Origin of the sequence: Klebsiella sp. CN_Kp097, from assembly GCF_040064495.1 — a bacterium.
Lineage (GTDB): Bacteria > Pseudomonadota > Gammaproteobacteria > Enterobacterales > Enterobacteriaceae > Klebsiella > Klebsiella aerogenes.
Genome location: NZ_JBEAIL010000007.1, coordinates 1 through 56319, shown reverse-complemented (window position 1 = coordinate 56319; position 56319 = coordinate 1). Strand labels below are relative to the sequence as shown.

57 protein-coding genes and 2 pseudogenes (1 of these 59 only partly in view) are annotated in these 56319 nt (G+C 54.1%); 33 read left to right on the top strand and 26 right to left on the bottom strand.

The window, feature by feature from the left end; genetic code table 11:
* The 5 genes from spy to ABLV07_RS10495 all read right to left on the bottom strand — a co-directional run.
* Positions 1-436, bottom strand: the 5' portion of a protein-coding gene (gene spy / locus ABLV07_RS10515; protein WP_015366179.1) for an ATP-independent periplasmic protein-refolding chaperone Spy. The gene continues 47 nt to the left of window position 1, outside the view; only the first 436 of its 483 coding nucleotides appear in the window; the start codon lies at positions 434-436; its stop codon lies beyond the left edge, outside the window.
* 367 nt (positions 437-803) lie between these two features.
* Positions 804-1766 carry a succinylglutamate desuccinylase gene (gene astE, locus ABLV07_RS10510; RefSeq protein WP_348853363.1) on the bottom strand — a complete coding sequence of 321 codons (963 nt, stop codon included), beginning with the start codon at positions 1764-1766 and terminating at the stop codon, positions 804-806.
* A gap of 73 nt (positions 1767-1839) precedes the next feature.
* Positions 1840-3315 carry a succinylglutamate-semialdehyde dehydrogenase gene (astD, locus tag ABLV07_RS10505; protein ID WP_048228879.1) on the bottom strand — a complete coding sequence of 492 codons (1476 nt, stop codon included), beginning with the start codon at positions 3313-3315 and terminating at the stop codon, positions 1840-1842.
* Positions 3312-4346, bottom strand: coding sequence for an arginine N-succinyltransferase (gene astA / locus ABLV07_RS10500; RefSeq protein ID WP_015366175.1), 1035 nt, complete (start codon positions 4344-4346; stop codon positions 3312-3314). Before astA ends, astD begins: the two co-directional genes overlap by 4 nt.
* Positions 4343-5563, bottom strand: a complete 1221-nt coding sequence (locus ABLV07_RS10495) for an aspartate aminotransferase family protein (protein ID WP_015705769.1) — start codon at positions 5561-5563, stop codon at positions 4343-4345. Before ABLV07_RS10495 ends, astA begins: the two co-directional genes overlap by 4 nt.
* Positions 5564-6009: 446 nt before the next feature.
* Between ABLV07_RS10495 and xthA the strand changes: the two genes are divergently transcribed.
* The 8 genes from xthA to ABLV07_RS10455 all read left to right on the top strand — a co-directional run bounded on the left by xthA (position 6010) and on the right by ABLV07_RS10455 (position 13652).
* Entirely contained in the window at positions 6010-6816 is an 807-nt protein-coding gene (xthA, locus tag ABLV07_RS10490; protein WP_015366172.1) for an exodeoxyribonuclease III, read from the top strand.
* A gap of 199 nt (positions 6817-7015) precedes the next feature.
* Entirely contained in the window at positions 7016-7675 is a 660-nt protein-coding gene (locus tag ABLV07_RS10485; RefSeq protein WP_026612279.1) for a TVP38/TMEM64 family protein, read from the top strand.
* Positions 7668-8372: a TVP38/TMEM64 family protein gene (locus ABLV07_RS10480; RefSeq protein ID WP_015366169.1), complete on the top strand. Its 705-nt coding sequence runs from the start codon at positions 7668-7670 to the stop codon at positions 8370-8372. The genes ABLV07_RS10485 and ABLV07_RS10480 overlap by 8 nt, the downstream gene beginning before the upstream one ends.
* Positions 8369-8932 (top strand): carboxymuconolactone decarboxylase family protein, encoded by a 564-nt coding sequence (locus ABLV07_RS10475; protein WP_015366168.1) that lies wholly within the window; start codon positions 8369-8371, stop codon positions 8930-8932. Before ABLV07_RS10480 ends, ABLV07_RS10475 begins: the two co-directional genes overlap by 4 nt.
* A gap of 9 nt (positions 8933-8941) precedes the next feature.
* Positions 8942-10120 carry an ABC transporter substrate-binding protein gene (locus ABLV07_RS10470; protein WP_047076765.1) on the top strand — a complete coding sequence of 393 codons (1179 nt, stop codon included), beginning with the start codon at positions 8942-8944 and terminating at the stop codon, positions 10118-10120.
* Complete coding sequence (locus tag ABLV07_RS10465) at positions 10093-11625, top strand: ABC transporter permease subunit (protein ID WP_348853362.1); 1533 nt, start codon at positions 10093-10095, stop codon at positions 11623-11625. Before ABLV07_RS10470 ends, ABLV07_RS10465 begins: the two co-directional genes overlap by 28 nt.
* Complete coding sequence (locus tag ABLV07_RS10460; protein ID WP_032711855.1) at positions 11625-12269, top strand: ATP-binding cassette domain-containing protein; 645 nt, start codon at positions 11625-11627, stop codon at positions 12267-12269. Before ABLV07_RS10465 ends, ABLV07_RS10460 begins: the two co-directional genes overlap by 1 nt.
* Positions 12270-12344: 75 nt before the next feature.
* Complete coding sequence (locus tag ABLV07_RS10455; protein ID WP_032708310.1) at positions 12345-13652, top strand: sulfurtransferase; 1308 nt, start codon at positions 12345-12347, stop codon at positions 13650-13652.
* A gap of 5 nt (positions 13653-13657) precedes the next feature.
* Here ABLV07_RS10455 and ABLV07_RS10450 read toward each other — a convergent pair whose 3' ends face one another.
* Entirely contained in the window at positions 13658-14290 is a 633-nt protein-coding gene (locus ABLV07_RS10450; protein ID WP_020078548.1) for a CDP-alcohol phosphatidyltransferase family protein, read from the bottom strand.
* Positions 14291-14390: 100 nt separating this feature from the next.
* On the opposite strand from ABLV07_RS10450, the gene ABLV07_RS10445 reads away from it, so the two are divergent.
* Together ABLV07_RS10445 and gdhA are read left to right on the top strand one after the other, a co-directional pair.
* Positions 14391-14789 (top strand): pyrimidine (deoxy)nucleoside triphosphate diphosphatase, encoded by a 399-nt coding sequence (locus ABLV07_RS10445; protein WP_015366162.1) that lies wholly within the window; start codon positions 14391-14393, stop codon positions 14787-14789.
* 190 nt (positions 14790-14979) lie between these two features.
* On the top strand, positions 14980-16323 hold the full coding sequence (gene gdhA, locus ABLV07_RS10440) for an NADP-specific glutamate dehydrogenase (RefSeq protein WP_015705776.1): 1344 nt from the start codon (positions 14980-14982) through the stop codon (positions 16321-16323).
* A 43-nt stretch (positions 16324-16366) separates the two neighbouring features.
* On the opposite strand, the gene ABLV07_RS10435 is transcribed toward gdhA, so the two are convergent.
* The 4 genes from ABLV07_RS10435 to selD form a co-directional block, all read right to left on the bottom strand.
* A complete protein-coding gene (locus tag ABLV07_RS10435; protein WP_032714743.1) occupies positions 16367-17344 on the bottom strand; it encodes an NAD(P)H-quinone oxidoreductase in 978 nt (325 codons plus the stop codon).
* A gap of 23 nt (positions 17345-17367) precedes the next feature.
* Positions 17368-18219: a glyoxalase III HchA gene (gene hchA / locus ABLV07_RS10430; protein WP_015366159.1), complete on the bottom strand. Its 852-nt coding sequence runs from the start codon at positions 18217-18219 to the stop codon at positions 17368-17370.
* 153 nt (positions 18220-18372) lie between these two features.
* Positions 18373-20322: a DNA topoisomerase III gene (locus ABLV07_RS10425; RefSeq protein ID WP_015705779.1), complete on the bottom strand. Its 1950-nt coding sequence runs from the start codon at positions 20320-20322 to the stop codon at positions 18373-18375.
* Positions 20323-20326: 4 nt separating this feature from the next.
* Positions 20327-21370 carry a selenide, water dikinase SelD gene (selD, locus tag ABLV07_RS10420; protein ID WP_045360482.1) on the bottom strand — a complete coding sequence of 348 codons (1044 nt, stop codon included), beginning with the start codon at positions 21368-21370 and terminating at the stop codon, positions 20327-20329.
* Positions 21371-21596: 226 nt separating this feature from the next.
* Here selD and phoC point away from each other — a divergent pair, with 226 nt between their 5' ends.
* The gene (gene phoC, locus ABLV07_RS10415) at positions 21597-22343 is read left to right on the top strand and encodes an acid phosphatase PhoC (protein ID WP_015705781.1); all 747 of its coding nucleotides are present in this window, start codon (positions 21597-21599) and stop codon (positions 22341-22343) included.
* A 114-nt stretch (positions 22344-22457) separates the two neighbouring features.
* Here the strand turns inward: phoC and ABLV07_RS10410 are convergent, their stop codons facing one another.
* Complete coding sequence (locus ABLV07_RS10410) at positions 22458-23009, bottom strand: NAD(P)H nitroreductase (RefSeq protein WP_015366154.1); 552 nt, start codon at positions 23007-23009, stop codon at positions 22458-22460.
* A 164-nt stretch (positions 23010-23173) separates the two neighbouring features.
* Here ABLV07_RS10410 and sppA point away from each other — a divergent pair, with 164 nt between their 5' ends.
* From sppA to ABLV07_RS10390, 4 genes are all read left to right on the top strand, one after another.
* Complete coding sequence (gene sppA / locus ABLV07_RS10405) at positions 23174-25027, top strand: signal peptide peptidase SppA (protein WP_032708317.1); 1854 nt, start codon at positions 23174-23176, stop codon at positions 25025-25027.
* 140 nt (positions 25028-25167) lie between these two features.
* Positions 25168-26184 (top strand): asparaginase, encoded by a 1017-nt coding sequence (gene ansA, locus ABLV07_RS10400; protein ID WP_348853361.1) that lies wholly within the window; start codon positions 25168-25170, stop codon positions 26182-26184.
* A gap of 10 nt (positions 26185-26194) precedes the next feature.
* Positions 26195-26836 carry a bifunctional nicotinamidase/pyrazinamidase gene (pncA, locus tag ABLV07_RS10395; RefSeq protein WP_015366151.1) on the top strand — a complete coding sequence of 214 codons (642 nt, stop codon included), beginning with the start codon at positions 26195-26197 and terminating at the stop codon, positions 26834-26836.
* A 173-nt stretch (positions 26837-27009) separates the two neighbouring features.
* Positions 27010-28266: a glycoside hydrolase family 18 protein gene (locus tag ABLV07_RS10390; protein WP_015366150.1), complete on the top strand. Its 1257-nt coding sequence runs from the start codon at positions 27010-27012 to the stop codon at positions 28264-28266.
* Positions 28267-28345: 79 nt separating this feature from the next.
* Here the strand turns inward: ABLV07_RS10390 and ABLV07_RS10385 are convergent, their stop codons facing one another.
* Both ABLV07_RS10385 and msrB read right to left on the bottom strand, forming a co-directional pair.
* Complete coding sequence (locus ABLV07_RS10385) at positions 28346-28624, bottom strand: YeaC family protein (RefSeq protein ID WP_348853360.1); 279 nt, start codon at positions 28622-28624, stop codon at positions 28346-28348.
* A 41-nt stretch (positions 28625-28665) separates the two neighbouring features.
* Positions 28666-29079 (bottom strand): peptide-methionine (R)-S-oxide reductase MsrB, encoded by a 414-nt coding sequence (gene msrB / locus ABLV07_RS10380; protein WP_015705785.1) that lies wholly within the window; start codon positions 29077-29079, stop codon positions 28666-28668.
* A gap of 338 nt (positions 29080-29417) precedes the next feature.
* Here msrB and gapA point away from each other — a divergent pair, with 338 nt between their 5' ends.
* Positions 29418-30413, top strand: coding sequence for a glyceraldehyde-3-phosphate dehydrogenase (gapA, locus tag ABLV07_RS10375; RefSeq protein ID WP_004203784.1), 996 nt, complete (start codon positions 29418-29420; stop codon positions 30411-30413).
* Between the two features lie 71 nt (positions 30414-30484).
* Positions 30485-31369, top strand: a complete 885-nt coding sequence (locus ABLV07_RS10370; protein ID WP_015366147.1) for a D-hexose-6-phosphate mutarotase — start codon at positions 30485-30487, stop codon at positions 31367-31369.
* A 52-nt stretch (positions 31370-31421) separates the two neighbouring features.
* On the opposite strand, the gene ABLV07_RS10365 is transcribed toward ABLV07_RS10370, so the two are convergent.
* Positions 31422-32276 (bottom strand): aldo/keto reductase, encoded by an 855-nt coding sequence (locus ABLV07_RS10365; RefSeq protein WP_020078537.1) that lies wholly within the window; start codon positions 32274-32276, stop codon positions 31422-31424.
* Between the two features lie 92 nt (positions 32277-32368).
* Positions 32369-33115: a MipA/OmpV family protein gene (locus tag ABLV07_RS10360; RefSeq protein ID WP_015705786.1), complete on the bottom strand. Its 747-nt coding sequence runs from the start codon at positions 33113-33115 to the stop codon at positions 32369-32371.
* Between the two features lie 427 nt (positions 33116-33542).
* Here ABLV07_RS10360 and yeaG point away from each other — a divergent pair, with 427 nt between their 5' ends.
* From yeaG to ABLV07_RS10330, 6 genes are all read left to right on the top strand, one after another.
* Positions 33543-35477: a protein kinase YeaG gene (gene yeaG, locus ABLV07_RS10355; RefSeq protein WP_015366145.1), complete on the top strand. Its 1935-nt coding sequence runs from the start codon at positions 33543-33545 to the stop codon at positions 35475-35477.
* A 117-nt stretch (positions 35478-35594) separates the two neighbouring features.
* The gene (locus tag ABLV07_RS10350) at positions 35595-36878 is read left to right on the top strand and encodes a YeaH/YhbH family protein (RefSeq protein WP_015366144.1); all 1284 of its coding nucleotides are present in this window, start codon (positions 35595-35597) and stop codon (positions 36876-36878) included.
* A 638-nt stretch (positions 36879-37516) separates the two neighbouring features.
* The gene (locus tag ABLV07_RS10345; RefSeq protein WP_041165555.1) at positions 37517-37732 is read left to right on the top strand and encodes a hypothetical protein; all 216 of its coding nucleotides are present in this window, start codon (positions 37517-37519) and stop codon (positions 37730-37732) included.
* Positions 37733-37937: 205 nt separating this feature from the next.
* Positions 37938-39428, top strand: coding sequence for a diguanylate cyclase DgcJ (dgcJ, locus tag ABLV07_RS10340; protein ID WP_110915952.1), 1491 nt, complete (start codon positions 37938-37940; stop codon positions 39426-39428).
* Between the two features lie 60 nt (positions 39429-39488).
* Positions 39489-39989 carry a YbaK/prolyl-tRNA synthetase associated domain-containing protein gene (locus ABLV07_RS10335; protein WP_015366141.1) on the top strand — a complete coding sequence of 167 codons (501 nt, stop codon included), beginning with the start codon at positions 39489-39491 and terminating at the stop codon, positions 39987-39989.
* A 140-nt stretch (positions 39990-40129) separates the two neighbouring features.
* On the top strand, positions 40130-40576 hold the full coding sequence (locus ABLV07_RS10330; protein ID WP_015366140.1) for a DUF441 domain-containing protein: 447 nt from the start codon (positions 40130-40132) through the stop codon (positions 40574-40576).
* Here ABLV07_RS10330 and ABLV07_RS10325 read toward each other — a convergent pair.
* The gene (locus ABLV07_RS10325) at positions 40560-41354 is read right to left on the bottom strand and encodes a helix-turn-helix transcriptional regulator (protein WP_162378684.1); all 795 of its coding nucleotides are present in this window, start codon (positions 41352-41354) and stop codon (positions 40560-40562) included. The genes ABLV07_RS10330 and ABLV07_RS10325 overlap by 17 nt on opposite strands.
* Positions 41355-41451: 97 nt before the next feature.
* Between ABLV07_RS10325 and ABLV07_RS10320 the strand changes: the two genes are divergently transcribed.
* On the top strand, positions 41452-42633 hold the full coding sequence (locus tag ABLV07_RS10320; protein ID WP_048231018.1) for a CynX/NimT family MFS transporter: 1182 nt from the start codon (positions 41452-41454) through the stop codon (positions 42631-42633).
* 33 nt (positions 42634-42666) lie between these two features.
* On the opposite strand, the gene ABLV07_RS10315 is transcribed toward ABLV07_RS10320, so the two are convergent.
* Positions 42667-43359, bottom strand: coding sequence for a CTP synthase (locus ABLV07_RS10315; RefSeq protein ID WP_032711865.1), 693 nt, complete (start codon positions 43357-43359; stop codon positions 42667-42669).
* A 140-nt stretch (positions 43360-43499) separates the two neighbouring features.
* Here ABLV07_RS10315 and ABLV07_RS10310 point away from each other — a divergent pair, with 140 nt between their 5' ends.
* Positions 43500-43847, top strand: a complete 348-nt coding sequence (locus ABLV07_RS10310) for a DUF488 domain-containing protein (RefSeq protein ID WP_015705791.1) — start codon at positions 43500-43502, stop codon at positions 43845-43847.
* Between the two features lie 10 nt (positions 43848-43857).
* Here the strand turns inward: ABLV07_RS10310 and ABLV07_RS10305 are convergent, their stop codons facing one another.
* Positions 43858-44106, bottom strand: coding sequence for a DUF333 domain-containing protein (locus ABLV07_RS10305; RefSeq protein ID WP_015366135.1), 249 nt, complete (start codon positions 44104-44106; stop codon positions 43858-43860).
* A gap of 292 nt (positions 44107-44398) precedes the next feature.
* On the opposite strand from ABLV07_RS10305, the gene ABLV07_RS10300 reads away from it, so the two are divergent.
* The 4 genes from ABLV07_RS10300 to ABLV07_RS10285 all read left to right on the top strand — a co-directional run bounded on the left by ABLV07_RS10300 (position 44399) and on the right by ABLV07_RS10285 (position 45900).
* On the top strand, positions 44399-45421 hold the full coding sequence (locus ABLV07_RS10300) for a sensor domain-containing diguanylate cyclase (protein ID WP_020078531.1): 1023 nt from the start codon (positions 44399-44401) through the stop codon (positions 45419-45421).
* Between the two features lie 47 nt (positions 45422-45468).
* Positions 45469-45570, top strand: a complete 102-nt coding sequence (locus ABLV07_RS10295) for a YoaK family small membrane protein (RefSeq protein WP_015705794.1) — start codon at positions 45469-45471, stop codon at positions 45568-45570.
* Positions 45570-45644 (top strand): protein YoaJ, encoded by a 75-nt coding sequence (yoaJ, locus tag ABLV07_RS10290; protein WP_100279139.1) that lies wholly within the window; start codon positions 45570-45572, stop codon positions 45642-45644. Before ABLV07_RS10295 ends, yoaJ begins: the two co-directional genes overlap by 1 nt.
* 133 nt (positions 45645-45777) lie before the next feature.
* A complete protein-coding gene (locus tag ABLV07_RS10285; RefSeq protein WP_015366133.1) occupies positions 45778-45900 on the top strand; it encodes a hypothetical protein in 123 nt (40 codons plus the stop codon).
* Between the two features lie 48 nt (positions 45901-45948).
* Here ABLV07_RS10285 and ABLV07_RS10280 read toward each other — a convergent pair whose 3' ends face one another.
* From ABLV07_RS10280 to lpxP, 3 genes are all read right to left on the bottom strand, one after another.
* Positions 45949-46212 (bottom strand): DUF2534 family protein, encoded by a 264-nt coding sequence (locus ABLV07_RS10280; RefSeq protein WP_015366132.1) that lies wholly within the window; start codon positions 46210-46212, stop codon positions 45949-45951.
* Between the two features lie 114 nt (positions 46213-46326).
* Positions 46327-46965, bottom strand: a complete 639-nt coding sequence (gene leuE, locus ABLV07_RS10275; RefSeq protein WP_015705795.1) for a leucine efflux protein LeuE — start codon at positions 46963-46965, stop codon at positions 46327-46329.
* A 91-nt stretch (positions 46966-47056) separates the two neighbouring features.
* Positions 47057-47971, bottom strand: a complete 915-nt coding sequence (lpxP, locus tag ABLV07_RS10270; protein ID WP_015366130.1) for a kdo(2)-lipid IV(A) palmitoleoyltransferase — start codon at positions 47969-47971, stop codon at positions 47057-47059.
* A 919-nt stretch (positions 47972-48890) separates the two neighbouring features.
* Here lpxP and ABLV07_RS10265 point away from each other — a divergent pair.
* Positions 48891-50078: an HD domain-containing phosphohydrolase gene (locus ABLV07_RS10265; protein WP_032711871.1), complete on the top strand. Its 1188-nt coding sequence runs from the start codon at positions 48891-48893 to the stop codon at positions 50076-50078.
* A 74-nt stretch (positions 50079-50152) separates the two neighbouring features.
* Positions 50153-51937: a diguanylate cyclase gene (locus tag ABLV07_RS10260; protein ID WP_046883173.1), complete on the top strand. Its 1785-nt coding sequence runs from the start codon at positions 50153-50155 to the stop codon at positions 51935-51937.
* Positions 51938-51980: 43 nt separating this feature from the next.
* Here the strand turns inward: ABLV07_RS10260 and ABLV07_RS10255 are convergent, their stop codons facing one another.
* Positions 51981-52409, bottom strand: a complete 429-nt coding sequence (locus ABLV07_RS10255; RefSeq protein ID WP_348853359.1) for a glycine zipper 2TM domain-containing protein — start codon at positions 52407-52409, stop codon at positions 51981-51983.
* Between the two features lie 75 nt (positions 52410-52484).
* Positions 52485-52895 carry a hypothetical protein gene (locus tag ABLV07_RS10250; protein WP_080957142.1) on the bottom strand — a complete coding sequence of 137 codons (411 nt, stop codon included), beginning with the start codon at positions 52893-52895 and terminating at the stop codon, positions 52485-52487.
* Between the two features lie 215 nt (positions 52896-53110).
* On the opposite strand from ABLV07_RS10250, the gene ABLV07_RS10245 reads away from it, so the two are divergent.
* On the top strand, positions 53111-54139 hold the full coding sequence (locus ABLV07_RS10245; protein WP_046883172.1) for a diguanylate cyclase: 1029 nt from the start codon (positions 53111-53113) through the stop codon (positions 54137-54139).
* A 26-nt stretch (positions 54140-54165) separates the two neighbouring features.
* On the opposite strand, the pseudogene ABLV07_RS10240 reads toward ABLV07_RS10245, so the two are convergent.
* A pseudogene (locus tag ABLV07_RS10240) lies at positions 54166-54558 on the bottom strand (RHS domain-containing protein); the annotation flags it as partial.
* A gap of 130 nt (positions 54559-54688) precedes the next feature.
* Between ABLV07_RS10240 and ABLV07_RS10235 the strand changes: the two are divergent.
* On the top strand, positions 54689-55288 hold the full coding sequence (locus ABLV07_RS10235; RefSeq protein WP_015705801.1) for a DUF4291 domain-containing protein: 600 nt from the start codon (positions 54689-54691) through the stop codon (positions 55286-55288).
* Positions 55289-55351: 63 nt separating this feature from the next.
* Here ABLV07_RS10235 and ABLV07_RS10230 read toward each other — a convergent pair whose 3' ends face one another.
* Together ABLV07_RS10230 and ABLV07_RS10225 are read right to left on the bottom strand one after the other, a co-directional pair.
* Positions 55352-55846, bottom strand: a complete 495-nt coding sequence (locus ABLV07_RS10230) for a hypothetical protein (protein WP_015705802.1) — start codon at positions 55844-55846, stop codon at positions 55352-55354.
* A gap of 6 nt (positions 55847-55852) precedes the next feature.
* A pseudogene (locus ABLV07_RS10225) lies at positions 55853-56319 on the bottom strand (type IV secretion protein Rhs); the annotation flags it as partial.

Here is a 56319-nt window from a genome sequence, read left to right as displayed (position 1 = left end):
TCAGATGCTTCTCAAAATTCGCATTGAACTGTTTTTTCTGTTCCGGCGTCAGGATGTTGTAAATCTTGTTCTGGGTTTCCATGCGGGAAAGCATCATCTCTTTATGCTGTGCTTCCATCTTATCAATCTGCGCGCTGGCTTTCGCTTTGTCGAAAGTATCGCTGGCGATCAGATCGTGCATGGCGCGACGTTCGTCAAGGGACGGACGTTTCATGTTCTGGCGTTGGCTTTTCATGATGTCGCGAACCTGCTGCTTTTGCGCATCGGTCAGGTTCAGGTCTTTGAACATCATATCGTGATGACCCGGCATACCTTTATGGTGCATCATCGGTTTGCTGTCGGTTTGGGTGGTAGCGGTAGTATCGGCTGCGTGAGCCAGGTTAGCAGCACCCAGAGCCAGCGTAGAGGCAACAAACAGAGCAGTAATCTTCTTCATGGTTATGTCCTTACTATCAGTTATTCTGACGGCGCATTGCCGTGTTGACGAGATTAACTTTACGCGCTTTATCGTCAATTAGTCAGTGCAAGCGTAAAACAATGAAAGTGTAAAAAACATTTTCTCACCAATTGTGGAGAAAATAAGGAAAATGAGGAGGGATATGCAACAAAAAATAAATAACAGGCTGTTTTATAAGGAAACTGTGAAGATTATAAAACAGTGGAGATTAAAAACAAAGCATTTAACCAGGAATAATCTGCAAACCATATCAATGGCACAAATAAATAAGATTGGCGCGCAGTGATATTTCACTCGATATTCACAACCGCGAACGACAACGGCTGTGAATAGTTAAGAAAGGAAATTACAACCGCTCCAGCATCAGCCCAGCCCGTAGCCCTGGCGCCACGCCGGGGTTGGGAAACAGCACGTACTCTTGCGCCTTTTCGACGACATAGCGCGTTTCGCCATCCTCCGCCAGCAGCGTCCCGGCGCTGAACGGCGTAAAATTGAGCGTCTCCCCCGACATATGCAACTGGAACTGGTCACTGTGGCGCGTGATCTGCTGCACCACCCGGTAGCGCAGCGGCGCAGTCGCTTCTTCCACCGCCAAATCGCCCACCAACAGCCTGCTTAACGCCCGCTGCGTCGCTGAGAACTGGGTTAAATCGTTGTCGCCAAAAGGCAGCGCTTTGCCCAACTCCAGCGTACAGGCCAGCGCGGCAAAACGTTCGCAACTAAAGTGGGTAAAGGTTCCCGCCGGTTGTTGATGGAACACCAGCGCCTCCAGCTCGGCCGCGCCAAGCCAGCTGAGAAAATCTTCGCTCCACGGCTCCTCGCGTGCCGGCAACACCCCAAAGCGCGGATGCAGCGAGCCGCGAATAGCGGTATGCATATCCAGATGCCAGCGCACGCCATGGCTATCGCTAAAGAAACGCGTCACAGCGCTTTCTAACTGCCGCGCCCGCACCGTTTCCCCACTGGGCGCGAACTTGCGCCAGCGTTCGCCGAACATGCGGTTCATATCGCTATCGAGATAGCGTTTATTTTGCCGCAGCGCCGGCGGGTTGCCGAATATCACCAACACACGCCAGCGCAGCGGGAGTTCGCCGCTAAACAACTGCTGAAGCAAAGCGTTGACTATCTCCACCGGCGCGGTTTCATTGCCGTGAATACCGCAGGAGAGTACCAGTGAACGTTCGCAGCGCGCATGCGGGGTCAGCAGCAGGATGCCGCAATCGATCCAGTGCCAACGAAAATGGGCGGTTTCGCCATGAAAATGATGCGGCCAGCGCCCCGCCAGAGTTAGTGCCAGAAAGTCGTCCACGACGCCTCCTCTATTACTGAAACGGATCGAGGAAAACTCGCAGGGCCGAGAATCCCGGCCCCGCGAACTTTCATCAACTTGCCTGCGATGAAAAATCCAGACCCGGACTGAGCGTCTCCGGTAGCGCCAGTTCGGCAGATTCCAGGCTGGCCATCGGCCAAGCGCAATAATCGGCGGCGTACCAGGCGCCTGGACGATGATTTCCCGAGGCGCCGGTTCCGCCAAACGGCGCGGTACTGGCGGCGCCGGTCAGCGGCTTGTTCCAGTTGACTATCCCGGCGCGGGCTTCCAGCAACAGGCGCTCGAACTTATCGCGCTCGGCGGAAATCAATCCGCAGGAGAGACCAAAACGGGTGGCGTTAGCCATCGCGATCGCTTGCGCGAAATCGTCATAGCGCCACACGCACAACAGCGGGCCAAAGACTTCTTCATCCGCCACCTGCTGCACGTTGCTCATGTCGATGATCCCCGGCGTCAGCAGCGAAGTGCCGTCGCGCAACAGACGCGGCTCCAGTAACGTCTGTCCGCCGCTCGCCACGTGCCCAAGCCAGGCCTGATGCACCTTTTGCGCGGCCTGCGGCGATACCAGCCCGCCCAGGAACGGCTGCGGCTGCGCATCCCACTCGCCGGGAATAAGACGTTGTGACACCGTCACTAAACGCTGCAAAAACGCATCGCCCGTCGTGCCGCGCTTGACCAATAGGCGGCGCGCGCAGGTACAACGCTGCCCGGCGGTGATAAATGCCGACTGGATAGTCAGGTGAACCGCTGCGTCAATATCCTGCGGCTCGTCAACAATCAGCGGGTTATTGCCGCCCATTTCAAGGGCGAGGATTTTTTGCGGCTGCCCGGCCAGTTGACGATGCAGTTGGAAACCGGTCGCGGAGCTGCCGGTGAACAAGAGACCGTCGATATCCGCCTGCCCGCTCAGCGCCTCGCCGGTCTCCCGGCCGCCCTGCAGTAGATTCACGACTCCAGCGGGTAAGCCCGCCTCAGCCCACAGTTTAACCACCGCTTCGCCACTTTGCGGCGTAAGCTCGCTGGGTTTAAAGACGATGGTATTACCGGCGAGTAGCGCCGGTACGATGTGTCCGTTAGGTAAATGGCCCGGGAAGTTATACGGCCCGAACACCGCCAGTACCCCGTGGGGACGGTGGCGCAGGGTGGCGGCGCCGTCGGCCATCGCCGTCTCGCTCTCGCCGGTGCGGCTATGGTAGGCGCGCACTGAGATTGCCACCTTATTTATCATGGCGGTAATTTCCGTGGCCGCCTCCCAGCGTGGTTTACCGGTCTCAGCGGCAATAATCGCCGTCAGCTGGCTTTTGTTCGCTTCCAGCAGCGCCGCAAACTTCTCGACGATCCCCTGACGCGCGCTAAATGGCAGGCGGGCCCAGGCGGGAAAAGCCTGACGCGCGGCGCTAACCGCCAGCGCGACCTGCCCGGCGTCGGCGTCATTTCCCTGCCACAGCAGCGCCTGGTTGACCGGGTTATATTTACTGCGCTGCGGGCCACGCCCGCTTTGCCATTCGCCGTTAATCCATAAACTCATGATGCTTTCTCCTCCGGGATCAGGCGGACCATCCGTACGCGGTCGCCTGGATGGCATTTCAGCGTATCCAGCTCACGCGCGCTCAGCAGCAACGTTTCGCTATCCGGGTCGGCATGGACCAGGATGGCGCGGAACTGCTGATACTGCTCGTTGGTGACCAGACACTGCGGCCACTCTCCAGGCGCAGGCTGCCCTTCTTCCACCGTCAGCAGGCGGCTTTTGCGTATCGCCCGCACCCGGTCGATTTCGCACTCCAGCGTCGGGCCGCCGTCGAAAATGTCGATGTAGTTGTTAAAACGGAAGCCTTCTTTTTCCAGTACCGCACGCGCAGGCGCCGTTTGCGGATGAACCTGGCCGATGACCGCCCGCGCTTCATCGGAGAGAAAGTCGATATATAACGGATGTTTTGGCATTAGTGCGGCGATAAACGCTTTTTTACCGGTGCCGGAGAGATAGTCGGCGCGGGAAAATTCAATCGCGAAGAAGCGCTTGCCGAGGCTTTCCCAGAACGGCGAATAGCCATGCTCATCAATCACGCCGCGCATCTCGGCAACCACTTTGTCATTAAAGCGGTCGCGGAAACCGGCCATAAACAGCAGTCGCGATTTCGACAACAGGTAGCCGTTACCCTCTTTACGCCATGCCGGATCGAGAAACAGCGTGCAGAGTTCGCTACAGCCGGTGTGATCGTTGCTAAGGAACAGCGTCGGCAGCGCGTGATAAACGTTGAGCTCTTTTGATGCATGTACCTGCGTGCCGACCCGATAGTTGTACCAGGGATCGTTGAGGCCAACGGCGACTTCAATCGCGCAGATCCCAACGACCGCGCCGCTGACGCTATCTTCCAGCACAAAGACATAGCCCTGTTCGCTTTTCGGCAGTTCGCCGCGCCAGGTCCGCTGGGAGCGTTCAATGCGGGCAGCCAACGTGGGTTCGTCCGCCGGCAGCGACGTCAGGCCGCCGCCGGTTTCTCCCGCCAGGGCCATCAGCCCCGGCAAATCGGCTTTTTCAACCGGTCGGATCACCATCATGATGAAACTCCCGCAAGGAAGTGACGGCAGGCCAGCTCAAAGCGATCGAGACCGGTGTTCACCTCTTCCTCGCTCACGTTAAGGGCCGGAGCGAAGCGAACGACGTTTGCCCCGGCAATCAGTACCATCAGCCCGTCTTCCGCCGCCTGGGTACTAATGGCTTTAGCTTTCCCGGCATATTCGTCGTTCAGTACACAGCCAATCAGCAGCCCCAGTCCGCGAATTTCCTTGAACAGGCCGTATTTGGCGTTAATCGCGCTCAGGCGTTCGCTAAACCACTGGTGACGCTGTTTAACGCCGTTCAAAAGCGTCGGGGTATTGACGATAGACAGTAACTCCCCGGCAACAGCGGTGGCGAGTGGGTTACCACCGTAGGTCGTGCCATGGGTGCCGACGGTCATCACGCTGGCGCATTTTTCCGTCGCCAACAGCGCGCCGATCGGGAAGCCGCCGCCCAGCGCTTTCGCCGTCGACAGGACATCCGGCGTCACCCCGTAGTGCATATAGGCATACAATTCGCCGGTACGACCGACGCCAGTTTGAACCTCATCAAAAATCAGTAGCGCGTTGTGCTGATCGCACAGTTCACGCAGGCCGCGCAAAAATTCCGCTTTCGCCGGCACCACGCCGCCCTCGCCCTGCATCGGCTCGACGATCACCGCGCAGGTGTCGTCATTAATCAGCGCCCGCGCCGAGTCGAGGTCGTTATAGGTAGCATGTTGGATCTGCGGCGGCAGCGGCGCAAAATCCTGCGAATAGGAAGGTTGGCCACCTGCAGATACGGTGAACAACGTGCGTCCGTGGAAGGCGTTTTTGAACGCGACAATGCCGCTTTTGTGGCTGCCGTAATGATCGTGGGCGTATTTACGCGCCAGTTTCAGCGCCGCTTCGTTGGCTTCGGCGCCGGAGTTACAAAAGAAAACGCGGTCGGCAAAAGTGGCGTCGATAAGCTTTTTGGCAAGGCGCAGCGCCGGTTCGTTGGTATAGCCGTTACCGGTATGCCAGAATTTTCCCGCCTGCTCGGTCAGCGCTTTTACTAGCTGTGGATTAGCGTGTCCCAGCGCATTCACCGCGATACCGCCGGCAAAATCGATATACTCTTTCCCCTGCTGATCCCACAACCGTGAACCTTCGCCGCGTACCGGAATAAAAGCCGCCGGCGCATATACCGGCATCATCCATTGATCAAAATTGCTACGCGTAATTGACTGAGACATATCGACCTCTTCCGGTAAATTAAAAGTAAGCACAATGTTAAAATTTATGAGTTATTACGCTGTAAATGTAGATTGCACGCATCGTGCCAGCCAGAGGCAAAAATGCATAAATTGAGCTCAATCACGCGATATCAATGAGTTACAGATACTAACTATTCAATAAAAATGCATAATTAGTGAATAATCATCAAATAAACGGCGCTGGATAGAGGAAAACGACGAGAAGTTATGCAGCGATAAGATATAATTCTGTAATTGTGATCCTCTACGAAATTTATCGTAGATATCTGCGCTTTTTTGGCGCGACATGCGCCAAAACGGTGCATAATTTGTGCGATTCGCTCGCCAACCGCAGTAATCGGTAGAATTAACCACCTGTCGGCAGCCACCATGATGAAATTCTGCTAACATCCTTGCACTATTCACCTTGCACAGTGGCAGCGACTATGAAATTCATCTCTTTTAATATCAACGGCCTGCGTGCCCGCCCCCATCAACTGGCCGCCATCGTCGATAAACATCAGCCCGATGTTATCGGCCTCCAGGAAACCAAAGTACACGACGATATGTTTCCTCTCGAAGAGGTGGCAAAGCTGGGTTACAACGTCTTTTACCATGGGCAAAAAGGCCATTACGGCGTCGCGCTGCTGACCAAAGAGACTCCGATAGCCGTGCGTCGCGGCTTCCCGGGCGACGGCGAAGATGCGCAACGCCGCATCATCATGGCGGAAATTCCCTCGCCGTTTGGTAATGTCACGGTAATTAACGGCTATTTCCCGCAAGGAGAGAGCCGTGACCACGAGACTAAATTTCCGGCGAAAGCGGCGTTTTATCAGAATCTGCAGAACTACCTCGATACCGAGTTGAACAAAGAAAATCCGGTGCTTATCATGGGCGATATGAACATTAGCCCTACCGATCTTGATATCGGCATTGGCGAAGAGAACCGTAAGCGCTGGCTGCGCACCGGTAAATGTTCCTTCCTGCCGGAAGAGCGTGAATGGATGGATCGCCTGCTGGGCTGGGGCCTGGTCGATACCTGGCGTCACGCCAACCCCGATAATCATGACCGCTTTTCATGGTTCGATTACCGCTCTAAAGGTTTTGATGACAACCGCGGTCTGCGTATCGACCTGCTGCTGGCAAGCTCGCCGCTGGCTCAGCGCTGCGTCGAAACCGGCATCGATTACGACATCCGCGGGATGGAAAAGCCTTCCGATCATGCGCCGGTATGGGCAACCTTTAAACCATAACTCTTCTTTGGGGCTCCGGCGCGGAGCCCCGCTATCCTGAGCAAAATCAATAAAGTGAACGGTATACATTGTCGCTCGCGGCAATTTACTATACTGTCGCGCGCACCCGGCGTTTCCTGCCGGACAAAACGAAGACAGGAGACCCTCATGCAAAAGAAGCCGTTACCCGACACGCTATAAACTGCTGTTTGCCGTACTCCTGTTTGCCCTACTGGCATGGCTTGTTCAGCACGCCGGGCTGACGAGACTGTTCAGCCACCTTCACGATCTTCAATTGCTTATTCTGCACAGCGGTAGCGCAGGTTATGCGCTTTATATCCTGCTGTTTATCATCGCCACCTTATGTCTGATGCCAGGCAGCGCGTTAGTCATCGTCGGCGGTATGATATTCGGCCCCTGGTTGGGCACGCTACTCTCGCTTATCGCCGCGACTGTCGCCTCATCGCTGTCGTTCCTGCTGGCCCGCTGGCTGGGCCGCGAAGCGCTGCAGCGCTATTGCGGTCACCACGCCGTTTTTCAGGCTTTCGAGCGCGGTATTGCCCGCAGCGGCTGCGATTTTCTGATTTTCACCAGGCTGGTGCCGCTGTTCCCTTATAATCTGCAGAATTATGCCTATGGGCTGACGGCGATCCCCTTCTGGTCCTTTACGTTTATCTCCACCATCGCCACCCTACCGGGATTGTTTATTTATACTTTTATGGCTAGCGAACTGGCCCGCGATGGCATCACCCTGGCTTTTATTGGCAAACTCAGCATTGCCGGCCTGATGCTCTTTGTATTAACTCAGGCCGCCAGACGTTATGGCCGCTATAAACGCATTAGTGTCGCAACATCCGCGGTAAGCGATAAAAATGGATAACAGAAAACGGCTGTGGCTCTTACGCGGCGCTATCATCCTGCTGGCACTGGCAGCACTCGTCGGCTGGTGGTTAATACCGGGCGTACGCTCCTTTGTGCAACATAGCTTCAGCGCGTTTGCCACCCTCGATCAGCAAGCGCTGGAGCGTTTTATTCACGCTTATGGTCCGCTGGCAGCCCTGGTCTCTTTCGGGCTGATGATCCTGCAGGCGATTGTCGCGCCGCTGCCGGCATTTTTAATCACCTTTGCCAACGCTTCGCTGTTCGGCGCACTGTGGGGCGGCGTATTGTCATGGGTCAGCGCGATGGCTGGCGCGGCGTTGTGCTTTTTTATTGCCCGCGTACTGGGCCGTGAAGTGGTAGAAAAACTAACCGGCAAGGCGGTATTACAGAGCGTAGATGGTTTTTTTAGGCGCTACGGCAAGCACACCATCCTGGTTTGCCGCCTGCTGCCCTTCGTCCCTTTCGATCCGGTGAGTTACGCCGCTGGGCTAACCTCAATCCGCTTTCGCCATTTTATGTTTGCCACCGGCGTCGGCCAATTACCGGCGACTATCGTCTACTCGTGGGCCGGAAGCCTGCTGACGGGGGGGCTGTTCTGGCTGCTCAGCGGTTTATCTATTTTGTTCGCTTTAGCTATCGTAGTCGCGATAGTCAAAGCGCAATACGTTGCGCATCACAACAGGAAATCGCCATGAATCTACCGCCGTTAACGTCGATTCCATTGATCCTGCGCCCGCAGGCGTGGCTACACCGGCGCCATTATGGCGCGGTGCTCAGCCCTATCCGCTGGTGGGGGCGCATCCCGCTGGCGTTTTATCTGGTCTCCATGTTTGTCGGATATCTGGAACGCCGGCGCTCACCGCTCGATCCGCTGCTACGCTCGTTGGTGAGCGCCCGTATCGCCCAGCTGTGTCACTGTGAATTTTGCATTGATATCACCAGCATGAAACTGGCGCAGCGCGCAGGCGGCAGCGAAAAACTATTGGCGGTTAACGACTGGCGCAATAGCGGATTATTCAGCGATAGCGAACGGTTGGCACTGGAATATGCCGAAGCGGCGAGCATGACGCCGCCCGCCGTCGATGATGCGCTGCGCGCCCGGCTGGCGCAGCAGTTCGATGCTCAGGCGTTAACCGAACTAACCGCGCTGATCGGCCTGCAAAATTTATCCGCACGCTTTAATTCCGCACTGGCGATCCCGGCGCAAGGCCTGTGCCAAATCCCGAAGCCCGATGTTTCCGACACTCATCCCTAAGGAGTCAATATGCGCAGTCTGCGTTATTGTTTAATTTGGCTTGCCGCACTGCTGCTGGCCCCGACTCTCGCCAACGCCGACGAGAACTGGCAGAGCATCAGCCAGCAGGCGCGCGGCCAGACGGTGTGGTTCAACGCCTGGGGCGGCGACCCGGCGGTTAACCGTTACCTCGACTGGGTCAGCGCCGAGGTGAAACGGGATTACGCCGTCGATCTGCGTATTGTACATATCGCCGATGCCGCCGATGCAGTTAAGCGTATTCAGACCGAGGCGCGTGCCGGGCGTTCCCGCGGCGGTTCAATCGATTTATTGTGGGTTAATGGCGAGAATTTTCGCACATTGAAGCAGGCGAATTTACTGCGCAGCGACTGGGCCGAGAAGTTGCCTAACTGGCGCTACGTCGATACGCGAAAACCGGTTCGGGAAGATTTCTCCATTGCCACCGATGGCGCGGAATCCCCGTGGGGCGGCGCGCAGCTGACTTTTATCGCCCGCCGATCGCAGCTGGCTCAACCACCGAGCAGCGCACAGGCGCTACTGGCTTTCGCCACAGCGCATCCAGGCAGCGTCACCTATCCGCGGCCGCCGGATTTTACCGGCACCGCTTTCCTTGAGCAGTTGCTGGTTGCGTTGACCGATCGGCCGGAGGCCCTGCGCCAGCCGCCGCAGGAGACAAGTTTCGCCGAGGTGACCGCGCCGCTTTGGGACTATCTCGACAGGCTACACCCGCTGCTCTGGCGCCAGGGCCGCGATTTTCCGCTGTCGCCGGCGCGGATGGACGCGATGATGGCGCAAGGCACGCTACAACTATCGCTGACCTTCAATCCGCTGCATGCGCAGCAAAAAGCCGCCAGCGGCGAACTTCCGCCAGACAGTTATAGCTTCGGTTTTAAACAAGGGATGCTCGGCAACGTGCATTTTGTCGCCATCCCCGCCAACGCCCGCGCGACGGCGGGCGCACAGGTGGTGGCTAACTTCCTGCTGTCGCCGCAGGCTCAGCTACGCAAAGCCGATCCGCAGATCTGGGGCGATCCCAGCGTACTCGATCCCGAAAAACTCAACGACGCTCAGCGCGCCGCATTTTACGCCGTGCAGCCGAAAGCGACGCCGCCAATGCTGGCTGAACCGCACGCCGCCTGGGTTGACGCGCTGGAGCAGGAATGGTTGCGCCGCTACGGTACCCACTAATTGCGCTGACATGGGGAGCGATAGCGCTTATCTACCTCCCCCTGCTTCCCGCCGCCGCGCTGATGGCGATACCTGCCGTCGACGCCGCGGCCTGGCGGGCGCTATTTAGCGATCCGCAGTTGCCGCAGGCGCTGGCGGCGACGCTAGTCTCTACGCTGCTGGCGGTGGGCGGCGCGCTGTTCATCACCCTGATGGTGATTGGCGCATTATGGCCAGCTACTGGCTGGCAGCGCCTGGCGAGAAGATTACCGCTGCTGCTGGCGGTACCCCATGTCGCCTTCGCCACCGCCGCCTTGCTGCTATTTGCCGAAGGCGGCTGGCTGTATCGTCTGTTTCCCGCATTGAGCCCACCGGTCGATCGCTACGGTATCGGGCTGGGCCTGACAATGGCGGTTAAAGAGAGCGCTTTTTTACTGTGGGTGGCGTATGGCGTACTGGGTGAAAAACAGCTGGCAGCCCAAAGCGTAGTGATGAAAACCCTCGGCTACAACCGCTGGCAATGTCTGCAGTGGATTATTGTGCCGGCACTGCTGCCATCGATGAGCCTTGTTCTGCTGGCCACCGTCGCCTGGAGTTTGTCGGCGGTGGATGTCGCTTTGGTGATCGGTCCGGGAAATCCGCCAACGCTGGCGGTACTGGCGTGGCAGTGGCTTAATCAGGGCGATCCGCTGCAACAGGCGAAAGGCGCGCTGGCCAGCCTGCTGCTGCTGGCGTTCACGTTAATCTTCGCGGCCATCGCATCGGTAGGCTGGCGCCGCTGGCGGCAAACTATTCCCGCACTATGCGGCAAGCGCGCCGCCCCCGCCAACGCTGCGACCGGACGTATTCTGGCGCAGGCGGTACCCGCCTGCGGTCTGGTTTGCGCGTTGTTGTTGGCTGGCATTTCACAATGGACGCAGCCAACGGCTGAGGCGATCGGCAACAGCCTCTGGCTGGCGTTAGGCGCGGCGATACTGGGGGCCGCGCTGTGTCTGCTGTGGCTGGAGTTCGGTCCCGCCAGATATAACGGACTCTGGCTGCCATTAATCATCCCGACGCTGCCACTTGCCGATGGTCAATATCAATTAGCGCTCGTGGGCTGGCTCGACGGTCAATTGATGACGGTATTATGGGGGCATCTGTTATGGGTCGTGCCATGGATGCTGTTTATCCTCTCCCCGGCGTGGCGCAATCTTGATCCACGGTTGCTATTGATCGCCCGTACGCTTGGCTGGCGGCGCGGCCGCCAGTTCTGGTGGGTCAAACTGCCGTCAATGGCGCGACCGCTGCTTACCGCGCTGGCGGTCGGGTTTTCGGTGAGTATCGCGCAATATCTGCCGACCGTGTGGCTCGGCGGCGGGCGGACGCCGACGTTGACCAGCGAAGCGGTCGCGCTGAGCAGCGGCGGCGACAGTACGCGGCTTGCCGCACAAGCGCTGTGGCAATTGCTGCTACCGGCGATCTGCTTTATGGTTACTGCGCTGATAGCCTGGTGTATAGGCCGTCGCCGCCGGGGATTACGCTAATGCTAACCGTTCACAATCTGACATTAACCCTCCACCGCCAACCGCTGTTGTGTGGGGTAAATTTTTCTGTCGCCCCCGGCGAGGTGTTGGCGCTGATGGGCCCTTCCGGCAGCGGTAAATCAACCCTTTTCGCCTGGATGATCGGCGCGCTTGCCGACACCTTTCGCGCCGAAGGTGAATTATGGCTCAACAAACGCCGCTGCGACGGGCTCGCCACTGAAGCGCGACGCATTGGCATCCTGTTTCAGGATGCGCTACTGTTTGACCACTTCAGCGTGGGGCACAATTTACAGCTCGCCCTGCCCGCTGAGATCCGCGGCGCGGCGCGCCAGAGCGAAGTTGAGCAAGCGCTGGCGCGCGCTGGCATGCCGGGGTTCGCCTCGCGCGATCCGGCCACGCTCTCCGGCGGACAGCGCGCGCGCGTCAGCCTGCTGCGCGCCCTGCTGGCGAGGCCGCAAGCGCTGCTGCTGGATGAGCCTTTTAATCGCCTGGATGCAGAACTTCGCGCCGATTTTCGCCAGTGGGTGTTTGCGGAAATTGACCGGCTGGCAATCCCGGCGGTCCTGGTGACTCACGACAGCCAGGATCTCCCACCGGGCGGACGCTGTATTAATATTGCCGCCTGGCAGGCAAATTCCGCCTAACCTGCGTTATCGCAAAGAAATTCCCTTATCAGGAGCAGAGAATGAGCCCTCCTCTTTCTACCGTCGGGCATTTCGATGAAACGTGTTTCTCAATTGACCGCACTCGCCCTGCTCATGGGGCTTGCTGCTTCCTCTACTTTCGCCGCTGATACCATGCCAACGCTGGACTTTTCAACGCTGCAACAGCAGCACGGCGTAGCGATAGATACCCGCCTCAGCGCTTTCTATAACGGTTGGCCGCAAAGCGCCAACGGCCCACAGGGCCATGAACCGCAGGCGCTAAACCTCTCCGCTACCTGGCTTGGCGCAATGAGCGACGAACAACTGCGCGCATGGGCTACTCAGCACCGGCTGCAGGCCGATACGCCAATCGCGTTATACGGTGGCGCTGACGATAACGCCAGGGTTGCGGCGCGCCTGAAAGAAGCCGGATTCACCAAACTCAGCACGCTTAGCGACGCCTTCAGTCAGGGCGAGCGCCTGCAGAAGCTGCCGCACTTTGAGCAGCTGGTATATCCGCAGTGGATCCACGATTTACAGCAAGGTAAAACCGTTACCGCCGCCCCGCAGGGCGACTGGAAACTGTTTGAAGTGGCCTGGGGCGCGCCGAAATTTTATCTGCTGAATCACATTCCCGGCGCCGGTTATATCGATACCAATGAAGTGGAAAGCGAGCCGCTGTGGAACAAAGTGTCCGATGAACAGCTAAAAGCGATGCTGGCTAAACACGGTATTCGCCATGACACCACGGTGATTCTGTACGGCCGCGACGTCTACGCCGCCGCGCGCGTCGCGCAGATCATGCTGTATGCTGGGGTGAAAGATGTCCGCCTGCTCGACGGCGGTTGGAAAAGCTGGTCCGATGCGAATCTGCCGGTCGAGCGCGGCATGCCAGCGAAAGAAAAAACGGTGACGGATTTCGGCGCGCCGATCCCCGGTCAGCCGCAGTTAATGCTCGATACCGAACAGGCGCGTGGGTTACTACACCGGCAGGATGCTTCGCTGGTCAGCGTCCGCTCGTGGCCGGAATTTATCGGCACCACCAGCGGCTATAGCTACATCAAGCCGAAGGGCGATATTGCTGGCGCCCGCTGGGGTCATGCCGGCAGCGATTCCACCCATATGGAAGACTTCCATAATCCGGACGGCACCATGCGCAGCGCCGACGATATCGCGGCGATGTGGAAACAGTGGAACATTCTGCCCAACCAGCAGGTCTCGTTTTACTGTGGCACAGGCTGGCGCGCCTCAGAGACCTTCATGTATGCCAGAGCGATGGGCTGGAAAAACGTCTCCGTTTACGACGGCGGCTGGTACGAATGGAGCGGTAATCCGCAAAATCCGGTAGCCACCGGCGAACGCGGCCCGGACAGCAGCAAATAATCCGCCTACTGAGGGAGGTTGTGGCTTTGCGCCTCCCTCAGCGTCAGGTAGCCGCTCCAGATACGGGTGAAGGTCGTCAGCCAGCATAACGCGCCGAAACACCACGCCAGCCAGGTGAAGTGCGCCGGAAACAGGCAACACAGCACAAATAGCAGGATTGTCTCCGTTCCTTCAGTCAACCCGCCAAGATAATAAAATGATTTATGCGCATAGCCCGGATTGGCAATTTGATGCTTTGCCGCGAGTGTCGCAAACGCCAGGAAACTGCTGCCGGTGCCGATAAACGCAAACAGCAGCCAGCCGCCCGCCAGCGCATTTTGCGCCGGGTCGGCAACAATAAAACCGAACGGCACCAGCGCGTAAAACAAAAAATCGAGCGAGATATCCAGAAATCCGCCGGCGTCGGTGAGACCACGCCGCCGCGCCAGCGCGCCATCCAGGCCATCCAGCAACCGGTTCAGCACAATGGCCGCCAGCGCGGCGCCGTACCAGCCGAGCGCCAGAAACGGCAGCGCCAGCACGCCGATAGCAAAACCGAAAAGCGTCAGGCCGTCAGGGGAGATCCCCGGACGATCGAGCCCGCGGGCGATGGCATTCAGGACGGGCTTCAATCGGGGATGCAGGCGGCTATCAAGCACGGTGACGCTCCATCAGGCTAAAAGGTTGTCGGTACAGGGGAAAGACGGAGATAATACGCCATTATAAGCAAGGCCGGTATTTGAATGATTCAGGACAACTATGCAAAAAATCATTGATGTTGTCGCCGCGATTATCGAACGCGACGGTAAAATCCTGCTGGCGCAGCGCCCGCCGCATGCCGATCAGCCTGGGCTGTGGGAGTTCGCCGGCGGCAAAGTCGAACATGGCGAAAGCCAGCCGCAGGCGTTAGCGCGCGAACTGGAAGAGGAGTTGGCTATCGTTGCGAGGCCAACCCGCTATATCGCCAGCCATCAACGGGAAGTCTCCGGACGTTTGATCCACCTGCATGCCTGGTGGATTGGCGAGTTTAGCGGTGAACCGGTCGCTCATTACCATAGCGAACTGCGCTGGTGTACGCCGTCGCAAGCATTAGAATTTGATCTGGCGCCGGCGGATATTCCTCTGCTGAATGCCTTTATCGCTCAACAGGCAGGTTAGTTTCGCCTCCCATCTTCGGCCTGGGTCATCGTTTTTAGTTATGACCCTTGTCGGATTATAAATTTTTCTCCGCGCTCAATTTTTCCTTGTCAGCCTAACTATTTCCGGTGTTATAGTCGGAAAATCGGCTTTTTCAAGGCCGTGTATAAAAAATAACAAGCATCCACAACCGTAAGGGGAAATTACATCTATGGATCAGGCGTGTACTCTGGAAAGTTTTCTCGCCCGCGTTCAACAGCGCGACCCGCATCAAACTGAATTCGCCCAAGCCGTCCGCGAAGTGATGACCACTCTGTGGCCGTTCCTTGAACAGAATCCGCGCTATCGTCAGCTCAATTTGCTGGAACGCCTGGTCGAACCGGAGCGCGTCATCCAGTTCCGCGTCGTCTGGGTTGACGATCGCAATCAGGTGCAGGTTAACCGCGCCTGGCGCGTGCAGTTCAACTCCGCGATTGGCCCATACAAAGGCGGCATGCGCTTCCACCCGTCGGTCAACCTGTCGATCCTTAAGTTCCTGGGCTTCGAACAGACCTTCAAAAACGCCCTCACCACGCTGCCGATGGGCGGCGGTAAAGGCGGCAGCGATTTCGACCCGAAAGGTAAAAGCGACGGCGAAGTGATGCGCTTCTGCCAGGCCTTGATGACGGAACTGTATCGTCACCTCGGCCCGGACACCGACGTTCCGGCGGGCGACATCGGCGTTGGCGGCCGCGAAGTCGGCTTTATGGCCGGCATGATGCGCAAGCTTTCCAACAATAGCGCCTGCGTCTTCACCGGCAAAGGTCTCTCCTTCGGCGGCAGTCTCATCCGCCCGGAGGCTACCGGTTACGGTCTGGTTTACTTTACAGAAGCGATGCTCAAGCGCCACGGCCTGGGCTTCGAAGGGATGCGCGTCGCGGTATCCGGATCCGGCAACGTGGCGCAGTTCGCCATTGAGAAAGCCATGGAATTCGGCGCGCGCGTCATTACCGCTTCCGATTCCAACGGTACGGTGGTAGACGAAGCCGGCTTCACTAAAGAAAAACTGGCCCGTCTGATCGACATTAAAGAGCGCAGCCACGGTCGCGTTGCCGATTACGCGCGCGAATTCGGTCTGACCTACCTCGAAGGCCAGCAGCCGTGGTCAGTGCCGGTAGATATTGCGCTGCCGTGCGCGACCCAGAACGAACTGGACGTCGATGCCGCGCAAATGCTGATCGCCAATGGCGTTAAAGCGGTTGCCGAAGGCGCCAACATGCCCACCACCATTGCCGCCACCGATCTGTTCCTCGATGCTGGCGTGCTGTTCGCGCCGGGCAAAGCTGCCAACGCCGGCGGCGTCGCCACATCCGGCCTTGAAATGGCGCAAAACGCCGCGCGTATGGGCTGGAAAGCGGAGAAAGTAGATGCGCGTTTGCATCACATCATGTTGGATATTCACCACGCCTGCGTCGAATACGGCGGTGAAGAGAAGCAGACCAACTATGTCCGCGGCGCCAATATCGCCGGCTTCGTCAAGGTCGCTGACGCCATGCTGGCGCAGGGTGTAATTTAATCTGTGTCTTTATCCCCGACGCCCGGCGTCGGGGATATCAACGCTACTCCATGGTAATCACCACTTTCCCCAGGTGATTACCGCTATCGAGGCAGGCATGCGCATGCGCGATTTCAGCCATCGGATAGCTGGCGTAAATCAGCGGTTTACATTTACCCTGCGACAGCAGAGGCCAGACATGGCGCTGTAGCGCCTGAGCGATCTGCCTTTTTTCTTCCGCGCTTCGTCCGCGCATCGTTGAACCGGTCACGGTCGCGCGCTTGAGCATCAAGGTTTGAATATCAACATCATGGGCGATTCGCCCGCCCATAAAGCCAATAATCACCAGCCGCCCATCTCGCTTCAGCAGTTCCAGATTACGATTAAAATAGGGGCCACCCACGATATCGAGAATAACGTCGACGCCTTTACCATCGGTCAGCTGATTGATTTTCTCAGCGAAATCATCGGTTTTGTAATTGATAGCCGTGGCATAAGGACGCAGCGCCGCCACTTTTTCTTCCTGCCCGACGGTGGTATAGACTTTCATACCTAACTCATGACACAGCAGGATCGCCGTTGTTCCGATGCCGCTGGCCCCGCCGTGAATCAGCACGCTTTCATGAGGTTGCGCCCTGCCCATCTGAAACAGGTTGGCCCACACGGTAAAGAAAGTTTCAGGTATCGCCGCCGCTTCGCTAAAACTCAGCCCAGGCGGTATTGGCAACGTTTGCCCCGCCGGCACCGCGCAATACTCCGCATAGCCGCCACCGTTGGTCAGAGCGCAAACTTTATCGCCGGGATGAAAATCCGTCACCTGCGCTCCTACCGCCGCGACCACTCCAGCGACTTCCAGCCCGGGTATCGGCGTTACTCCTTCCGGCATCGGATAAACGCCCTGCCGCTGTAAGATATCCGGCCGATTGACGCCAGCGGCTTTCACCTGGATCAGGACGTCGTTATCACCAACCGAAGGGATGTCGCCTTCACCAATCTGAAGAACCTCCGGGCCGCCCGGGTGACTAATTGAGATATATTTCACTGCTCCCCCTCATCAGATTGCTGTTACTTTGCATATTCGTCGAGCAACGCTTTTGCCGCCAGTTGACCGAGCGCATTTGCCGCAAAAGGACTGTCCCCGGTCAGCACTTTACGATCCTGATGCACACGACCTTTAATATCGCTGTTTACGATTTCCAGCCCCATCGCTTTCAGCGCTTCGCCAAAATACCAGGTCAGGTGACCGGGCATATAGCCGATATCCGGCGTTTGTTTATCGGCAGCATCCGGAAACGCGCAAATGGCATAACCGTTTAACGGATTCTCCCCATGACGTAATGCGAGAAACGCCGCCGGGCCGTGACAGAGCGAAATCACAAACCGATCGTGCCGCAGCGCCCAGCGCAGCGTTTCGGCGACGGCTTCGCTCTCCGGCAGGCCGATAAGCGCACCGTGGCCGCCGGGAATAAATACCGCCGCATAGTCGCTATCAGCCCCCAGTTGCCCCACAACATCTGAAAGCGCCAGCGGCTGGCGGAACTGCGGCAGATAACGCTCGAAGAACGGCATAATCTTTTGGTCTTCGCGCGGCATCGCCCAGTATTCGAACTTGACCATTTGCCCGGAGAGCGTCGCAATATCAAAATCGAAACCTGCGGCGTGCAGATGGTACATCGGCAGCAGCGTCTCTACCGGATGATTACCGGTCGAAAAAAGCGTGCCGTTATCGGTAGGCAGGTAACGTTCATCGGCGGCGATAACCAGCACTTTCCGCCGCCCGCGATACCCTGATGCATAATCAGCGCCGCTGAGATCGGACACCGGGCTGGTAAACTGACTAAGGGAGTAGGCTGAAGGGAAAAAAGCATTCTCTTCAGCGTGGTCAACTTGCGGTTGTTTACTGATTTGTTCGCTCATCATCTTTTCCTTTTTATCCCTTCTTTAACATCAATAACCCTATTTTAGAGCAGGGAGGCAGAAATGATATGTGGGAAAACCCTCATCCGGGTTAAGCGCCCTCAGGCGGAAGTGCGTTTTAGCTAAGCCCCTCGTGGCGAGGGGCGAAGAAAATTATTGCGGACTTTCCGGCGCGATGTCCGCCTCCGGCTTTTTCCCTTTCGGCTTGCCTTTCCCTTTACTAAACGACTTTTTCGCTCCGCCTGGCGCGACCAGCCCGCGGAACTGGCGCACCGGCGTGCTCCGCGCCTGATCGATAAGCTGGAACAGCGTCCCCACCAGCGGCTGCATAAAGTCCTGATAGCGGCACTGTTTTTCGCTGATTTGCGTCAATACCGATTCCCAGTGGGCGGTCATATCCGGGCGCGCGGCCATTTCCGGCAGAGAATGGATTAGCGCCCGACCGGCATCCGATGAGTGGATATAGCGCCCCTTTTTATTCAGGAAACCGCGCTTAAACAGCAGCTCAATAATCCCGGCGCGGGTCGCTTCCGTCCCCAGACCGTCGGTTGCGCGGAGGATCTTTTTCAGTTCTTTATCCTGCACAAAGCGGGCAATACCGGTCATCGCCGACAGTAACGTCGCGTCGGTAAAGTGGCGCGGCGGCTGGGTTTGTCGCTCCACCACTTCACCTTTTTCGCACAATAGCTCATCGCCTTTGGCGACCACCGGCAGCGGCGTACCGTCGTTCTCTTCGTCGCGCTCTTTGTTACCAAGCAGCGCGCGCCAGCCCGCTTCGGCGAGGAAGCGCGCCTTGGCGACAAATTTGCCGTTAGCAATATCCAGGTCAATCTGGCACTTGCGGAACACCGCATCCGGGCAGAACTGCATCAGATACTGACGAGCGATCAGGTTGTATACCTTCTCTTCGTTATCGTTGAGTTTGACCTGACTGCTGCGCGCGGTCGGGATAATGGCGTGGTGCGCATCGACCTTTTTATCATCCCAACAGCGGTTGCGGATCTCCGGATCCATCACCGGCTGCGGCAGCAGATCCGGCGCATGGACGCTAATCGCATTCAGTACCGCATGGCGGCCGGCAAAATGTTCCTCCGGCAGGTAGCGGCTATCCGAGCGCGGATAGGTTATCAGTTTGTGGGTCTCATACAGCTTCTGGCAGATATCCAGCACGTTCTGGGCGCTGAAGCCGAAACGTTTGGCCGCTTCGATCTGTAACGCCGACAGCGAAAACGGTAGCGGCGCCGGTTCGGAATCGCGCTTATCGTTATAGCCGGTCACGATTGCCGGCTGGCCTTCAATGCGTTTAACCACATGCTCGGCCAGCGGGCGATGCAATAAACGCCCCTCTTCATCCTGATAGGGTTCGCAGGCTTCGCTTGGCACCCAGGTAGCGATAAACCGCTCGTCTTGCGGGGTGACAATATGCGCTTTGACGTCAAAGAAATCTTTGGCGACGAAGTTCTCGATCTCTTCATCGCGACGCACCACCAGCCCCAACACCGGCGTCTGTACGCGGCCAACCGACAACACCCCCTGATAGCCGGCATTACGCCCGAGAATGGTGTAGGCGCGGGTCATGTTGATGCCATACAGCCAGTCGGCGCGAGCGCGGGCCAGCGCCGACACGCATAGCGGGACAAACTCGCTATTCGCGCGCAGGCGGTTAATCGCCCGCTCAACCGCCTGTGGGTTGAGGTCGTTAATCAGGCAACGCTGCACCTGCTGGCGCTTTTCCGGCGCCAGCTGCAGGTAGTCCAGCACCTCATCGACCAGCAGTTGCCCTTCTCTATCCGGGTCGCCCGCGTGAACCACTTCCTGCGCCTCGCCAAGCAGGCGCTTGATGACGTTCAGCTGTTTCGTGACCGACGGTTTTGGTTGCAGTTGCCACTTTTCCGGAACGATAGGTAGATCGAGCAGGTTCCAGCGCGCGTAGCGTCCGTCGTAAACATCCGGCTGCGCCTGCTCCAGCAGGTGACCGATACACCAGGTGACCACCTGCCCGTTGCCGCACTCAATAAAGCCATCGCCTTTGCGATGCGGTTTCGGCAACACATCGGCGATAGCGCGACCGAGACTCGGTTTTTCTGCAATAAACAACCGCATCTAATCAACGGATCTCGATCATTGGACGCCCGCCGCGGGCGGTGACCAGCTCGCCAATGGCGGCAAGCTTAATGCCAAATTCCGCGGCAGCGGCCTGGACTTCGGCTTCGGCTTCCGGCGTGACCGCCAGCAGCAGGCCGCCGGAAGTTTGCGGATCGCACAGCAGATCGCGCCATTCCGCCGGCATCTCGCCCATCAAATGACCGTAGCTGGCAAAGTTGCGTCCGGTGCCGCCCGGCACCGCTCCGGCGGCAATGTAAGCTTCAACGCCCGGGAGTTTAGGGATATCGGCGTAGTTTAGTTGCGCCTGAACGCCCGCGCCGCGGCAGACTTCGCTGAGATGCCCCAGCAGGCCGAAACCGGTGACGTCGGTCATCGCTTTTACCCCTTCGATATTGGCAAATGCGGCGCCGGCAAGGTTCATCTGGCACATGGTTTCCGTCGCCAGCCCTTGATGTTCCGGCTTCAGCAACGATTTCTTCTCGGCGGTAGTCAGCACGCCAATACCCAGTGGTTTGGTCAGATACAGCTTGCAGCCCGCCTGCGCGGTGCTGTTTTTCTTGATACGTTCGGTTGGCACCACGCCGGTCACCGCGAGCCCGAAAATCGGTTCCGGCGCATCGATGGAGTGACCGCCCGCCAGCGCAATCCCGGCCTGCTGGCAGGCAAAACGCCCGCCTTCAACCACTTCGCGAGCAATCTCCGGCGCCAGCGTGTTGATTGGCCAGCCAAGTATCGCAATCGCCATAATCGGTTTGCCGCCCATGGCGAAAATGTCGCTGATGGCGTTAGTCGCCGCGATACGGCCAAAATCAAAAGGATTATCGACGATCGGCATGAAAAAATCGGTGGTGCTGATGATCGACGTCCCGTTACCCAGATCATAGACCGCCGCATCGTCGCTGGTTTCGTTGCCGACAAGCAGGTTCGGGTCGACAAACTTCGCCTGCTCGCTATGCAGAATGGTTTCCAGCACTTTAGGGGAAATTTTACAACCGCAACCGGCTCCGTGGCTGTATTGCGTTAAACGAATAGCTTGCTCGCTCATGGACATCTCCTGTCATTGCAATCCCGCTATGGTAGCGCCCAAACGGCAAGGTGATAAGTGCGACAGTCCGAAATCGCGAGTGGTTGCTCATTAAGCAGACAAATATGCGTTTTTGCGATACCGAACAATTTTTTCAACGCCATTTTAACTTTTACTTACAGATGACAAAAATGTGACTAAAAACAAAACCATTGTTCTGGACATATAACACCGTAAGGAAATGTAGATGAAAAAGCGCGTTCTCGCCCTCTGCCTCGCCAGCCTGTTTTCCGTTAACGCTTTCGCGCTGGTCCCTGCCGGCAATGATGCGACCACCAAACCGGATCTCTATTATCTGAAAAATGCACAGGCCATCGATAGCCTGGCGCTGTTGCCGCCGCCGCCGGAAGTTGGCAGCATCGCATTTTTAAACGATCAGGCGATGTATGAGAAAGGACGGCTGCTGCGCAATACCGAACGCGGCAAGCTGGCGGCTGAAGATGCTAACCTGAGCGCCGGCGGCGTCGCGAATGCCTTCTCCAGCGCTTTTGGTTCGCCCATCACCGAAAAAGACGCGCCGCAGTTACATAAGCTGCTGACAAATATGATTGAGGATGCCGGCGATCTGGCCACCCGCAGCGCGAAAGAGAAATATATGCGCATTCGCCCGTTTGCGTTCTACGGCGTTTCAACCTGTAACACTACCGAGCAGGACAAGCTGTCGAAAAACGGATCTTACCCTTCCGGTCATACCTCTATCGGTTGGGCAACCGCGCTAGTACTGGCGGAGATCAATCCGCAGCGGCAAAACGAAATTCTCAAACGCGGCTATGAGTTGGGCGAAAGCCGGGTTATCTGCGGCTATCATTGGCAGAGCGACGTCGATGCGGCGCGGATAGTCGGCTCGGCGGTGGTGGCGACCCTGCATACCAACCCGGCCTTCCAACAGCAGTTGCAGAAAGCAAAGGATGAATTCGCCAAAACGCAGAAGTAACGTCATCGCCGTTGAACTCCCGGAGGCGGCGCGCTGCGCCTTCTCCGGGCTACTAAATCGCACAGCGCTGTAGCCCCGGTAAGCGGCAGCGCCACCGGCGTAACAAGCACTGACTCAGAAGCGCGTGACGAACGGCGCGGTATCCGGACGCGTAAACGTGGTTGATGCTTTTAACTGCGGCGTGCCAAGGTAGAGGAAACCGACAATTTTGTCCTGTTCGCGGCAGCCAAAGCCTTCGCGGACAACCGGACTCTCGGTTAACGCACCGCTACGCCAGATACCGTTATAGCCCTGAGCCACTGCGGCCATTTGCATCGCCATCACCGCACATCCCGCGGACATCTCCTGTTCCCACAGCGGTACCTTCGGATGTTCTTCGCAGCGTGCGACTACCGCGATAATCAACGGCGCACGGAACGGCGCATTACGTGCTTTTTCAATGGCTTTTTCATCCTGCCCGGCGGCCATCGCCCCTTTTTCCAGCAGTTGGCTAAAGCGTTCGCGGCCATCATCGGCAATAATAAAGAACCGCCACGGTTGTAACGTGCCGTGATCCGGCGCACGCATCCCCGCGTGAAGGATATTTTCCAGCTGTTCACCAGCCGGAGCCGGATCGGTCAGGCGCGACGCGCTGCGGCGATTTACCAGTAGTTCGAGAGCATCCATCTGTGTAACTCCTGTGATGTCATTTTGCATAAAATTAACATGCGCGTGGATTTTGTTACAGCCCGATGGGTGATTCCTGCTGACAAGCGTCGGCACTCTCTTTAGGATAGCCAGACGCGGCAGCCCCTGCGGCTGACCCATCATCAAAATATTAGGGAGAATACATGCGAACCCTTTGGCGATTTCTTGCCGGATTTTTTAAATGGACATGGCGAATACTCAATTTCATTCGCCAATTCGCGCTGAACCTGGTGTTCCTGGTTTTAGTGCTGATTTGCGTCGGCATCTGGGCACAGTTTAGCAGCAGCACCGCGGAACATACCGCACGCGGCGCGCTGCTGATGGACATCACCGGCGTGGTCGTTGATAAGCCTTCCGCCAGCAGCAAGCTCGGGGTCATCGGCCGCCAGCTGTTCGGCGCCAGTTCCGATCGTCTGCAGGAGAACTCGCTGTTCGATATCGTACAGACGATTCGCCAGGCGAAAGACGACCGTAATATCACCGGTATCGTACTGGATCTGAAAAACTTCGTCGGCGGCGATCAGCCCTCGATGCAGTATATCGGTAAAGCGCTACGCGAGTTCCGCGACAGCGGTAAACCGGTATATGCCGTTGGCAGCAGCTACACCCAGGGACAATACTATCTGGCGAGTTTCGCCAATAAAATTTGGCTCTCGCCGCAGGGTGAAGTCGACCTGCACGGCTTTGCCACCAACGGCCTGTATTACAAGTCGCTGCTGGATAAACTGAAAGTCTCGACCCACGTTTTCCGCGTCGGTACTTACAAATCCGCCGTCGAGCCATTTATTCGCGACGACATGTCGCCGGCTGCGCGTGAAGCGGACAGCCGTTGGATCGGCGAACTGTGGCAGAACTATCTCAACACCATTGCCGCTAACCGCCAGATCACCGCGCAGCAGCTGTTCCCCGGCGCTCAGGGCGTGATCGACGGCCTGCGTAAAGTTGATGGCGATACCGCGAAATACGCGCTGGATAACAAGCTGGTCGACGAGCTGGCCACCTCGACGGAAGTGGAAAAAGCGCTGACTAAGCAGTTTGGCTGGAGCAAAGCGGATAACAACTATCGCGCCATCAGCTACTACGATTACAACGTCAAAGCGCCAACTGAACAGGGTTCGGCGGTTGCGGTTATCTTTGCTAATGGCGCCATCATGGACGGTGAGGAAACGCCGGGTAACGTCGGCGGCGACACCACCGCGGCGCAAATCCGCGACGCGCGCCTGGATCCGAAAGTAAAAGCGATCGTCCTGCGCGTCAACAGCCCGGGCGGCAGCGTCAGCGCCTCGGAGGTCATCCGCGAAGAGCTGGCGGCGGCGAAAGCGGCGGGTAAACCGGTGGTGGTCTCAATGGGCGGCATGGCGGCATCCGGCGGTTACTGGATCTCCACCCCGGCGGATTACATCGTGGCGAACCCGAGCACCCTCACCGGCTCCATCGGTATCTTCGGCGTGATTAACACGGTGGAAAATACGCTCGGTTCGATTGGCGTTCATACCGATGGCGTCGCCACTTCGCCACTGGCCGATGTCTCAACCACCAAATCGCTACCGCCGGAAGTGCAGCAGTTAATACAGCTGAGCATCGAAAATGGCTATAAGCGCTTTATCACCCTGGTGGCTAATGCGCGTAAGAGCACGCCGGAGAAGATTGACCAAATCGCGCAAGGCCACGTCTGGACCGGTGAAGACGCCAAGGCCAATGGTCTGGTAGATAGCCTCGGCGATTTCGACGATGCGGTGGCGAAAGCCGCGGAGCTGGCGAAACTGAAACAGTGGCATATCACCTGGTACCAGGAAGAACCCACGTTCTTCGCGATGGTGATGGATAGCCTGACCGGTTCAGTGCGCGCGGCTCTGCCGGCCGCGATTCAAGCATACCTGCCTGCGCCGGTTGTGGCAGCCGCGGACGTTGTGAAAACGGAAAGCGATAAACTGGCGGCATTTAACGATCCGCAGAATCGCTATGCCTTCTGTCTGACCTGCGCCAATATTCGTTAATCCCCCGTCTGCCCCCGCCGTGGGGCTGCGTTTCAACGACATTAAATTCAAGCGCTTCTCTGCAACTCCCAGGGTTAGCGCTTTATTTTTTTGCCTGCCACTTTATACTGCGCCTGTTCACGTCCAACCTAAGCGATGCTATGCAAAAGAAATCGATTTACGTTGCCTACACCGGTGGGACCATCGGTATGCAGCGCTCCGATCACGGTTATATCCCCGTTTCCGGCCACCTGCAGCGTCAGCTGGCGCTGATGCCCGAGTTCCACCGCCCGGAGATGCCGGACTTTACTATTCATGAATATGCGCCGTTGATGGACTCGTCTGATATGACGCCGGAAGACTGGCAGCATATCGCTGACGACATTCGCGACCACTACGACCAATACGATGGTTTCGTTATCCTGCACGGCACCGATACCATGGCCTTCACCGCTTCGGCGCTGTCGTTCATGCTGGAGAACTTAGGTAAGCCGGTCATTGTGACAGGGTCACAAATCCCGCTAGCCGAGCTGCGTTCCGATGGGCAAATCAATTTGCTCAATGCGCTGTATGTCGCCGCCAACTACCCGATCAATGAAGTTTCGCTATTCTTCAATAATCGTCTGTATCGCGGCAACCGCACGACCAAGGCCCACGCAGACGGTTTTGATGCCTTTGCTTCGCCAAACCTGGCGCCGCTGCTGGAAGCCGGCATCCATATCCGCCGTCTCGGTACCTCGCCCGCGCCGCACGGAAAGGGCGAGCTGATCGTCCACCCCATTACGCCGCAGCCTATCGGCGTGGTCACTATCTATCCTGGGATTTCTGCCGATGTGGTGCGTAATTTCCTGCGTCAGCCGGTGAAAGCGCTGATCCTGCGCTCCTATGGCGTAGGCAATGCGCCGCAGAACGGCGAGTTTATTCAGGTCCTGGCGGAAGCCAGCCAGCGCGGTATTGTGGTGGTGAACCTGACGCAATGCATGTCGGGTAAGGTGAATATGGGTGGCTATGCCACCGGCAACGCGCTGGCGCAGGCCGGAGTCATTAGTGGTTTTGATATGACCGTGGAAGCGACGCTGACAAAGCTACACTATCTGCTCAGTCAGAACCTTGATGGTGCGGCCATTCGAAACGCCATGCAGCAAAACCTGCGCGGCGAGCTGACCCCCGATGAATAAGGAACATGCTATGAGCCACCGCGCGCTGCTATTGGTCGACCTGCAAAACGATTTCTGCGCTGGCGGCGCACTCGCCGTCCCCGAAGGCGACAGCACCATTGATATCGCAAATCAGCTGATCGACTGGAGCCTGGCGCGCGGCGACGCCATCATCGCAAGCCAGGACTGGCATCCGGCCAACCATGGTAGCTTTGCCAGTCAGCATCAGGCGGAACCCTATGCTCAGGGCGAGCTTGATGGCCTGCCGCAGACTTTCTGGCCCGATCACTGCGTGCAGCATAGCGATGGCGCCGCGCTGCACCCGCTACTCAAACAGCAGGCTATTAACGCCGTGTTTCATAAAGGGCAAAATCCGGTAATCGACAGCTACAGCGCGTTTTTCGACAACGGTCACAGGCAGAAAACCGAATTGGATGGCTGGCTGCGCGCGCACGGCGTGACGGAGCTGAATATTCTCGGCCTCGCGACGGATTACTGCGTTAAGTTTACCGTGCTTGATGCGCTGGATTTGGGCTACACCGTCAACGTGATCACCGACGGCTGTCGCGGCGTCAACCTGCAGCCGCAGGACAGCGCCGTTGCCTTTATGGAAATGGCCGCCGCCGGAGCTACGCTCTACACCCTTGATGACTGGCTGGAAACCCAGCCCTGACCTCACGCCCGGCGCACCTCACGCCGGGCGGTATTTACCGCCTCGTTGACCTCGATAAATTGAGCTGTCTCGCAGTTTCCCCGGATAAGGGCTGATACTGTAGACAGGCTGTTTTTTCGCCACGCCATTTCCGTGGCGTGTGCATTTTTTTTTATTGTCAAAGAGGAACTCCGATGAAACTTTTGCCCTTGCTGGCAGCATTACCCCTGCTCTGCGCCTCTGTCGTTTCCGCGCAATCTTTCATGTCGGTCGGCTACTTCAACGGCGGCGGCGACGTCACCGCAGGCCCCGGCGGCGATATAGACAAGCTGGATGTCCGACAAATAACCCACCTTAACTACTCGTTCGGGCTTATCTACAACGATGAAAAAGACGAGACCAACGAGGCGCTGAAAGATCCTGAGCATCTCCATCAAATCTGGCTGTCGCCAAAAGTACAGGCGGATTTACAAAAACTGCCGGCGTTACGTCAGCAAAATCCCGATCTGAAAGTTCTGCTCTCCGTTGGCGGTTGGGGCGCGCGTGGATTTTCCGGCGCGGCGGCCACGCCGGAAAGCCGAGCGGTATTTATCCGTTCGGTTCAGCAGGTCATTGACCAATATGGCCTTGATGGCATCGATCTTGACTGGGAATTTCCGGTTAACGGCGCCTGGGGATTGGTGGCCAGCCAGCCGGCGGATCGCGATAACTTTACCGCGTTGCTGAAAGAACTACGTGCCGCCGTTGGCACTAAGAAACTGGTGACCATCGCCGTTGGCGCCAATGTTGAAAGTCCAAAAAGCTGGGTCGACGTGAAAGCCGTCGCCCCACTGCTGGACTATATCAATCTGATGACCTACGACATGGCCTACGGCACGCAATATTTCAACTCAAATCTGTATGACTCCCGCCATTGGCCGACCGTCGCCGCAGCGGATAAATACAGCGCCGATTTTGTGGTAAATAACTATCTGGCTGCTGGCCTCAAACCCAGCCAGATGAATCTCGGCATTGGTTTCTATGGCCGGGTACCGAAACGTGCCGTCGAGCCAGGGATTGACTGGAGTAAGCCAGACGCGCAGAAAAACCCGGCTACCCAGCCTTACTTCGGGGCGCAGCAAATCGAGTTGTTTAAATCGCTGGGTTATGACCTGAGCAAAGATACCTATGTGAAATACAACGATATTGTTGCCAAACTGCTCAACGATCCGCAGAAACGCTTTACTGAGCACTGGGATGACGAAGCGAAGGTGCCGTGGTTATCGGTAAACTCTGCCGATGGCAAAGCGCTTTTCGCCCTGTCCTACGAGAATCCACGTTCGGTGGCGATCAAAGCCGATTACATCAAGAGCAAAGGGTTAGCGGGCGGCATGTTCTGGGAATATGGCGCAGATGACAAAAACCAGCTTGCCCGACAACTGGCCGAGTCGCTAGGTATCAAGACGCAGTAAAACACACACCCCGGAAGCACTGCGCGACCGGGGTGACTTAAAGAGCCGCCCGGTTAAACCGGGCGCTCAGTGCAGCAGATTACTGCGGTTTGAACGTCGCAATCGGCTTCGGCAAGATACCGAAATCCTCTTTCAATTGCTGTTTGCTCTTCATCACCATCTGACCGTTGGTGTCGATGGTCATATGCTGCGCATCCGTGTTGTTGCGCGCCTGCCACAACATCACCAGCTGCATGCTGTTTTCTTTTTGTTCCGGGGTCAGCGCAACGCCGTCCGGCCATTTTCCTAACTCCACCGCGGTGGCTAAACGTTGGTACAGTTCCGGCGTCATACTGGCAATAATTTGCTCGATATCCATCTTCTGCTCATCCGTCTTGGAATAATTTGCTGAATCGTTTCTTAGCCTTTAGTTCGCTCGCCGTTTTGCTCATCGGTGAAGCTTAAAGAGGCCGAATTGACGCAAAAACGCTCGCCGGTCGGCTGCGGGCCATCCGGGAAGACATGCCCCAGGTGCGCATCGCAATTGCCACAGCGAATTTCAGTACGCTGCATCCCGTGGGAGTAATCATTGAGATAACGAATCGCGTCGTCGCTCACCGGCTCATAGAAGCTCGGCCAGCCGCAGCCGGAGTCATACTTGGATTGTGAGTGAAATAGCGGCGCATCGCAGACCAGGCAGTGGTAGATGCCGTCTTTTTTGTTATGCAGCAACCGTCCGGTAAACGGCGGTTCGGTACCGTGATTCTGCGTCACATAAAACTGCATCTCGCTCAATTCTTGTTTGAGCTCGTCAGGAGATGGTTTATTAGCCATGTGATTACTTCTCGCTTTGAAAGGGCAACTTTACCCGTCGATTCTAACAAAACATTAACAATGAAACCTGTACTTTTGTTCTAAACTTATCCGATGCCATCAGGCAGCCAGATAATTGTGATACTAATCACATTTTTATCTTATATGACCTTTAAAATTCCGGACGCAGTCCCCATATGGAATTGGGCTCAAAGGGAGAGTGAGGCAAATCAATCGCGCAAAGGTCTGCTCAGGATTGATTTGTCGCAATGATTGACACGATTCCGCTTGACGCTGCGTAAGGTTTTTGTAATTTTACAGGCAACCTTTTATTCACTAACAAATAGCTGGTGGAATATATGACTATCAAAGTAGGTATCAACGGTTTTGGCCGTATCGGTCGCATTGTTTTCCGTGCTGCTCAGAAACGTTCTGACATCGAGATCGTTGCAATCAACGACCTGTTAGACGCAGAGTACATGGCTTACATGCTGAAGTATGACTCCACTCACGGTCGTTTCGACGGTACCGTTGAAGTGAAAGACGGTCATCTGGTCGTTAACGGTAAAAAAATCCGTGTTACCGCTGAACGTGACCCGGCTAACCTGAAATGGGATGAAGTTGGTGTTGACGTTGTTGCTGAAGCAACCGGTATCTTCCTGACCGACGAAACCGCTCGTAAACACATCACCGCTGGCGCGAAAAAAGTCGTTCTGACTGGCCCGTCCAAAGACAACACTCCGATGTTCGTTCGCGGCGCTAACTTCGACACTTACGCAGGCCAGGACATCGTTTCTAACGCATCCTGCACCACCAACTGCCTGGCTCCGCTGGCTAAAGTCATCAACGACAACTTCGGTATCGTTGAAGGCCTGATGACCACCGTTCACGCTACTACCGCAACTCAGAAAACCGTTGATGGCCCGTCTCACAAAGACTGGCGCGGCGGCCGCGGCGCAGCGCAGAACATCATCCCGTCCTCTACCGGCGCTGCTAAAGCGGTAGGTAAAGTACTGCCAGAACTGAACGGCAAACTGACCGGTATGGCGTTCCGCGTTCCGACTCCGAACGTATCCGTTGTTGACCTGACCGTTCGTCTGGAAAAAGCAGCGTCCTACGAAGAAATCAAGAAAGCAATCAAAGCGGCTTCTGAAGGCGCAATGAAAGGCGTTCTGGGTTACACCGAAGACGACGTTGTATCTACCGATTTCAACGGCGAAGTTTGCACTTCCGTGTTCGATGCTAAAGCTGGTATCGCACTGAACGACAACTTCGTGAAACTGGTTTCCTGGTACGACAACGAAACTGGTTACTCCAACAAAGTTCTGGACCTGATTGCTCACATCTCCAAATAAGTTGAGATGAATAAGTAATCAATAAGAGCGGCTTCGGTCGCTCTTTTTTTTGCCTGAAAGAGGATGGCGTAATGATTAATAAAATTTTTGCTCTCCCGGTGATTGAACAACTTTCTCCTGCATTCTCCCGCCGCAAGCTGGACGATCTTGAACTTATCGTCGTTGACCACCCGCAGGTAAAAGCTTCCGTCGCCCTACAGGGCGCTCACCTGCTCTCCTGGCAACCGGCCGGTGAAGAAGAAGTTTTGTGGTTGAGCAACAATACCCCATTTAAAAGCGGCGTCGCCCTGCGCGGCGGCGTACCCATCTGCTGGCCATGGTTCGGTCCGTCAGCGCAACAGGGGCTGCCGTCGCACGGTTTCGCACGCAACCTGCCATGGGCGCTAAAATGTCAGGACGAAGATGAAAACGGCGTGATGCTGACCTTCGAACTGCAGAGCAGTGACGAAACCCGCAAATACTGGCCTCACGACTTCACGCTGTATGCGCGCTTCAAGCTGGGTAAGACCTGCGAGATCGAACTGGAAGCCCACGGCGAGTTTGAAACCACCTCCGCCCTGCACACCTACTTCAACGTTGGCGATATCACGGCAGTCAAAGTGAGCGGCCTTGGCGATCGCTATGTCGATAAAGTGCTGAATGCCGAAGAAGGTGTGCTGAAGGACGGCATCCAGACCTTTCCGGACCGCACCGACCGCGTTTATCTCAATGCCGAAGCCTGCAGCGTGATTCATGATGACGTCCTGCAGCGCAACATCGACGTGATCCATCGCCATCACGGTAACGTCGTTGCCTGGAACCCGGGCCCGGCGCTTTCCGTCAGCATGGGCGATATGCCGGATGATGGCTACAAAACTTTTGTTTGCGTGGAAACCTGCTGCGTGACCGTGCCGCAGAAAGCCAGCGAAGAGAAACCCACTCGCCTGGCGCAGACCATTCGCGTTGTGAAGCGTTAATCAACGCGCAAAACCGGTAAACGAAAATGCCCGATAACCGTCGGGCGTTTTTTTAGACCATATCCAACGGTGTCTTTTTCGCAGGCCTTGGCCAGGCGTTATCCAGTCGCGCCAGCTCATCCGCCGAAAGCGTTATCGCCAACGCGCCCGCATTTTGTTCCACATGCGGTATCGAAGCCGCTTTCGGGATAGCCAGGACTCCCGGATGCCCGATCGCCCACGCCAGCAAAATTTGCGCCGCTGTCGCCTGATGCGCATCGGCAATCTCGTTTACAACGGGGTCATTCAGCAGGCCCTGGCGCAAACGCCCCGCCTGCGCCAGGGGACAATAGGCCATCACCGGCATCTGTTGCTGCTGGCACCAAGGTAGCAACTGCCGCTCAATTCCGCGCGAAGCAAGGTGATACAACACTTGATTGGTGGCGCAGCGCTGGCCGCCATCGACGCGCCACAGCGCCTGCATATCATCAATATCGAGATTCGACACGCCCCAGCGGCGGATTTTCCCCTGCCGGACCAGGCTTTCCAGCGCGGAGACCGTCTCCTGTAGCGGGAATTCGCCACGCCAGTGCAGCAGGTACATGTCCAGATAGTCCGTCTGTAAACGACGCAGACTGGCTTCACAGGCAACCTGCATTTTTTGCCCGCCAGCGTTCCACGGATAGACCTTTGACACCAGCGTCACTCGATCGCGCCGTCCGCGTAGCGCCTCTCCGACCACCTCTTCCGCGCCCCCGTCGGCATACATCTCAGCGGTATCAATAAGGGTCAGTCCAAGATCGATGCCCGCCTGTAGTGCAGCGATCTCTTGCTTACGCGAGTCCGGCTGTTCGCCCATATACCAGGTTCCCAGACCAATGACCGGTACGGCTGGCTGATCGCCGAAAGGTAAGGTTGTGTGCGCCATCGATGATCTCCTCTATGTGATGCACCACCGTATAGCAAAACAGGGCATGACGCCCTGTTTTGATGCACAAAAAAGTCTGTGGAAGTGCACTGTCAGAAGGTATAGGTGATCCCGGTCGAAATCAGGCCGCTCCAGGATTTGTCCACCATCGGGCTATCGGTGATTTCGTCAGACAGACGAGTGTAACGGGCAATACCGTAAACGCTCCAGTCGCCGAGGAAACGATAGTTCGCCGCCAGCTCCAGATACGGGTTCCAGCTGCTGTCAGGATCGTAGCTGCGCATGCCGCTGCGATTCGACTCATGCTTCGAGACGCCGTAGTAGTATTCGTTCTGATTGTCGCTGTTCCACTCCACGCCAATACCCGGCGTCAGGGTCAGGTTGCCGTTGGTATAACGGTACAGCCAGGCCATATCCCAGGTAATGCCATTGCTGTTGTCCAGCGTATCGCCGGCCAGCGTCGTACGCAGGAATCCGTACTGAGTGTTATGAACGTAGCTCAAACCCGCCATCATGGTGGATTTGCGGCGGTCCAGCTTGCGCATCTGCGAATTGTCGCTGTCGCCCGGCTTGAAATACATCGGCGACCAGTAAGCGGTCACGGACAGTTTGTCGTTGGTATCATTCCACAGGTAGTAGCCACCACCCAAACCGTGGAACCAGAAGTTATCACTTTCATAACTAATGACAGGTACCGGGTAAACATCTGCATCATATTGTTTATAAGGATGCTCGACGACGCCCACGCCGGCCCCCAGCGTTAACTTCCCGTCAGCGTGCACTGCGCCAGCTGACGTCGCGATGAACACACCCAGTGCCAGAAGTTTGATTTTAGTCACGATCCATATTCCTGTTGTCAAATAATTAGCGCGTGCAGTTTAACGTCGTAGAGGTCATGCCTCAAATGCTTTACTTGCTCTTACACTAAACCGAACAATTTCCCACTACTTGATGACCGTCCTCTTGCGACTTCATGACACATTGATGAAAGGCTTTGGCAAGATATGCGAAAAATTGCCTGGTTTCCGGATGAGTTATTGATATGTCATTGAAATTGAGTTTTAGCGGCATGCAAGTTTTCTAAATGCATCTACGCTTAAATTTAGAAGGTGTAGTCGCAGAGCACGTTATCCAAATCGCTTCTGTAACCTGGCACGAGGGTTGCTGATAAGTAAAGGATGTCGTTCAGCCTGCTCCTTCCGGGGGCCCCCACTATTCATATGAACGGCTCTCAACCTGTGCTAAAAAACGAAAGGACGGCATGCCATGAATATATTCGATCACTATCGCCAGCGCTATGAAGCTGCCAAGGACGAAGAGTTCACACTGCAGGAGTTTCTTACCATCTGCCGGCAAGATCGCAGTGCTTATGCCAACGCGGCAGAGCGGCTATTGACGGCCATTGGTGAACCAGTCATGGTCGATACGGCCCTGGAGCCGCGGCTGTCCCGCCTCTTTTCAAACCGGGTTGTTGCACGCTATCCGGCGTTTGAAGAGTTCTATGGTATGGAAGATGCCATCGAGCAGATTGTTTCCTATCTGAAACATGCTGCGCAGGGTCTGGAAGAGAAAAAACAGATTCTGTATCTGCTGGGGCCGGTTGGCGGCGGTAAATCCTCGCTGGCGGAACGCCTGAAATCGCTGATGCAAAGGGTGCCAATCTACGTGCTGAGCGCGAATGGCGAACGCAGCCCGGTCAACGATCACCCTCTGTGCCTGTTTAACCCGCAGGAGGACGCGCAGATCCTCAATAAAGAATACGGCATTCCTAACCGTTATCTCGGCACAATTATGTCGCCGTGGGCGGCTAAACGCCTGCACGAGTTCGGCGGTGATATCACTAAATTCCGCGTCGTGAAAGTGTGGCCGTCAATCCTCGAACAGATTGCCATCGCCAAAACGGAACCCGGTGATGAAAATAACCAGGACATTTCGGCGCTGGTGGGGAAAGTGGATATCCGTAAACTGGAACACTATGCGCAAAACGACCCGGATGCCTATGGTTACTCCGGCGCGCTATGCCGCGCCAACCAGGGGATCATGGAATTCGTCGAGATGTTTAAAGCGCCGATTAAAGTATTGCACCCACTGCTGACGGCGACCCAGGAAGGCAACTATAACGGTACCGAGGGTATCTCCGCCCTGCCGTTCAACGGCATTATCCTCGCGCACTCCAACGAATCCGAGTGGGTGACCTTCCGTAATAACAAAAACAACGAGGCGTTCCTTGACCGTGTCTATATCGTCAAAGTGCCTTATTGCCTGCGCATCTCGGAAGAGATCCGTATTTATGAAAAACTGTTGAATAACAGTGAGCTGACCCATGCGCCATGCGCCCCAGGAACGCTTGAAACGCTGTCGCGCTTCTCTATTCTGTCGCGCCTGAAAGAGCCGGAAAACTCGAGCATCTACTCGAAGATGCGCGTCTATGACGGCGAAAGCTTGAAAGATACCGACCCGAAAGCGAAATCCTACCAGGAGTATCGTGATTACGCTGGCGTCGATGAAGGGATGAACGGTCTCTCTACCCGTTTTGCCTTTAAAATTCTCTCAAGGGTGTTTAACTTCGATCATGCCGAAGTGGCGGCCAACCCGGTCCATCTGTTCTACGTACTGGAACAGCAAATCGAACGCGAACAGTTCCCGCAAGAGCAGGCCGAACGTTACCTGGAATTCCTCAAAGGCTATCTGATCCCGAAATACGCCGAATTTATCGGCAAAGAGATCCAAACGGCGTATCTTGAGTCTTATTCCGAATATGGACAGAACATTTTTGACAGATATGTCACTTATGCAGATTTCTGGATTCAGGATCAGGAGTACCGCGATCCGGATACCGGGCAACTGTTCGACCGTGAATCGCTGAATTCGGAACTGGAGAAAATCGAGAAGCCCGCCGGGATCAGCAACCCGAAAGATTTCCGTAATGAAATCGTCAACTTCGTGCTGCGCGCCAGAGCGAATAACAGCGGACGTAATCCGAACTGGACCAGTTATGAAAAACTGCGCACGGTTATTGAGAAGAAAATGTTCTCCAATACCGAGGAGCTGTTGCCGGTCATTTCGTTCAATGCCAAAACGTCTACCGACGAGCAGAAAAAACACGACGACTTCGTCGATCGCATGATGGAAAAAGGCTATACCCGTAAACAGGTACGCCTGCTGTGCGAATGGTACCTGCGGGTACGTAAATCGTCCTGATAGCGACCAACCCGGTAGCTGCGGCTGCCGGGTTTCAGCACCACTGCTCGTATAACGAAAGACATCTACCCTAATCAACATCAGGGTACAGTTGGCAAATGCAGTACAGGAGGGCATATGACCTGGTTCATAGACCGACGCCTGAACGGGAAGAACAAAAGCGCTGTCAATCGTCAGCGCTTTCTGCGCCGTTACAAGGCGCAGATAAAGCAGTCGATCTCCGAAGCCATCAATAAACGTTCGGTGACCGATATCGACAGCGGTGAATCCGTCTCCATTCCGACGGACGATATTAACGAGCCGATGTTTCATCAGGGGCGCGGCGGGCTTCGTAATCGCGTCCATCCCGGCAACGATCACTTTGTGCAGAACGACCGTATTGAACGCCCTCAGGGCGGCGGCGGCGGAGGCGGCGGTGGTCAGGGGCAAGCCAGCGCCGATGGCGAGGGCCAGGATGAATTCGTCTTTCAGATTTCGAAAGATGAATATCTTGACCTGCTGTTTGAAGATCTGGCCCTTCCCAACCTGAAGAAAAACCAGCAACGCCAGTTGAACGAGTTCAAAACCCATCGTGCGGGTTTTACCGCCAACGGCGTGCCGGCCAATATCAGCGTGGTGCGTTCATTGCAGAATTCGCTGGCGCGGCGAACCGCGATGACCGCCGGTAAACGGCGCGAACTGCGGGCGCTGGAAGACGATCTCGATACCATTGCCAAAAGCGAACCAGCGCAGTTGCTGGAAGAGGAGCGGCTACGTAAAGAAATTGCGGAACTACGGGCTAAAATTGAGCGCGTGCCGTTTATCGACACCTTTGATTTACGCTATAAAAACTATGAGAAACGACCGGAGCCTTCAAGTCAGGCGGTGATGTTCTGCCTGATGGATGTTTCTGGTTCAATGGACCAGTCCACCAAAGACATGGCGAAACGTTTTTACATTCTGCTGTATTTGTTCCTCAGCCGGACCTATAAAAACGTTGAAGTGGTCTATATTCGCCACCACACCCAGGCGAAAGAGGTGGATGAACATGAGTTTTTCTACTCCCAGGAAACCGGCGGTACGATTGTTTCAAGCGCCTTGAAGTTGATGGATGAGGTTGTTAAAGCCCGCTATGACCCGGCGCAGTGGAATATTTACGCCGCGCAGGCGTCGGATGGCGATAACTGGGCAGACGACTCGCCGCTGTGTCATGAACTGCTGGCGAAGAAAATATTGCCGGTGGTTCGTTACTACAGCTATATCGAAATCACCCGCCGCGCTCACCAGACTCTGTGGCGCGAATATGAACATCTGCAGGCGACGTTTGAGAATTTTGCTATGCAGCATATTCGCGATCAGGAAGATATTTATCCGGTGTTCCGCGAACTGTTTCATAAACAAGGCGCGACCAGTAATACTTAGCCTCATAAATCAGCCAGATAAATACCCGTTCTGGCTGATTTTTCTGTAACTAAAACACATTAATAGCCAGCCACAGTTCCGTTCATTTACATTTCGATAATTGTCGAATTAATCCTTTACGCATTGGGCCTCTGGACGGCTAAAATAAATCTTGCACTATTTTTTCTACTATGCGTTAATGGCTACGTCGATTTGAAAGACAGAAAGATATTACCCAAGCAGTTACTCACACCTCCAGGCGCTATCGCTGATACCACCTTTCCTGAGTCTCTCCAATAGTATTAAGATTCTTCTGCAAATCAAATCCTGTATGCTTTGATACATTAAAAAAATTGGATAGAAGATGACTAATAAGATTTATGACTTAGTAAAACGGTTAAACGCCGGCTAAATTTGATGCGAACTTCTGATTTACGATAACGATGACGGCTTTGACCTGAGTAGATAAATAAGAAGCATCTCATTCAAATCAACACAAAATGGCATAAATTGATAACATAATCTGTCAGCTATGCTATTTTTAGTAGTAACGCAAAATATTTTTCCGTTTTGCAGTTCAGCCCACCAGAAATTTACATATTCATCTGTGGGTAAGTGACAAAATGTAAAAAAACATAATAATATAAAAGGATAAAATTATGATTAACAATATTCATTTCCGATGCCCGTGCTGCCATGGGTCACAATACAGAACCTCACATTTTGACGTGAGCGAAAAAAACCCCTTCGGCGCGAAATGCATTTTTTGCAAATCCGACATGGTGACTTTTGACAATATCGAATCTATCGATGTTTATCAGCCTGTCATGTCACAACTCGCCGGAAGCAAAATGTTTGCCTCCGCCGCCTCATGAGTGGCCTTTGGCCAGTCCTGCGCACTCTTCAGACACGCGTCATGAAGAGTGCCGCATTTTAGTTAGTCCGCCCTGCCTCATTCTCCGCACCTACACTACCTGTCAGCATAGTTAATCTGACCAGCCGTTCGTTCACCCACGCTCTGGTAGCCTGTTTATCCACTATGATAAAATCAGCTAAACGGGTAAGACGAATCCAAACATCATGAAATTACAGAATAAATTACTGCGACATGTTATTTCCGCAGGCGTTGTGGTGTTGACGTCTTCTTTTCTTGTATACGAATTAATCGCTACCCACCGCGATATGTCAGGCTATATGCGATACATCATAGAAAAAGGAGAATCGACCTTTCTCTATGATAAGTATCAGAATCAACTCATCATCTCTCAGTTTCTGCGTAAGCTGGATACTCCCCCAAACCAAACAGAGGTAGAACAGGTCTGCAATAGCGTACAACACAACGGGGATGTCAGTGGTTTGAATATCGCCGGATATACCTATCACCAGTTGCATGGCACGCTAAGCGCCGCGCATGCCGACTGCGGCAAGTGGCGTGGCGATATTCCTGCACTCCAGGCATTCGATCGCGCGGTTGCCAAAAATGATAGCTGGCAGCCAGAGGTTCCCGCGACGCTCAAATCAGAAAAACGCTTTCGCTATTACATAGACCTGGTAAATAAATACATCTACTTTTATGCGCCCGTCAGAATTAAAAGTAATCCGATACAGAACTGGAATTTTCTTCAGGACAGTAAACTGGGTATTAGCCAGGCCAGCCTTGATGGTTTAGAACAGGGTCGTTCGCTCATCTCGACCGTGTATGTTGATGCGATGACGGGAAAGAATATTTTATCGTTTTTAACGCCAGTGTATTTCAAGGATAAGCTGAAAGGCGTAGTGATGGTCGATGTGACCGCGCAAGAGATTGAGGCCTTGTTATACACCAGCGACCGACCTTTGGTGTGGCGCTATCTGGATATTACCTTGAAGGATTCCGATACCGGCGCGCTCATTGAGGTACATCATAGTAAAACGCACCTGTTGAATTACGCCCATTACACCCATCAGGTAGCAGAAAACTTACGGATAACGCTGTCTCTGGATGTTATGTATTTTCTGCTTAGTTCATGGAAACTCTTCCTGTTTTATTTACTCTCTACCGCCGCATTACTGCATCTGGTGCGGGTTCATTTCCGCCTTTATAACTCGGTATCGAAAGAGAATATCAGCGATACCATGACCGGCCTTTATAATCGTAAAATCCTTACCCCGATGCTGGAGTCGCGCCTGCAACGACTTACCGCGCAAGGGGTTAACGTGGTAACGATGGCCCTTGACTGCGATGGACTGAAAAAGATCAACGATACCTGGGGGCATAACGCCGGCGACGAAGCGATTATTCTACTGGCGCAGGCTATTTCCGCATCCATTCGTAGCAGCGATTATGGCGTGCGCTTAGGAGGCGATGAGTTCTTTCTAATTCTGATCGATTATCCGGAAGCTGAAGCGGAAAATATCCCGGCGAGGATCCGGCAATATCTGGCGATTCATGACCATCAACAGCGCGTCGATTTCTCCTGGGGCGCAGCAAGTCTTGCGCCAGAACAGTCGCTCAGCGAAGCAATGAAAGCTGCCGATGCGCGCCTGTATATGAACAAAAAGCAGAAAAAAAGCCCCGGCATTCGCAGATAAGTTTTCATTACCGCCGCGCGGGGTTAAGCTTTGCCTTTTCTGTAGAGGAACCATCGCAGCATGCAATCGCCAGAGACCGCCGACATACACCAGCAATTATGCCGCCTCCTTGATGAGCAACAGGCCCGCTATCGGGTCATGGAACATGAAGCCGTTGGTAAATGTGAAGCCGTATCTGCAATCCGCGGTACCGCGCTGGGACAGGGCGCCAAAGCGCTGGTCTGTAAAGTGAAAGGTAATGGGGTAAACCAGCACGTGCTGGCTATCCTTGCCGCCGATCAGCAGGCCGATTTATCTCGCCTGGCTCAGCATATCGGCGGCAATAAAGCCTCACTCGCCAGCCCGGCAGAAGTCGATGCCCTTACCGCCTGCGTATTCGGCGCCATTCCGCCGTTTAGCTTCCACCCTAAGCTAAAACTGGTCGCCGACCCGTTGCTGTTCGAACGTTTTACAGAGATAGCCTTTAATGCCGGCCTGCTGGAAAAATCGATCATTATGAATACCGAGGATTATCTGCGTATCGCCCGCCCTGAGCTGGTCGCGTTCCGTCGCGTCATTTAGCGCATCGTCGGTATGCGACAAGGTTCGCGGGCGGCGCTGGTAGCCTTATTTGCAGCAAATAAATTAAAAGCCTGTTTATTCACGCGATTATGCGTAGAGTAAGCAGGTTTTCTTTTTTTATTTTGGCAAGGACCTCTGGCATGTTCGATACAACCCTATTTATTTTGCTGGGGCTGGCGGCACTCGGCTTTATCAGCCATAACACCACTGTCGCTATCTCAATACTGGTGCTCATCATCGTACGGGTGACACCGCTTAACGTTTTCTTCCCCTGGATTGAAAAGCAGGGGCTGAGCATCGGTATCATCATTCTGACCATCGGCGTGATGGCTCCCATCGCCAGCGGAACGTTACCGCCCTCGACGCTGATTCACTCTTTCGTCAACTGGAAGTCACTGCTGGCGATTGCCGTGGGCGTATTCGTCTCGTGGCTTGGCGGACGCGGAGTCGCGCTAATGGGTTCGCAGCCTCAACTGGTCGCCGGGCTGCTGGTGGGTACCGTGCTGGGCGTGGCGCTATTTCGCGGCGTCCCGGTCGGGCCGCTTATCGCCGCCGGTATTATTTCGCTTTTTATCGGAAAGGCTTAGCCAAACTGGCGTGGTAGCGGCCCGGCGTTTGCCCTAACCCTTTTTTGAACATGGTGATAAAGGCGGTTGTTGAATCGTAACCGAGCGTCTGGGCGGTTTGCTGTACCGTCTGTCCGCGCACCAGCATCTGCAGCGCCAGGATCAGCTGAAGCTGGTGCCGCCAGCGGCGAAAGCTAAGCCCGGTCTCCCGCACCACCAGCCGCGCCAGGTTGCGTTCGCTCATAGCGAACGCCGCCGCCCACTGCGAGAGCGTCTGCCAGTGTGCCGGATCGCGGGCCATGGTGTCGGCCATCCGGCGGATCTTCGGATGTCCTGAAACCGGCAATTGCAGATGTTCTTGCGGTTGTTGCGGTAGCTCATCAAATAATACCTGCACCAGGCGCTGCGTAGGCTGCGCGTCAAGCGCGTCCCTGCCGCGTTCCGCAAGGGTCATAATCAACTCTCTCACCAGGGGTGAGATTTTTAACGTGCAGCAATGCTCAGGCATCGGCGCCGCCCCCGGTTCTATGAACAAAAAGCACACCTGTGCCCCTGGCGTTGCGCGATTGCTGTGTGGAAGCAGGCCTGGAACCCACACCGCATACAGCGGCGGCACCATCCACATGGCGTTATCCACTTCGCAGGTTAAAGCGCCGTGCAACGCGAGGATCAGTTGACCTTTGCGGTGCTGATGGCGCGGAATGAACTGCTCGTCGTCCACCACCTGAATGCGAAACGCCAGCGCCGCTTCATGTCCGCTGTCTGGTTCATAGCCGTCTAAACCCAGTCCAATCATCAAATTGTCCGATATTAGCGATAATCTGTCATTTTAGCTTGATTCAAACAACCGTTAAACAGGCTATTGTTACGACCCTGTTTATTAGTCTGAGAACGTTATGAGCCCTGTTTCTTCCTCTGCCAACGGCAACAAACTGCTGCTGATTGTCGGAATTTTATTTATCGCCGCCACGCTACGGGTAACTTTCACCGGTATCGCCCCACTGCTGGATGCAATACGCGCTGAATACCAACTGACGACGGCGCAAACCGGGCTGCTCACGACCCTGCCGCTGCTGGCCTTCGGGCTGGTCTCTCCGCTGGCGGCCGGCGTCGCCCGCCGATTCGGCATAGAGCGTAGCCTGCTGCTGGCGATGGTGATTATTTGCCTCGGGATCGGATTACGTTCGCTCCCCTCAACAGCCTGGCTGTATATTGGTACGGCGCTCATTGGCTGCGGAATCGCGCTGGGCAACGTACTGCTGCCAGGGTTAATTAAGCGTGATTTTTCCGGCCATGTCGCCCGTATGACCGGCGCCTACTCCATTACCATGGGCGCAGCGGCGGCGGCAGGTTCCGCGATGGTGGTGCCGCTGGCGCTGGCGGGTTTTGGCTGGCGCGGCGCACTGCTGCTACTGATGGTTTTCCCGCTGTTGGCGCTATTACTCTGGCTGCCGCAGGCGCGCCGCCAGGCTACCACGCCGATGACCGGATCGGGTGCCGCGCACAATCGGGGGATCTGGCGTTCAGCGCTGGCGTGGCAGGTCACGCTGTTCCTTGGGATTAACTCACTGGTCTATTACGTTATCGTCGGTTGGCTGCCCGCAATCCTGCAGAGTATGGGCTACAGCGAAGCGCAGGCTGGCTCTCTGCATGGCCTGTTGCAGTTGGCAACCGCCGCGCCGGGCCTGGCCATCCCGCTGGTACTCCATCGCCTGAAAGATCAGCGCGGCATCGCCGTTCTGGTAGCCTTAATGTGCGTAGTAAGCACGCTGGGATTATGGTTACTGCCCGGTCAGGCGGTGATCTGGACATTGATTTTTGGCTTCGGATCCGGCGCCACCATGATCCTTGGCCTGACGTTTATTGGTCTACGCGCCAGCTCAGCGCATCAGGCCGCGGCCCTCTCCGGCATGGCGCAGACTATTGGTTATCTGCTGGCTGCCTGCGGACCGCCGCTCATCGGTAAAATCCATGATGCTTACGGCGACTGGCATATACCGTTAATCATCGTCGCACTCATCGCAGTGGTCATGGCGCTGTTCGGCGCCCTTGCCGGAAGGGCGCGCGAAATTCATTAATCACAAGAGTCGGCAGCCAGGGCTGCCGATTTTTTATTGCCGGGCCGCGTGCAGGAAAGCCTGTACCAGCGGCGCCGGACGCCCTTCCAGCGCGTTGCGCTCGTGCTGGAACAGCGTGGCGACGAAGAACGGATGGGTAGTTAACTCCACGGCGCGGATCTCGCCGTTCTCATCCCAACCGGTCACCCGCAGCGCGCCCTGCTCCAGTTCATGGGCAAAGCTTTCGGCAATGCCGTAGTTACAATGATATCCCTCTTCAATGCTGTCACGGCCATAAGCGCGGGCAATCAGCGTGTTCGCGCGCAGCTCGATAGCGTCTGATTTTTCAACCAGCGAACAGCTTAATGGCGCAATGACCATTCGCCCTTCGCTATCGGTTTCGGCGTGCGCCGCATCCTGCCATCCCATAACATTACGGGCGTATTCGATAATCGCGTGCTGGAAGCCGCCGCAGGTACCGAGGAACGGAATGCTATTTTCGCGGGCGTAGCGAATGGCGATAAATGCGCCCTCGGCGTTTTTATACGGGCTGGCGGGAACCACCCAGATGGCGTCATAATCGGTGAGCCGGTCTGCGCTGGTAATCTCGCTGGTGGCTATCCAGTCATAACTCACCGGTTGTTCCAGAACCGCGGCAGCGTCATCGATAGCCAGCGGAATCGCCTTATGGGCAATCACATCAGGGTTATAATCGCCAACAAGGGCAATGCGCAAAGGGGTGTTCATAGCAGAATCCTTATGTCTGAGGATTATCGGGCAACACAAGGAACCTCAGATTAGCGATATCATTCGCGGAACACAATGGTTATTTAGCGGCACGCTGCACGGGCAAGCCGCCAGATAGACATAACGAGGGGAGAATAATGATGATTCAATGTAAACGCGTTTATGACCCTACAGAGGCCAGCGATGGTTACCGCGTGCTGGTCGATCGCCTGTGGCCACGCGGAATAAAAAAAGAGGATTTGCATTATGACGAATGGTGTAAAACCCTGACGCCTTCCAGCGATTTACGCAAGGCTCTTCACGGAGAAGCGATTGACTTCTCTCACTTCCGCCAGCAGTACCGCGAAGAGCTTGAAACCCATCGCGATGAAGGGCTACGGCTCGCCAAATTGGCCAATCAGCAACCCTTAACGCTGCTCTACGCGGCCAAAGATACGCAACAAAACCATGCGCTGGTGCTGGCGGAGTGGCTGAAAAGCTTAATCTAACGGCGGCGAATTATTTCTTCGCCGGATGATCGCGCCGCCACAGTTCCCATTCATCGAGCGTTTCACCACTGGGAAGTTTACAGTCGGTGCGCACGCCCTGAGGTGTCTGGACCGGAACCTGCTTACCGCCCTTCTGGTCGCAATAGACGGCGGCCGGATTGGCCATACCGATCGAATTTGGCGGCGGTGGCGCATCAGGCTGTTGTGACTGAGCGCAGCCCGCTAGCATCAGCGGCAACATCATTACTATCCACTTCATAATTACTCCTGTTTTATTCAAAGCGACCTTTCGCCCTGAATCTCCACGGTTTCTCCATTTTAACTACACTTTTGCCCTTTAGAGTAGCGCTCGTTCTCGAATTGACCAGAGAACAGATCATTCCATAATCAATGAGTTTTGCCCCATCGCCCCCGATGGGGCTTTTTTTTACCGTCGCGATAGCAGATATCCCCCTGCTAAATGTGATACATTCGTTATAAATATGTTTGTTATTAGCTGTTCGCTGCGCCAGCTCGCAGTGCTGCGCTAACCTCCGGGGGCCGTTTCATTCATGTCAGATTTCATTCTTGCCCGCGTCTCACAGACGCTTGCTACCGAACGAACGCTCGAAACGTTGGTGCGACAACTGCTGGAAATGCTGGAACTGGTGACTCGTATGGAGTCCACATACCTGACGCGGATTGATTTAGAAGCGCAGCGCCAGTTAGTCATGTATGCCCACAACAGCAGCGAAATGCAGATCCCGGAAGGTTTTTCCGTTCCCTGGGACGAGTCGCTTTGCAAACGCGCAATCGATGATAACTGTATATTTTGCAACGAGGTTGGCCAACGCTGGCGGTCCTGCACCGCCGCGCAGGAACTCGGGATCGCCACGTTCTTTAGTATTCCCGTCCATCTTGCCGATGGTTCGTTATATGGTACGTTGTGCGCCACAAGCCGCGTCAAACAGCCCTATAATCTGGAAGGCGAGCAGGTAATGACATTGTTCGCCGGCCTGATCTCCCATTACGTGGAGAAAGAGACGCTGGTTCAGCAACTGCGTAGCGCAAATGCGGCGCTGGAGATGCACTCCAATACCGATGAACTGACCGGTCTGGCCAACCGCCGCGCGTTGTTTAAACATCTTAAAACGCTGTTTACCCAAGCTCGCGCCCAGCAGCGCAGGCTCCTGCTTATTTTTATCGACCTCGACGATTTTAAAGCGATTAACGATAAACTGGGCCACCCCTGCGGCGACAGTTTTCTCATCCAGATAGGTGAACGATTAAGTGCCAACGTACGTAACGAAGATACCGTTGGCCGCCTCGGCGGCGATGAGTTTTTAATCATTGGCCCGGCACTTGAATCCCCTGAGCAGGAAGCGTTTATTGTCCACCTGCGCCAGCAGCTTACCGGGCGTTACCGCCTGGCCGGATACGGTATAGAATACCCTGGCGCCAGCTTTGGGGTCATCGATGTCGATCCGCAGAATATGGACGTTGAACAGGCGCTACGCGCAGCGGATGAGGCTATGTACCACGACAAAAACGCACGCCGCATGCTGACCATTTTCGATATCGACCAGAAAGCATAACTTTCCAGTATGATAGATAACATTACGTTAAGAGACAGGAACTAAGCATGAAATTGGGTATTCTTTTTCCGGTGGTGATTTTCATTGTCGCCGTGGTCTTTCTGGGCTGGTTTTTTGTTGGCGGCTATGCGGCGCCAGGGGGGGCATGATGAAAAAGACAACCATCATTATGATTATTGTCGCCATCGTGGTGGTCGCCGGCACCGAATTGGGCTGGTGGTAATCTCAAATTTTCCCGCGGCCCCGGTATTGCGGAGTTGTCTTATCTACTCAATAAGTTAAGACGATACACTCATTTCATCAGCCGCTTCGCTGTGTTTATGCAGCAAAGCGGGCATTAACTGGAGAAGTGAGTAATGAAAAAACCGATGGTGTTACCGTTGATTATTGCGCTGTGCACGCTGTTATCGGGATGTATCGTGGATGATGGTTATCATCATCGACACCACCACCACCATCATCATGATCGTGGCTGGTGACAGATAGGATCATTCAAAAAGGCGAACAAGAGTTCGCCTTTTTTGCATTTAGTCCTGACGGTCAGAACCTAAAAACAGAAAGCCCAGCGGGATAGCAAATAACACGGTGAACACGGTACTGTAAACCATCACCATCGCCCCCTGCAGGAAGAACATCGAGGTTGTCCACTCCGAGTACGGCATGTTGTACTCGCTCACCACGCCACCGAACGTTGCGCGGCCCACGACGGCAAGCGCAATGGCAAAAACTGTCGCCATCGACAACAGAAACTTCTTGCCGTTTTTATTACTGAGGATTTTTTGCAGAATCATCCGGGTTCCCTTCTCTGTGAGCGATAATCGGCTGTATATGTAACACCAATGCAATAAAAATTGAAGGGTTTTTGTTACAACACAGCGATTATCGCTGGCAGATCGTTTCCGGGATCAGGACTGCAGCGTCGCCAGGCGGGCGGCAAAACCCACAAAGACCAGACCGATAAGGCTGTTGCCCAATTTCGCCAGTTTCTTTTTGGTTTTCACATAGCGCGTCACAAACGAGCCAGAAAGGATAAGGAAGCTCATGTAGACAAAGCTAATGATCTCCAGCGTCAGCGCCAGGATAAAGAACGCGATGCCCGGCGATGTCGCATTAACGTCAATGAACTGGACGAAAAAAGAGACATAGAAAAGAATCGCTTTCGGGTTAGTCAGGCTCAGGGTTAACGAGCGTTTGAGGATGGCGCTCCCCGGCTCAGCATCGGCGGCATCATGCCCCTCGCGCTGTTTAAATACCGAGTAGAGCATTTTGGCGCCCAGCCAAAGCAGATAAATCGCGCCAAGATAGCGCACAATATTAAACAGCACCGGGGTCGTTTTGATAAGCGTCGCAACGCCAGCAAAAGCCAGGAACATCAGAACCGCATCGCCGATAAACACGCCAGCGGCGGCAAGGTATCCTTTCTTCACGCCGTGCGCGATACCGGTTTTCAGTACAAAAAAAGTATTGGGACCTGGTACGAGAATGATAAAAATAGCCCCGACCAGGTAGGTCAGATAATTCAAAACACCAAACTCAGCGAACACGCTGCACTCCTTCGCTTTCAACAAAAAGTATGATCCGGCTCACGTTAACGCAACTGCGGTCATTTTGAAAGCGTGGAGCGCAAGTGTTGTACTAATATACCGAGGTTTCGCCAAGCGGGCGGGTTTTGAACCGGCGATGCACCCACAGGTATTGCTCTGGTGCACGCAGGATTTCTCGTTCGATGACCTTGTTGATATAACTGGCGGCAATCTGTTTATCTTCGCCGGGGTAATCATTCATCACTTCACTGATGTGCAGGCTGTAACCTTTTCGATCCAGCTTGCGCACCATACTGATACTCAGCATTTTCGAACCGGAGAGGCGCGACAGCACCCAGGTACCATTAGTCGTCGCCGCCTGTGGAACCGAGAAGAACGGCGCAAATACGCTGCCCTTCGGGCCATAATCCTGATCCGGCGCAAACCACACGGCTTCACCGGACTTCAGCGCATGCACCAGCCCGGAAAGATTACGGCGATCGATCATCGCTTTATTCGAGCGCAGGCGAGCGCGAGTCTGCACCCACTCCATAAGCGGGCTGTTGTGCGGGCGATACGTCGCCATCATCGGACGACACAAGCCCATTGCTCGGCCGCCCAACTCCAGTGACATAAAGTGGATGCCAACAACCATCACGCCTTTATCGGCGCTGAGCGCATTATTCAGATTGGCGATGCCTTCGACGTCAAACCACTTCTTAACGCGTTCATCGCTCCAGAACCACGCCATACCCGTTTCGATAAGCCCCATGCCGAGAGACATAAAGTTCTCTTCCAGTAGCTTTTCACGAGCCGCGCTGGACATCTCCGGGAAGCACAGCTCAATGTTACGCCGGGCGATATGTTCCCGACGCTTCAGGAAGCGACGCGATAGCCGCCCTGCGCTGGTGCCGAGCGTATGTAAAACGGGATAAGGTAGTTGGACGATTAACCAAAGAATGGCCAGGCCAAACCAGGTCACCCAATAGCGGGGAAGCAGTAGATTCTTTTTAAAGGCGCAAGACATGGTTTTTCCTGTAAACATTAAAATATAGGGTAACGCTTAAGGAAAAAACGAGTCCCTTCATCTGTCATTAGGCGATACAACGAGTAAGACAATAGTAATCCTGGTAAATTCACGGCAGCAAGAAAAAATTACACTTAACGCTAAAATACATAATAGATACACAGATGTTACAAAATGTAAAGTAAAAATGGAGTCCGTTCATTCATATTTACGCTGATAATCATTTTCGCGCTAATGATTTTTTTCGATATAGGAATGAACTTAAACTGCTATCTGGCGATTTTACAAACACAACTTCACGCAGGCCACTGTTGACGCCCCCTCCCGGCACATCACAGCCCGAACTCAAACGGTCAACAAACATTCAAGCATCGAATTCATTCACTAAAAATCATCACTGTAGATAATAATATTTACAGGATGCACTGACTCATTAAAATTTTAGTTATTGTGAAATATAAATAAGAACAGGATTATTTATGCTTACTGATGAATACTGACAAAAGTATATAATTGAGACTAATAGTCACGTTTGCAATAATATAAATTATGCCATAACTGTTATTTTTCGCCCTTTTCAGGCAATAAAACTCCATGACCAATGCCTCCTCGCCAAATAGAGGCGAACAAAACATGAGAGCCGATTTGCACATGCTCCAACCCGCCCTTACAGCGCCGCGAAAGGTGATGTAAAAGCAATCAGTTCTCATCACAGGTAGATATGAATCAAACTGTGAAGAGATTCATCACGCTATTACCACAATGAAAGCGACTATGTGAGCTAAAATGAGTTGTTCACATAAGTGGGTGGCGTTTGAGTCTGGCGTCGATTCACTTGTCAGGCGCCTGGGGGATTTGATCGTGCTTGCCGGCGCCACAGGATTAACGGCAACAGCGGATTGCATGGACGGAGAGAAAAATGCGTATTGCCTTAAAGTCGGCTTTAATGCTGGTCACGCGCGTCATTAACGCTATCAACCCAAGGCTGGATCTGCATCTACAGCGCACGGCGCTGATAAGCTACAAATTATCGCTGGCGTTGGATCTTCCTGCGCCGCAACAAAAAACCATCTTTCTGGCTGCGCTGCTACATGATATCGGCGTGCTTGGCGATAAGCGGCGCATTGATTCGCTAAACGCAATAGACAACCTTTATGACCCGCATCAAATCCGTGGCGTACAGATGCTTGCCGGGCTGGATACTTTTACCCCTATCAGCCCTATTATTGGCGATCACCACTTCAGCCCAAGCCGCAAAGGCAATCTGGAGCAGCATATCGTCTATTTCGCGGACTGTTTTGAGCGTCTACTCCCTTCGCAAGGCGTCGTTGCCCCGGACCAACAAAGTGCTCTCATCGCCCGCTTTGTCGCTGACTATCGCGACATCGATCCTCCACTTTGCGATAGACTATGCGAACTGGCGCAACACCCTACCTTCTGGCGCCATATGCAAGCAGAGCATATTCAGCGGTTGCTGGAGATCGTCGGGCCGATTAATGACGTATATATTGACATCGATGGTCTAAAAGATATTTGTTTGTTGATCGCCAAAATTGTCGATACCTACAGTAGTTTCACCGCCAGCCACAGCATCATGGTTGGCGAAATTTCTTATGCCCTCGCCGTCTATATGCATCTGCCGCCGCCGGTGTGCCGCAAAATTGAAATTGCCGGCTATTTGCATGATATCGGCAAAATATATATTCCACTGGCGATCCTCGAAAAACAGGCTGAACTTAGCGATGACGAAGCACAATTGATCCGCGAGCATAGCTATATGACCGGTGAAATATTACGAGATTTCACCGATCTGGCGGAAATCATCGATTGGGCCGCTAACCATCATGAGAAACTCGATGGCAGTGGCTACCCGCTGAATTTAAATCATCGTTATTTACAACTTCCGGACAGAATTATCGCCGTTGCGGATATCTTTACCGCGCTCGTTGAGGATCGCCCGTATCGGCTCGGTATGCCATATCAGGAGGCGTTACAACTTATAGAAGCTGATGTTATAAATGGCGCTCTGGATAACGATGTGTATCTTGTATTGCGCCAGCATGCCCAGGCGCTACATCACCTCGTCACCCGCATACCGCGCGTCTGAACCTTCCGGTTGGCTACGGGGCTCTATAATAAAAATACCCATTTCTCGTTCATCTGCCTGCAAGGAAATACCCGGTGAGAATCGCCACCATGACTAACTGGGCCTACGGGATCACCGTAGGGCTGACCATTGCATCCGGTATGGCGATGCTAATCGCTTCCGGCGCCGATCGCGCTGAACGCCAGGCTGTACAACAACGGGATACGTTCGTTCGTCTCGCCGATGAGGTAGAACGCGACGCGTGGGAGCTTTCGGATCTCGTGCGACTGTATGTCATCGAAAAACAACCGGAGACGCTGCAACAGTATCGTCAGCAGGTCCAAACGCTCGAATCAATTGAAAACCGATTGCTTAAACTAAAAGATGTTGGCGCCAGCCAGCAGGAGCTGGCGCTGTTGCACGATGGTCTGCGTATTGCCGATGAATTACAAGATGAACAGCAGACCGCCATCGATCGCGTCGCTCGTGGCGAAGAGAAAGAGGCGATTTTGCAGGTTTACGGTAAGCCTTATGAGCAGGAGCTGGAGCGGGTGCAAACGCAAATCGATCATTTCCGCCTGCTGCTGGAAGGGCGAACAAACAACGCCATGCAGCAAGCGACTGAAAAATCGCGCCTCTGGCGGACGCTTTCGGAAGCGATGGTTGGCCTGACCGCCTTGATGTTTTTATTTGTTCTCGGCTTTATTCTCAAACGCCGGGTGCTCACCCCTGTGGTACGACTCAGCGATGTGGTACAACGTCTGGCATCGCAGGATTATGCCGTCGAACCACCACACTTCAAACAGATCGATGAAATTGGCGATATGGCGCAGGCGATCCGCATCTTTCGCGAAAATGGCCTTGCCCGCCAGCGCCTTGAACAACAACGCGATGCCGACTGGGCCGTTCGTGACCTGCTGGCGCGCATGACTCAACGCTTGCAGGGATGTGAGTCATTTGAGGATGTGGTGAAGGTCGCTGAACTTTTCGCCCCCAATATCGCGCCGGGCGTTCCTGGCCGACTGTATATTCTTGATACCGATCCCTGGCAAATGCGCTGCGTCGCGCAGTGGCTTTCGCCGCCGGACGAGGCGGCCGTGTTTTATCCCGATAAGTGCTGGGCAGTACGTCGAGGCCTGAGCCATCCGCCGGTTAACGGCGAACCGGACATCGCCTGCTATCATCTGCCGCAAGAATGCAACGAGCAATCATTGTGCGTTCCACTTATCGCGCAGGGTGAAGCCATTGGCCTGCTCTCTTTTCGTAATGTCACTAGTGAGACAGCCCCCTCTCGCGCTTATCTTGAACTCATGGCGGAAGCGTTGGGCCTGGCGCTATCCAACCAGCGTCTGCGCAATGCTCTGCTGGAAAAAGCGTTGTTTGATTCTCTGACCGGGTTGCGAAACCGCCATCATCTTGAGGAAGCGCTGCATACGCAGATGAATCTGGCGGTGCGCAACAACAGCCCGCTGAGCTGCCTGATGATCGATATCGATCACTTTAAGGCGGTTAACGATAATTACGGCCATGAGGCGGGCGATCTGGTGATTAAAAACGTCGCGGCGATCATCCAGCGCGCGGTACGCGATCTTGGCATGGCATTCCGCTATGGCGGCGAAGAGTTTTTGGTGCTGCTTTCCGGCAGCGATGAGGCCAGCGCAGAAGCCTGCGCGACTGAAATTTACAATAATGTGAGAAGTATGACTTTACGCTGCGGGCTGACGGATATAGGCCAGGTGAATGTGTCTATCGGTATTGCCAGCTATCCGCAACACGCGCAAAGCGACAGCCTGCTACGTGCCGCAGATGCCGCGTTGTATCGAGCGAAAGAGCTGGGACGCTCGCGAATTATCCGCTTTGATATGCTGAAATCGGCATAACATGTCACCCCAAACGGGAGTGTATCGGCTCCCGTTTGGCACATTACACCGATTTGTCCACCCGGGTATCATTTCCCGACGTCAGGATGCGCACCTTATCTCCCTTGTTGAAGATAAGCCGACCGTCGTATCCCTGTAGCACCTGTATCACTTGACTGCTACTGGTTTTGATTAACAGTTCAACCTGCTGAGCGCCCTGCTGCCGATCCTGGTGATAGCGAGAGGCGCCAGCTCCGGCCAGAGCGCCTGCGGCGGTCATCGCCGTCTGGCCTTTTCCGTTGCCGAACTGATGGCCGACCACGCCGCCCAGCGTTCCTGCCGCGAGCGTACGAAGCGGCTGGCGCTGATGCGGAGTGCTAATAATATGGCTTTCCTGTACGACGCCATAATCAACCAACGTTTTAGTCCCGGCGACGCCGGCCTGGCTAAACAACGCGGCCATTCCCAGCGCAATAAAGAGAAACTTCTTCATGATGACACCCTTGTCTTTTCATTGAGGAAAGTCACTATCAATGCTCCGCCGGACAGCGGAGCATTAGGACATTGCTTAGTTGAGAGCCTGCTGCAGATCTTTTTTTACCTGCTCGCGCTGTTCAGCCGTCAGCACCTGATTAATGCCGAAGTAATATTTCACGCGGTAATAACGCGTCTGCTGATCCAATTGCGCAAAAGCGGCTAGCTGCTGTTTTACTTTCGCATCGTCCCATTTACCGGACTGAATCACACCAACCAGAGCACCATCCTGGTAACCACCAATTTTGATATTTTTGAGATTTGTTTCCAGCTCCTGACGCAGGGCCTGAATTTTGCTGACCTGATCGTTGCTCAGCTTGAGATGTTGTACCACCGGGTCCTGGGATAACGGCGGCACTTCGGCTGTCGTCGCGGCCTGAGCGGCAACGGAAAGACCCGCAGCCATCACTACGGCGGCTAGGGTGTTACGCAAGAAAGTATTCACAATAAATTGTCCTTAATACGCTTTATAAAGAGTGCGGATTATTACCGCCGGAATATGATCCATCTGTAACTAAGCGTTAAATTTAAATCTGGACAAATTTACAATAGATTTTATTTAATAGATAAAATAGCTGAGATGTCAGCAGCCAATCTTTTTTTAACTACACTTATTGCTAAATTTGATGCATATTCTCTTCGCTTCATCAGGAACCTCTTATGCCACCACGTAGCGCCAGCGATCTGTACGCCGAAATGAAAAATATGTCAGTAGAAGAGCGTATTCGCTTTTTCTCGCTTTCGCTTGCGGAAATGCATCGTGAGCTGCAAGAGAGCATCAGCGAGATTGAGTCGATGCAGCGAGCGCTGGCCGAAAGCGAGGAGAACCATCGACAGCTGGTTGAGACTGCACAGGATGCGGTGATTACCATCAATCATGCTGGGGTGGTGATTAACTGGAACCAGGCCGCGGAAAGAATGTTCGGCTGGTCCGCAGGGGAGGCTATCGGCAACAACCTGGGCGAGATGATCGTGCCGGAAGAGTTTCGCGAGCAGCATGCGCGTGGTTTAATGCGCTTTCAGGCGGCTCAGCCGTCGAATATCCTTAATCGCACCATCGAAATTACCGCCCTGCATCGAACTAAAGGCAAATTCCCTATCGAACTGTCGATCTGGCCGCATCAGCAATCAGGCAAGCAGATTTTCTCCGCGTTTATTAGAGATATCACCGACCGTAAACAGCGGGAGCAGGTGGTCTGGTTGCACGCCAACTTCGACGCGCTGACCGGATTACCAAACCGCAGGCTGTTGGTTAATCGCCTGGAGCTGGCGATTACTCAGGCCATCGCCAATGAGACAGAAGTGGCGCTGCTCTTTATCGATCTCGACCGCTTTAAGCCAGTGAATGACGTTTACGGCCACGCCGTGGGTGACGAACTGCTGCGGCTGGTGGCGTTTCGTCTACAAAGCGTTTTACGAGAAGGTGATACGGTGGCCCGCCTCGGTGGCGATGAGTTTATCGCCCTGCTCCCTGGTTTAAAAGCAAACGATCCGCTCCCCCGACAAACGGCGGAAAAAATCAGCAATGCGCTGACTCAGTCATTTTTGATCCACGAGCATGTTATTACGATTTCCGGCAGCATCGGCATTGCGCTTTTCCCTCACGATGCCGCGGATGCCGATACATTGCTGAACAGTGCGGATAAAGCGATGTACAGTAGTAAGAAGGCGACGCCGCGAGAGAGGTAAGTGAGATTAGACAGCCGTTCAACGGCAAAATACAGGACCTGGAAATGCAGCGGGTTGCTGATACGATCGGTGTAGATCTCCTCTTTTTCTCCCCATACGCCCGTCTTCTCTGACCACACTATCTCGCCCTGTAATGACGTCAGGCGGACCGGCGCGCCGTTCGGGTCACAATGATAGTGCCAGCTCTCCTTCCTGCCCGCTTCCTGCGTCAGCAGAGCCAGCGGCTGAAAACTTCCCGGATAGTACACGTACTCGCGCATACTGCTGAACAGCGTTTCCTGCGCTTTCTGCCGCTGCAGCCGGCTGCCGGTATCAAAAATGCTCTGTGCCGCCAGCGGTTCGCGGGTGATAGTGACCGTTTCCCCCGCCAGCGCGTCGCCCTGCCAGTAGAACCAGCGCGTCTCTTCCGCCGTCTGCTTGATATATTATTATGAATTCTGTCGTAGCATTTTCTGGGAAAAGCCTGTTTCAACAATACGAAACATTTTTATCAGAGTAACTTTCCATGTATAATATCTATTTAATTAATTAACTCAATTAAAACTATTGATGGAAAAGCATTTACCAAAGTACTCAATCCCAGAACGGCAAATTAGAGCCTTCTTCACAAAAGATTTTATCCGTGTCTATCAGGCATATTCCGATGAAATAGCTGATAGTGCGATTAAAAACAATACTTTCGTTTCTCCCCCATTTAGCCTGACTAGAATGACATGGATTAAGCCATCATTTTTATGGATGATGTATCGCTCTGGCTGGGGGAAAAAAGACAGCAATCAGACGAGAATATTAGCTATAGACTTGAGTCATGACGCATTCCAAAAAATTCTTCATTTAGGGGTGCCAAGTGATTATCATTCAGCATCAACCTTTCAAAATAAAGAAGAATGGCAAGATAAAATAAAGAATTCAGATATTATATTTCAGTGGGATCCTGAGAGAGATATTCATCTAAATAAACTTAATTACCGTACAATACAAATTGGAATTCGAAACCAAGCAGTCATTAATTTTTGTAATGAATGGATTGTTAATCTACATGATATCACCCATCAGGTACAGGAGATTCACAACCTCGTCTCTTTAGGCGATTTTTGCAAGGCGAAAACGCTTATCCCTACAGAAAAAACATATCATTTCCAACTTTAAATTAGTTTTAAATATTTTTCTAAATCGCCTGTAATGGACAGGCGACTTTAAACACCCATTAGCTCAACTAATTTTACTTAATTGTTTCATTGCGCTTTTTTTTATTTTTTCATTTTCTACCATAGCCAATCTTTCCAATTTTTCGATTGAGTTTTTATTTTTTATTTTGGCTAGCGCCCTAATACATTTATCTGCCAGAACATAATCCTCATCATAGTCTCTATAATTTAGTTCTAACAACGCCGCTTGATATAAGTATTCAACACTAGTCTCACTATGATAGTAATTTAGAATCGTTGCTAAATCCTCATGTTTTTTATGCCAATCAGCTATTATCAATTCATTCAATAAATCTATGCACTTAAAATCATAATTAATAAGAGCTGACAAATATAAAAAAACATCAACTAATTCAGCATCTCTATTTTGACGAGCTAATTCAAGTTCATAGCATATGTTAAGTTCACCGTAAAATGCATTGAAATCATTATAAAATTTTGAGATATCAATTTCTCTTTTCATTAAAGAGACAATTAATTGTTTTTTATCAATTTTCATATGCTATTAATTTAACCTCTCGAATCGCTGAATCCCTTGATTGAATATATCTAATGCCTTACCTTTACCTAATCCAATATTAATCTGTTCCCCTTCAGCTTTAAAGAATGCACTTGTCTCCTTCCATCCCTTCCCTACATCTGGCATGTCCGGATAAGTAATACTGGTAAGTACTGCTGAATCTTTAACCCCAATTGATTTTAGTTCTGATAATGCATCGTTTTTAAGGTAAAACCTCACTAAAACTCCATCGTAATTCTCAGAGAATGCTCTTCTTGGTGAAATGAATGTTTCAGATGTTCCTCTTAATTTACCTGTAGTGCGTAAATACTCGAAATCTTCATGACTCATTGAACGATAAAATTTTGTTGTTCCACCACATGACTTAGCTAATCCCCACGGATCCACCCATCCCAGCGGGTTCGGCGCATACTGATAAACATTCAGCCCGCCGGCTAATCCAATCGGATCCT

What these genes read in the sequence shown, in the direction of transcription:
- ABLV07_RS10475 (WP_015366168.1), top strand. Translation starts at nt 8,369, where the DNA reads ATGAATCTACCGCCGTTAACGTCGATTCCATTGATCCTGCGCCCGCAG.
- ABLV07_RS10305 (WP_015366135.1), bottom strand. Translation starts at nt 44,106, where the DNA reads ATGAAGTGGATAGTAATGATGTTGCCGCTGATGCTAGCGGGCTGCGCT.
- pncA (WP_015366151.1), top strand. Translation starts at nt 26,195, where the DNA reads ATGAGCCACCGCGCGCTGCTATTGGTCGACCTGCAAAACGATTTCTGC.
- ABLV07_RS10370 (WP_015366147.1), top strand. Translation starts at nt 30,485, where the DNA reads ATGATTAATAAAATTTTTGCTCTCCCGGTGATTGAACAACTTTCTCCT.
- ABLV07_RS10470 (WP_047076765.1), top strand. Translation starts at nt 8,942, where the DNA reads ATGCGCAGTCTGCGTTATTGTTTAATTTGGCTTGCCGCACTGCTGCTG.
- ABLV07_RS10315 (WP_032711865.1), bottom strand. Translation starts at nt 43,359, where the DNA reads ATGAACACCCCTTTGCGCATTGCCCTTGTTGGCGATTATAACCCTGAT.
- sppA (WP_032708317.1), top strand. Translation starts at nt 23,174, where the DNA reads ATGCGAACCCTTTGGCGATTTCTTGCCGGATTTTTTAAATGGACATGG.
- dgcJ (WP_110915952.1), top strand. Translation starts at nt 37,938, where the DNA reads ATGAAATTACAGAATAAATTACTGCGACATGTTATTTCCGCAGGCGTT.
- ABLV07_RS10285 (WP_015366133.1), top strand. Translation starts at nt 45,778, where the DNA reads ATGAAAAAACCGATGGTGTTACCGTTGATTATTGCGCTGTGCACGCTG.
- ABLV07_RS10465 (WP_348853362.1), top strand. Translation starts at nt 10,093, where the DNA reads ATGGTTGCGCCGCTACGGTACCCACTAATTGCGCTGACATGGGGAGCG.
- ABLV07_RS10230 (WP_015705802.1), bottom strand. Translation starts at nt 55,846, where the DNA reads ATGAAAATTGATAAAAAACAATTAATTGTCTCTTTAATGAAAAGAGAA.
- ABLV07_RS10265 (WP_032711871.1), top strand. Translation starts at nt 48,891, where the DNA reads ATGCGTATTGCCTTAAAGTCGGCTTTAATGCTGGTCACGCGCGTCATT.
- yeaG (WP_015366145.1), top strand. Translation starts at nt 33,543, where the DNA reads ATGAATATATTCGATCACTATCGCCAGCGCTATGAAGCTGCCAAGGAC.
- ABLV07_RS10390 (WP_015366150.1), top strand. Translation starts at nt 27,010, where the DNA reads ATGAAACTTTTGCCCTTGCTGGCAGCATTACCCCTGCTCTGCGCCTCT.
- astA (WP_015366175.1), bottom strand. Translation starts at nt 4,346, where the DNA reads ATGATGGTGATCCGACCGGTTGAAAAAGCCGATTTGCCGGGGCTGATG.
- ABLV07_RS10255 (WP_348853359.1), bottom strand. Translation starts at nt 52,409, where the DNA reads ATGAAGAAGTTTCTCTTTATTGCGCTGGGAATGGCCGCGTTGTTTAGC.
- ABLV07_RS10245 (WP_046883172.1), top strand. Translation starts at nt 53,111, where the DNA reads ATGCCACCACGTAGCGCCAGCGATCTGTACGCCGAAATGAAAAATATG.
- lpxP (WP_015366130.1), bottom strand. Translation starts at nt 47,971, where the DNA reads ATGTCTTGCGCCTTTAAAAAGAATCTACTGCTTCCCCGCTATTGGGTG.
- ABLV07_RS10330 (WP_015366140.1), top strand. Translation starts at nt 40,130, where the DNA reads ATGTTCGATACAACCCTATTTATTTTGCTGGGGCTGGCGGCACTCGGC.
- msrB (WP_015705785.1), bottom strand. Translation starts at nt 29,079, where the DNA reads ATGGCTAATAAACCATCTCCTGACGAGCTCAAACAAGAATTGAGCGAG.
- ABLV07_RS10310 (WP_015705791.1), top strand. Translation starts at nt 43,500, where the DNA reads ATGATTCAATGTAAACGCGTTTATGACCCTACAGAGGCCAGCGATGGT.
- ABLV07_RS10350 (WP_015366144.1), top strand. Translation starts at nt 35,595, where the DNA reads ATGACCTGGTTCATAGACCGACGCCTGAACGGGAAGAACAAAAGCGCT.
- ABLV07_RS10495 (WP_015705769.1), bottom strand. Translation starts at nt 5,563, where the DNA reads ATGTCTCAGTCAATTACGCGTAGCAATTTTGATCAATGGATGATGCCG.
- xthA (WP_015366172.1), top strand. Translation starts at nt 6,010, where the DNA reads ATGAAATTCATCTCTTTTAATATCAACGGCCTGCGTGCCCGCCCCCAT.
- ABLV07_RS10480 (WP_015366169.1), top strand. Translation starts at nt 7,668, where the DNA reads ATGGATAACAGAAAACGGCTGTGGCTCTTACGCGGCGCTATCATCCTG.
- ABLV07_RS10365 (WP_020078537.1), bottom strand. Translation starts at nt 32,276, where the DNA reads ATGGCGCACACAACCTTACCTTTCGGCGATCAGCCAGCCGTACCGGTC.
- ABLV07_RS10335 (WP_015366141.1), top strand. Translation starts at nt 39,489, where the DNA reads ATGCAATCGCCAGAGACCGCCGACATACACCAGCAATTATGCCGCCTC.
- ABLV07_RS10345 (WP_041165555.1), top strand. Translation starts at nt 37,517, where the DNA reads ATGATTAACAATATTCATTTCCGATGCCCGTGCTGCCATGGGTCACAA.
- hchA (WP_015366159.1), bottom strand. Translation starts at nt 18,219, where the DNA reads ATGAGCGAACAAATCAGTAAACAACCGCAAGTTGACCACGCTGAAGAG.
- ABLV07_RS10235 (WP_015705801.1), top strand. Translation starts at nt 54,689, where the DNA reads ATGGAAAAGCATTTACCAAAGTACTCAATCCCAGAACGGCAAATTAGA.
- gdhA (WP_015705776.1), top strand. Translation starts at nt 14,980, where the DNA reads ATGGATCAGGCGTGTACTCTGGAAAGTTTTCTCGCCCGCGTTCAACAG.
- ABLV07_RS10300 (WP_020078531.1), top strand. Translation starts at nt 44,399, where the DNA reads ATGTCAGATTTCATTCTTGCCCGCGTCTCACAGACGCTTGCTACCGAA.
- ABLV07_RS10320 (WP_048231018.1), top strand. Translation starts at nt 41,452, where the DNA reads ATGAGCCCTGTTTCTTCCTCTGCCAACGGCAACAAACTGCTGCTGATT.
- astD (WP_048228879.1), bottom strand. Translation starts at nt 3,315, where the DNA reads ATGAGTTTATGGATTAACGGCGAATGGCAAAGCGGGCGTGGCCCGCAG.
- phoC (WP_015705781.1), top strand. Translation starts at nt 21,597, where the DNA reads ATGAAAAAGCGCGTTCTCGCCCTCTGCCTCGCCAGCCTGTTTTCCGTT.
- ABLV07_RS10385 (WP_348853360.1), bottom strand. Translation starts at nt 28,624, where the DNA reads ATGGATATCGAGCAAATTATTGCCAGTATGACGCCGGAACTGTACCAA.
- ABLV07_RS10295 (WP_015705794.1), top strand. Translation starts at nt 45,469, where the DNA reads ATGAAATTGGGTATTCTTTTTCCGGTGGTGATTTTCATTGTCGCCGTG.
- ansA (WP_348853361.1), top strand. Translation starts at nt 25,168, where the DNA reads ATGCAAAAGAAATCGATTTACGTTGCCTACACCGGTGGGACCATCGGT.
- gapA (WP_004203784.1), top strand. Translation starts at nt 29,418, where the DNA reads ATGACTATCAAAGTAGGTATCAACGGTTTTGGCCGTATCGGTCGCATT.
- ABLV07_RS10455 (WP_032708310.1), top strand. Translation starts at nt 12,345, where the DNA reads ATGAAACGTGTTTCTCAATTGACCGCACTCGCCCTGCTCATGGGGCTT.
- ABLV07_RS10460 (WP_032711855.1), top strand. Translation starts at nt 11,625, where the DNA reads ATGCTAACCGTTCACAATCTGACATTAACCCTCCACCGCCAACCGCTG.
- ABLV07_RS10425 (WP_015705779.1), bottom strand. Translation starts at nt 20,322, where the DNA reads ATGCGGTTGTTTATTGCAGAAAAACCGAGTCTCGGTCGCGCTATCGCC.
- selD (WP_045360482.1), bottom strand. Translation starts at nt 21,370, where the DNA reads ATGAGCGAGCAAGCTATTCGTTTAACGCAATACAGCCACGGAGCCGGT.
- ABLV07_RS10280 (WP_015366132.1), bottom strand. Translation starts at nt 46,212, where the DNA reads ATGATTCTGCAAAAAATCCTCAGTAATAAAAACGGCAAGAAGTTTCTG.
- ABLV07_RS10445 (WP_015366162.1), top strand. Translation starts at nt 14,391, where the DNA reads ATGCAAAAAATCATTGATGTTGTCGCCGCGATTATCGAACGCGACGGT.
- ABLV07_RS10410 (WP_015366154.1), bottom strand. Translation starts at nt 23,009, where the DNA reads ATGGATGCTCTCGAACTACTGGTAAATCGCCGCAGCGCGTCGCGCCTG.